This is a genomic window from Paenibacillus koleovorans NBRC 103111 (assembly GCF_004000845.1).
Lineage (GTDB): Bacteria > Bacillota > Bacilli > Paenibacillales > NBRC-103111 > Paenibacillus_AA > Paenibacillus_AA koleovorans.
In genome coordinates, this window is sequence record NZ_BIMA01000010.1 from 57672 (window position 1) to 106442 (window position 48771).

General features: G+C 55.0%; 35 protein-coding genes and 1 riboswitch (1 of these 36 cut by a window edge). Of the genes, 22 read left to right on the plus strand and 13 right to left on the minus strand.

Translation table 11 applies throughout. The features are described from left to right. The 3 genes in view from PKO02S_RS05225 to PKO02S_RS05235 are tightly spaced (at most 45 nt apart) and all read left to right on the plus strand, a layout consistent with a single transcriptional unit that may run on beyond the window. Positions 1–481, plus strand: partial view of an ABC transporter permease gene (locus PKO02S_RS05225; protein WP_127580037.1) — the final stretch only. Its footprint begins 2435 nt before the window's first position; 481 of the gene's 2916 nt are visible here — the last part of the coding sequence; its start codon lies beyond the left edge, outside the window; its stop codon occupies positions 479–481. Position 482: 1 nt separating this feature from the next. Beyond that, entirely contained in the window at positions 483–1361 is an 879-nt protein-coding gene (locus PKO02S_RS05230) for an ABC transporter ATP-binding protein (RefSeq protein WP_127580038.1), read from the plus strand. 45 nt (positions 1362–1406) lie between these two features. Next, positions 1407–3950, plus strand: coding sequence for a hypothetical protein (locus PKO02S_RS05235; protein ID WP_127580039.1), 2544 nt, complete (start codon positions 1407–1409; stop codon positions 3948–3950). Positions 3951–4019: 69 nt separating this feature from the next. Here the strand turns inward: PKO02S_RS05235 and sugE are convergent, their stop codons facing one another. Further along, positions 4020–4343, minus strand: a complete 324-nt coding sequence (gene sugE, locus PKO02S_RS05240) for a quaternary ammonium compound efflux SMR transporter SugE (RefSeq protein ID WP_127580040.1) — start codon at positions 4341–4343, stop codon at positions 4020–4022. Positions 4344–4412: 69 nt separating this feature from the next. Then, positions 4413–4997, minus strand: a complete 585-nt coding sequence (locus PKO02S_RS33590) for a TetR/AcrR family transcriptional regulator (protein WP_127580041.1) — start codon at positions 4995–4997, stop codon at positions 4413–4415. Between the two features lie 156 nt (positions 4998–5153). Here PKO02S_RS33590 and PKO02S_RS05250 point away from each other — a divergent pair, with 156 nt between their 5' ends. Further along, positions 5154–5384 (plus strand): YqzE family protein, encoded by a 231-nt coding sequence (locus PKO02S_RS05250; protein WP_127580042.1) that lies wholly within the window; start codon positions 5154–5156, stop codon positions 5382–5384. Between the two features lie 43 nt (positions 5385–5427). On the opposite strand, the gene PKO02S_RS05255 is transcribed toward PKO02S_RS05250, so the two are convergent. The 3 genes from PKO02S_RS05255 to PKO02S_RS05265 form a co-directional block, all read right to left on the minus strand. Next, positions 5428–6456, minus strand: a complete 1029-nt coding sequence (locus PKO02S_RS05255) for a hypothetical protein (RefSeq protein WP_127580043.1) — start codon at positions 6454–6456, stop codon at positions 5428–5430. Between the two features lie 170 nt (positions 6457–6626). Then, entirely contained in the window at positions 6627–7568 is a 942-nt protein-coding gene (locus tag PKO02S_RS05260) for a YqhG family protein (RefSeq protein ID WP_127580044.1), read from the minus strand. Continuing rightward, positions 7565–9382, minus strand: coding sequence for a DEAD/DEAH box helicase (locus PKO02S_RS05265; protein ID WP_127580045.1), 1818 nt, complete (start codon positions 9380–9382; stop codon positions 7565–7567). The genes PKO02S_RS05260 and PKO02S_RS05265 overlap by 4 nt, the downstream gene beginning before the upstream one ends. 172 nt (positions 9383–9554) lie before the next feature. Next, positions 9555–9662, plus strand: a riboswitch (glycine riboswitch). A 203-nt stretch (positions 9663–9865) separates the two neighbouring features. On the opposite strand from PKO02S_RS05265, the gene gcvT reads away from it, so the two are divergent. The 7 genes from gcvT (at position 9866) to lipM (ending at position 18393) form a co-directional block, all read left to right on the plus strand. Further along, positions 9866–10975, plus strand: a complete 1110-nt coding sequence (gcvT, locus tag PKO02S_RS05270) for a glycine cleavage system aminomethyltransferase GcvT (RefSeq protein ID WP_127580046.1) — start codon at positions 9866–9868, stop codon at positions 10973–10975. 28 nt (positions 10976–11003) lie between these two features. Further along, positions 11004–12362 carry an aminomethyl-transferring glycine dehydrogenase subunit GcvPA gene (gene gcvPA, locus PKO02S_RS05275; protein ID WP_127580047.1) on the plus strand — a complete coding sequence of 453 codons (1359 nt, stop codon included), beginning with the start codon at positions 11004–11006 and terminating at the stop codon, positions 12360–12362. Beyond that, entirely contained in the window at positions 12362–13819 is a 1458-nt protein-coding gene (gcvPB, locus tag PKO02S_RS05280) for an aminomethyl-transferring glycine dehydrogenase subunit GcvPB (RefSeq protein WP_127580048.1), read from the plus strand. The genes gcvPA and gcvPB overlap by 1 nt, the downstream gene beginning before the upstream one ends. A 128-nt stretch (positions 13820–13947) precedes the next feature. Next, on the plus strand, positions 13948–15072 hold the full coding sequence (locus tag PKO02S_RS05285; RefSeq protein WP_127580049.1) for a glycosyltransferase family 4 protein: 1125 nt from the start codon (positions 13948–13950) through the stop codon (positions 15070–15072). 8 nt (positions 15073–15080) lie between these two features. Beyond that, the gene (locus tag PKO02S_RS05290) at positions 15081–15845 is read left to right on the plus strand and encodes a YheC/YheD family protein (RefSeq protein ID WP_164821306.1); all 765 of its coding nucleotides are present in this window, start codon (positions 15081–15083) and stop codon (positions 15843–15845) included. Positions 15846–16028: 183 nt separating this feature from the next. Then, on the plus strand, positions 16029–17459 hold the full coding sequence (locus tag PKO02S_RS05295) for a sulfatase family protein (protein WP_246066845.1): 1431 nt from the start codon (positions 16029–16031) through the stop codon (positions 17457–17459). Positions 17460–17550: 91 nt separating this feature from the next. Beyond that, complete coding sequence (gene lipM / locus PKO02S_RS05300; protein ID WP_127580052.1) at positions 17551–18393, plus strand: octanoyltransferase LipM; 843 nt, start codon at positions 17551–17553, stop codon at positions 18391–18393. Positions 18394–18478: 85 nt separating this feature from the next. On the opposite strand, the gene dat is transcribed toward lipM, so the two are convergent. Then, positions 18479–19330, minus strand: coding sequence for a D-amino-acid transaminase (gene dat / locus PKO02S_RS05305; protein ID WP_127580053.1), 852 nt, complete (start codon positions 19328–19330; stop codon positions 18479–18481). A gap of 256 nt (positions 19331–19586) precedes the next feature. Between dat and ric the strand changes: the two genes are divergently transcribed. From ric to PKO02S_RS05325, 4 genes are all read left to right on the plus strand, one after another. After that, entirely contained in the window at positions 19587–20303 is a 717-nt protein-coding gene (ric, locus tag PKO02S_RS05310; RefSeq protein WP_127580054.1) for an iron-sulfur cluster repair di-iron protein, read from the plus strand. A 47-nt stretch (positions 20304–20350) separates the two neighbouring features. Continuing rightward, positions 20351–20872 (plus strand): hemerythrin domain-containing protein, encoded by a 522-nt coding sequence (locus PKO02S_RS05315; RefSeq protein WP_127580074.1) that lies wholly within the window; start codon positions 20351–20353, stop codon positions 20870–20872. An 86-nt stretch (positions 20873–20958) separates the two neighbouring features. Then, entirely contained in the window at positions 20959–21690 is a 732-nt protein-coding gene (locus PKO02S_RS05320; RefSeq protein ID WP_127580055.1) for a YwiC-like family protein, read from the plus strand. Positions 21691–22027: 337 nt separating this feature from the next. Then, positions 22028–24607: an adenosylcobalamin-dependent ribonucleoside-diphosphate reductase gene (locus PKO02S_RS05325; protein WP_373865193.1), complete on the plus strand. Its 2580-nt coding sequence runs from the start codon at positions 22028–22030 to the stop codon at positions 24605–24607. Positions 24608–25139: 532 nt separating this feature from the next. Here the strand turns inward: PKO02S_RS05325 and PKO02S_RS05330 are convergent. Beyond that, positions 25140–25991, minus strand: coding sequence for a helix-turn-helix transcriptional regulator (locus PKO02S_RS05330; RefSeq protein WP_127580057.1), 852 nt, complete (start codon positions 25989–25991; stop codon positions 25140–25142). A 147-nt stretch (positions 25992–26138) separates the two neighbouring features. On the opposite strand from PKO02S_RS05330, the gene PKO02S_RS05335 reads away from it, so the two are divergent. Both PKO02S_RS05335 and PKO02S_RS05340 read left to right on the plus strand, forming a co-directional pair. Next, positions 26139–28805, plus strand: coding sequence for a glycoside hydrolase family 2 protein (locus PKO02S_RS05335; RefSeq protein ID WP_127580058.1), 2667 nt, complete (start codon positions 26139–26141; stop codon positions 28803–28805). A 427-nt stretch (positions 28806–29232) separates the two neighbouring features. Next, complete coding sequence (locus PKO02S_RS05340; RefSeq protein ID WP_127580059.1) at positions 29233–30390, plus strand: cache domain-containing protein; 1158 nt, start codon at positions 29233–29235, stop codon at positions 30388–30390. Between the two features lie 608 nt (positions 30391–30998). Here PKO02S_RS05340 and PKO02S_RS05345 read toward each other — a convergent pair. Genes PKO02S_RS05345 through PKO02S_RS05355 form a run of 3 tightly spaced genes read right to left on the minus strand, consistent with a single transcriptional unit; the run spans position 30999 to position 34435 of the window. Continuing rightward, the gene (locus PKO02S_RS05345) at positions 30999–32567 is read right to left on the minus strand and encodes an extracellular solute-binding protein (RefSeq protein WP_127580060.1); all 1569 of its coding nucleotides are present in this window, start codon (positions 32565–32567) and stop codon (positions 30999–31001) included. Positions 32568–32609: 42 nt separating this feature from the next. Beyond that, positions 32610–33488 carry a carbohydrate ABC transporter permease gene (locus PKO02S_RS05350; RefSeq protein ID WP_127580061.1) on the minus strand — a complete coding sequence of 293 codons (879 nt, stop codon included), beginning with the start codon at positions 33486–33488 and terminating at the stop codon, positions 32610–32612. After that, entirely contained in the window at positions 33482–34435 is a 954-nt protein-coding gene (locus tag PKO02S_RS05355) for an ABC transporter permease (RefSeq protein WP_127580062.1), read from the minus strand. Before PKO02S_RS05355 ends, PKO02S_RS05350 begins: the two co-directional genes overlap by 7 nt. Before the next feature lie 309 nt (positions 34436–34744). Here PKO02S_RS05355 and PKO02S_RS05360 point away from each other — a divergent pair, with 309 nt between their 5' ends. Continuing rightward, positions 34745–37000, plus strand: coding sequence for a helix-turn-helix domain-containing protein (locus tag PKO02S_RS05360; RefSeq protein WP_127580063.1), 2256 nt, complete (start codon positions 34745–34747; stop codon positions 36998–37000). A gap of 88 nt (positions 37001–37088) precedes the next feature. Here PKO02S_RS05360 and PKO02S_RS05365 read toward each other — a convergent pair whose 3' ends face one another. Both PKO02S_RS05365 and PKO02S_RS05370 read right to left on the minus strand, forming a co-directional pair. After that, positions 37089–38441: an extracellular solute-binding protein gene (locus PKO02S_RS05365; protein WP_164821307.1), complete on the minus strand. Its 1353-nt coding sequence runs from the start codon at positions 38439–38441 to the stop codon at positions 37089–37091. 215 nt (positions 38442–38656) lie between these two features. Continuing rightward, positions 38657–42421 carry a polysaccharide lyase family 8 super-sandwich domain-containing protein gene (locus PKO02S_RS05370; protein WP_127580065.1) on the minus strand — a complete coding sequence of 1255 codons (3765 nt, stop codon included), beginning with the start codon at positions 42419–42421 and terminating at the stop codon, positions 38657–38659. Positions 42422–42673: 252 nt separating this feature from the next. Here PKO02S_RS05370 and PKO02S_RS05375 point away from each other — a divergent pair, with 252 nt between their 5' ends. Next, positions 42674–43279: an RDD family protein gene (locus PKO02S_RS05375; protein ID WP_127580066.1), complete on the plus strand. Its 606-nt coding sequence runs from the start codon at positions 42674–42676 to the stop codon at positions 43277–43279. 70 nt (positions 43280–43349) lie between these two features. On the opposite strand, the gene PKO02S_RS05380 is transcribed toward PKO02S_RS05375, so the two are convergent. Beyond that, complete coding sequence (locus PKO02S_RS05380) at positions 43350–44228, minus strand: LysR family transcriptional regulator (protein ID WP_127580075.1); 879 nt, start codon at positions 44226–44228, stop codon at positions 43350–43352. A 124-nt stretch (positions 44229–44352) separates the two neighbouring features. Here PKO02S_RS05380 and zwf point away from each other — a divergent pair, with 124 nt between their 5' ends. From zwf to fsa, 3 genes are read left to right on the plus strand one after another with little or no spacing between them, the layout of a single operon-like run. Further along, positions 44353–45870, plus strand: a complete 1518-nt coding sequence (gene zwf, locus PKO02S_RS05385) for a glucose-6-phosphate dehydrogenase (RefSeq protein WP_127580076.1) — start codon at positions 44353–44355, stop codon at positions 45868–45870. After that, positions 45848–47842, plus strand: a complete 1995-nt coding sequence (gene tkt / locus PKO02S_RS05390; RefSeq protein ID WP_373865192.1) for a transketolase — start codon at positions 45848–45850, stop codon at positions 47840–47842. Before zwf ends, tkt begins: the two co-directional genes overlap by 23 nt. Positions 47843–47876: 34 nt before the next feature. Further along, complete coding sequence (gene fsa, locus PKO02S_RS05395; RefSeq protein WP_127580067.1) at positions 47877–48542, plus strand: fructose-6-phosphate aldolase; 666 nt, start codon at positions 47877–47879, stop codon at positions 48540–48542. The last annotated feature ends 229 nt before the right edge of the window (positions 48543–48771 follow it).

The window sequence follows — 48771 nt, forward strand, 5'->3', positions numbered from 1 at the left end:
CTTGACCGACACGAGACAGCAGTTGATCGCCGCCCGCAACGATCCGTTCAATTTGGCGATCAACGGCGTTATGACGCTTGGCTTCTTGATCGGCATCGGCATCAGCTTTATCGGATTCCTGCTCTATTGGGTGCTGTCGTTGTACGGACGCATCCTGCAATTCGGGGTGTTCCGGGCGATGGGCCTCTCATTTCGGCAAATTATCGGGATGCTGGGGGCCGAGCAGCTGCTCACATCCGGCGCGGCCGTGCTGATCGGGGCGGTCACGGGGACGCTGACGAGCTCGCTGTTCGTGCCGTTCTTCCAGCTGACGTTCGATCCGAGCACGCAAGTGCCGCCGTTCCGGGTCACCTTCCACTGGCTCGATCGCGTGAATTTGTACAGCATCGTCGGTGTCATGATCGTGATCGGCCTGTTCATTATCGGGTTCATGCTGTCCCGCATTAAAATTCATCAAGCCGTCAAGCTGGGGGAGGACTAGCATGATCGTTTGCGAAAATTTGGTGAAAATTTACAAAGTGTCCGATCTCGAGGTCGTCGCGCTGCAGGGACTCGACCTGCAGATCGACGAGGGCGAGCTGACGGCGATCATCGGCAACAGCGGCAGCGGCAAGTCGACGCTGCTCAACATGCTCGGCGGCCTCGACCGCCCGTCGGCCGGCAACCTGCATGTGGACGGCAAAGATTTGCTGAAGTTCACCGAGAAGGATCTGGTGAAGTACAAACGCGAAACCGTCGGCTTCGTCTGGCAGAACAACGCGCGCAACTTGATCCCGTACTTGACGGCGCTGGAGAATGTTGAGCTGCCGATCCTGCTTCAGGGGCGCCGCCGCCGGGAACGCGCGCTCGAGCTGTTGGACGCGGTCGGGCTGAGCCATCGTTCGAAGAACAAGCTGAGCCAGCTGTCAGGCGGCGAGCAGCAGCGCGTGGCGATCGCCATCGCGCTCGCGAACAAGCCGCGGCTGCTGCTCGCCGACGAGCCTACCGGCTCGGTCGATACGAAGATGGCGAACCAGATTCTCGATCTGTTCCGCCATCTGAATCGGACCATCGGGCTGACGGTCGTCATCGTCACGCACGACCCGCTGCTCGCCAAGAAGGTCGACCGGGTCGTCGCCATCCGGGACGGCAAGACGTCCTCGGAGATGGTGCGGCTCCGGTCGTATGCCGACGAGCTCGCCGACTTGGAGAAGGGCGTCGAGGCGCAGGAGAAGGAGTCGCATATTGAATATGCGGTTGTGGACAAGGCGGGCCGGCTGCAAATTCCGTCCGGCTACCTGGAGTCGATCGGCGCGGCCGGCACGAAGCGGGTGCGGGTGCAGGTCGAGGACGGCAAGATCGTGCTGCTGCCGCCGGAGTGAGACTTGAGGCGGCGAGGCTCTATTATGGAGAAGGGAAGAAGCTGGATGAAGCGTCGGTTAGTGCAACGTATGTTTACTGCGGCAGTCGTCATGGCGCTCGTGATGAGCCCGACGATGCCCGTGTTAGCGGATGGAGGAGAGGAGGCCGCCGTTCATGAGAAAATTGCGCAAGCCTCGTCCATCGGCTCCGTCTATATCGGCCCGAGCAGCTACTTCGAGCTGCTGCAGGCGAGTCTGGCACCGGGCGAGGAAGGCAGAGTCGTCACGTTCAAGATCAGGCTGCATAATGGAGGGACTGCCGACCTGTCGCTGATCGATTACTGGCTGCGTCTGCAGACGACGACGGGCCAGGAATTCGCCATCAACCTGCTGCCTCGGGACAAGGATAAAAATCGCGTTCCGGCGGGCGGCAATGAGGAGCTGACCTTCTACGCGAAGGTTGGGCCTACGACTTCTCTTCAGGATCTCGTCTTCCGCTTCATTCAATGGGACTTCTCTGCGCCTAGATTCGAACGCAGCCTGGGCCAAGTGTCGGTGCCGTGGGATTACAGCTTGCTGACGCAAGCGGACGAGCGCCGAATCGTCGATGTAGGCGGGACGCGGCTGAAGACGGCGGTATCGCGTGTGACCGTAGGCCGCGGAGCCGAAGATTATTACGTGAGCCTGACTTACCGGCTTGAGAACATCGGGAGCAAAAGCGCGACGCTGCCGGGTTATTCGTACGCCATCCGCACGTCGGAGGGGCTCTTGTACCCGCTGGACGGCTCGGGGGCGAAGGATCTGGCGATTTACCCGAGGGCGGCCAAGGAAGTTCGGCTGACGGGGACGATCCCCGTCGCTGTGCCGCAGGACGGCTGGGAGCTCGTCGTGACGGAGACGGAGCCGACGGCGAAGATCCAGCTGCCGGTCGCCTTCTATGTGCTGCCGGCCAGTACGACAGAGGACGTATCGGTCCCTACTGGCGGCAAGAAGGTCGTCGATGTGAACGGCCTCCCGCTCGCCCTCTCGATCGGTCGGGTATCGATGAGCAAGAATGACGTGAACTACAAGGCTACCGTTTATTTGCGCCTGGAGAACCAGGGCAATGAAGTCGCTCGAGTGCCCGGATATGCCTTTATCGTGCGCACCGGCGAAGGGCTGTCCTACCCGGCAACGGCGGCGGGAATGAGCAATTTGTCCATTCTTCCGCGCAGCGCCAAGGATGTGACGCTGAACGTCAGCATCCCGGTCGGCGTGGCGGCGGACAAGCTGGAGCTCGTCGTGAACTCGCCGACATCCGCCGGCAACGGCGGCGGCTCGGGCACGGGCGCCGCCGACTCGCGCTTCGAGTACCCGATCGCGGTATTCGAGCTGCCGAGTCCGACGACGAATGAGGGCCAGCTCGGCGGCACGAGCGAGTTCTCCAACAAGAGCGGCGTCTACGCCCTGACCTTCAACAGCATGCAGCGACTGCCTTGGGAGGAGACCGACATCTTGAGCGCGGATCTGACACTGACGGGCAGAGGCAGCTCTTCCTTGCCGATCCCTGCGCTGAGCGGTTACTTCCTGCTGGACGGGGCGATTCAAGTGCCGGCCAAAATCGTACAGACGGATCGGCTCATCTCCTTGGCCAAGGATGGAGCAGTAAATCTGCAGCTCTATGGCTCGATTCCTTACACCTACGCTTACTCCGATCTCAAGCTGATCGTGCAAGAGAAAGTGTCGGAGACGGAGACGAACGATCTCGCCGAGTTCAAGAACGAGGCCGACGCGATGACGATGCCGGTCATCGCGACATCCGACACCCACACGATCGACGCGGTCGGACGTCAGGCGGGACTGAGCATCCGCAGCTCGCGAACGTACAGCGGTGTCGACTCCAGCCTGTTCACCGTACAGCTGAATGTGGAGAACCGCGAGAAACGGTTCACGAACGTGGGCAAGCTTGTCGGTTACTTCAAGACGAAGGACGATCTGATGTTCCCGGCCACGATCTCCGAGGTGAAGAAGAAGATCAGTCCGATGGGCAAGGCCGTCTTGCAGGTGTCGGCGAATTTGCCAGCGGGGTTCGATACGGCGAGCATGCAGCTTATTCTCGGGGAAGGCGTGAAAGACGCCAGGCTCGCAGAAGGCGCGGATGCGCCGAACGCTTATGTCAATGCGGTCACCTTCAACATTCCAGGGGAAAGCAGTAAGGTGCAGGAGGGCTTCAACAGGCTCGACTTGTTCCCGTACACGCTCTCGATCGGCAAGCTGTCGTCGACAGCCGTGACGACGAGCCAGTTCGCGCTTTCGTTCGAATATACGCTTTCGAAGAACATGTTTGCGGAGTCGAGCGGGGAAGAGCATCAAGTCATCGTCGAGTTTTCCGACCCGGCTGGCGGCCTGTCCTTCTCCCAGACGTTGACCCTCGACAAATCCACCGACCCGGAAGCCGTCGGCAACCTGGCGGTCGGGCAATATACGAAGACGATACTCAAGAACGACCCGGCGCTGCTGGCGCGTCTTCCCTACTTGAGCAGCTACAAGATCAACGTGTACGACCAATTCCTCGGCCAAAAGAAGCTGATCGCTTCGCAGACGATCAACTGGTTTGTAACGTCGGAATAATAACGACCTTAGAAAAACCGTCCGAAAGATCGAAGATCGCCGGACGGTTTTTTGCTGCGCATACCTATTTTAGTGTCCTCCGGCCGTAACTTTCAGCCCCACGATGCCGGAGATGATCATCGCCATAAACAAGAATCGTGCGAAATCCCGCGGCTCTCCGAAAAGCACCATGCCGAGAATGACGGTGCCGACGGCGCCGATTCCGGTCCAGACGGCGTAGCCGGTGCCGATTGGCAATGTTTTGAGCGCGAGCGACAGGAACAGGAAGCTGACAATCATGCCCGCCCCGGTCCACACACTCGGCCATAGCCTCGTGAACCCATGCGTATATTTCAGTCCGACCGCCCACACAACCTCGAACAAGCCGGCGATGAACAAGTACAACCAAGCCATTTTCCCCACACCCTTTATCTAGTCGATATCATTTAGCTTCTCACATCGAGCCCATACCACTCGTGCTGTTTATTGGGCGGCAATCCCGGCCCAATACAGCTTCCAAATGTCCGGCAGCCGCTTCCCGAACTCCTCTGCGCCGTAATAGTGCGTCTGGATAAACGTCCCGTCCATCAAACATAAGAAGGAGGCGATGAGCTGTTCCACATCGATCGACCGCAGCGTGCCATCCGCCACTCCCTCCTCGAACAGCGAGCTCAGCAGCCCGCGCAGCGACTGTTCGGCTTCCAGAAACCGCCCTTGAATCTCTTTGCGCATATAAGCAGGCGGGAAAAACAAGGACCGCTTCAGAAAGGTGCTCTTGACCTCGCTCAGCGTATAGTCCCCGCACGATTCTCGAATGACCGCGAACAGCCGCTCCTCCAGGCTCGAATGTCCGGCAGCTTCTATCGCCACCCGCAGATGCTCCGTATGCTCTCTGGCGATATCGTCGAACAGCTCCATGAACAGCGTCTCCTTACTGTCGATATGCGCATAGAGGGAAGGGGTCTTGATGCCGACGGCCTTGGCAATTTCCGACAGAGCCGTCCCGTCGTATCCTTGCAGCGCGAACAGGCGAATGGCTTCTGACTTAATCGTCTGACTTGGCGGCATATTGCTACCTCATGCTCCTTTCATTAACCTAACGAACGTTAGTTAGAATTTATTCTGTTTATTATAGTTCCTCAGCGCCAATTTGACAATACCCGGATTATCGAGCGTCCGGAACGGTTAGACTGAGTAGGGTGTGGGAAAGGGGAGATGGATTGCATGGCGAATAAAAGCGAGGATTTGATCAAATACATTACCGAGCAGGTCGTTACGTATATCGATACGCCGGCCGAAGTGCGTAAGGAGACGAGGAAAGCGCAAAAGGACACACGCGAGCCGTGGGTCAGCCGCTGGTTCGGACAAGTGCCTTACGCAATTTCGCTCTGGCTGACTGACTGGAGGAGCCGCCGGCAGGCAAAAAAAAGGACACCCTCGCATGAGAAGCGTTGAGGGTGCCAAAGTATATATAAAAGAGGAGGAGAAATACCGAAAGTTAGGGGAGGTGAAACGTGCCGAACCGCTTAAGCTCCTCGAGCGGCATGTACCTGGAGCCATCCTGCTCCAGCCGTACGAAGGCGCTCTGGTCGTTCCATGGCACGACACCCGTGACGGCAAACGGTGCAAGCACCGCGCGGTCGTACAGATCGCCTCGGTAAGTGATCGCCGTATCCGGACCGGAATCCATGGCGAGCGTCAGATCGTTCACATTGTTAACGTTGAGCGGTGAACCGCCGGTAAGCCAATACGTATTGTGGAACGGATCGAAGATCGGCCATTCCCGGGCTGCCGTTGGCTGCAGCCCGTCAGTAAGCTTAGGCAGACCCAAGCTAGGCGAGGCCTCGGTTGCTGCGCTCGGATTTGTAAGCGATTTCAGCGATTCTATGTTCCGCTTCGACAGAGGCAGCTGCTCACCGGTTTTCGCATCCACGTAAATCGACTCTTCCGAGTCGGCGTTCAGCCGCCAGACGGCATGCAGCGAACTGAGATACAATCGTTCCAACGTGAATCCTGGCTGTGCGACAAAAGCTACCAATGACATCGTATCGGGTATAAGGGCAAGCTGTACCAACGTGCGATACAGCGTCTGTAAGCTGAATAAAGGACTTGAGCCGATGCCGTATTCCGCTAATACCAGACTGCCGTCCGAAGCGGAGCTGACGACCAAGTAGCCAATCTCATTGCCGTTCTCTTGTAGCAGCACAACCCATCCGTGCAGACCGGGTCCAAGCGGGAAGCGGTTCCAAGTTGCTCGGGACCAAGTATCGAAGCCGGTTTGTGCGGACAGCTTGTCGACCCAAGCCTGGATCTGACGATCCAGTTCGGAGGAAGCGGTCGCAGCGGCGATTGCCGTTGCCGGCACACCAACCGTCGTCGTTACCGCAGAGCCCGATTCCGATACGAAGGTTCCGTCGGGCGGCTCTCCGTGAACGGTGTTCGGTAGAATGGAAACCGTAAGGGTCAATCCCAAATATAAAGCTGCGAATCGTAAAAGCGATTTCGCCGGAAGTCTCGTCTTGCGCATCGGTTCACCTGCCTTGCAGCGATTGGAGAAGGGGGCGGTGGAGTGACAATGGTGTACTACCAGCTTATGTCCATATTGTACGGGATATGCCGGTAAATGTTTGTTAGAACGTGTCGCCGCCCTGCTTTTTTTTCGCTTGTTTTTTTGGGAGCTTTTAGCGTCTTTCGTCGCTATTCGTCGCGAAGGTGAAAGAGCCCGCAATTGATGACGGAAACTTGGACTCTCGGCCTATATTGCCACTCCATCTCTTGCCTCCGGCTATCCCACTGCGCTTGCACCGCTTCCTTCTTGCCGGCCTCCACGGTCCCGATCAGCTCGCCATAGTAGCCGTCGACGCGTTCGAGCTCGTCAGCCAGCCGCTCATGAGCACCGTCCGCCCATCTGTGGTCCACTTGCCGCAGCAGCTTCTCCACGTACTGCTCCAGCATCGTGCGAGCGCGTGTTATGGTTAACTGCTGCCGAGGAATAATGCCGCCGACGGGAAAACGAGGCGTCAACCGCTTCGTCATCACCCTGTCGTGGAAGCCGGTGACGATCTGGCCGTTCGTCAAGTCGATGCCCAGCGAGTGGAGCTCATCGCGCTTCATATCGCATAGCAACTCGACCTTGTAGTTGACGGCAAGCCAGGACGTGTAGCCGACCGATGTTGTGAAGGCGCCTCTGGCGACAGCCGTGCCCGGCTCCTCGAACAGCTGGACGAACTTGCCGTTCGAACGAACAACCTGGAACAGCTGCTCCAGCCGCCGGCTGCCGAACGTCACTTCGTCCTGCGCGATTCGGCCGGGCCCGGTCAGAGGCGGCGTGATGCCGAAATAGCGCTCCAGGATCGACTCCGGCTCTTTCTTCGGGCTCGAAGCCTGGGGGGCGGCGGCCGCTCGGCGTTCTTCCTCCGCGCGATGCTTCTCCGGATCGAAGACGAACTTGAACGTCATCGTCTCCGGCGGCGTCCCCATTCGGTCGATAAAGCTCCAATAGAACGGCCGGTTCGACAAGCTGCGGTCCGCCTCGGAAGACAGCTTCACGGTCACGTGAGCCGGCGATTTCTCGATAATATGGCAGTCGGTCGTCTCGAGATAGCGTATGAAAAACTTCTGAATCTGCTTCGTATTCACGTCCGGTTGTTCGCCTCCCTCGCAATCGTCTGCCCTGCGGCATTCAGCACGCGGTTGATGCCGGGTCCGCCGCCGCCGTGCTCCTGTTCTTGCTCCTGAGCGACTTCATCCGCCGCCTCGTGGAACGACTGGCCCAGACGGTCCATATGCCGCCGGACTTCATCGTCGCTGCCGCTCTCGGCGATGATGCGGAACAAGCTCGACTCGAGCGAGGTACGCTTCTCCATCCGCTCGAGGATGACGTCTAGGCCGCCGATGACCATTTCGAACATGTTGATTTTCTCATGCAGCAGCGACAGAATATGCTCTTCGATTGTGCCTCGGGTGGACAAGTTGAAAATATTGACGTTCTCGGTCTGGCCCAAACGATGAACCCGGCCGATCCGCTGCTCGACCCGCATCGGATTCCACGGTAAGTCGAAGTTGACGATGTTATGGCAAAACTGCAGGTTGATGCCTTCGCCACCTGCCTCCGTGGCCACCATCACTTGCGCCCGGTTGCGGAACAAGTCCATCATCCAATCTTTTTTGCCCCGGTTCATGCCGCCTCGGTACGACACCGCCGTTACATTATGCTCCTTGAAAAACTTCATCAAATATTCCTGTGAAGCCCGGTATTCGGTGAAGACGATCACCTTGTCGTTCAGCGCCTGGATCAGCTCCAGCGTTTTCTCGGCTTTCGTATTCGCCTTGATGCCTTTGATCAGCTCGACAAGCTCCCATATTTTAGCCCGGATCGGAGAGTCCTCGGCTGCTTTCTTGAACAAGTTGTACAGTGTAACAAAGACGGCGTCCCGACTGCTGCACACTTCCCGTTGCAAGGTAACAAGCGAGAGCATGCTGCTTACATCGCCGGTATCGGCCGCGTCCTGGAACCGTCCTTTGACGAAATCGCAAACCCCGCGGTACAGCGCCATTTCTTCCTCGGACAAGGTGAGCGGGACATTTTTTACGATCCGTTTCGTGAACTGCATTTCTCCATCGGCTCGGCGGTTCCGAATCATCACCTTGGCGAGCGTCTGCTGAAGCACATCTTCGTTCTTGGGCATCCGCTTATCGACGACGAAATTGCTGGCGAAATGCTCGACCCCGCCCAATTGACCCGGCTTCAGCAGCGTAATCATGTTATACAGCTCGCTCAGATCGTTCTGCACCGGCGTAGCGGTTAGCAGCAAACAATACTTTTTGCGCAGCTCGGTGACGAATTTGTAGTTGGACGTCTGTTTGTTCTTCAGCTTGTGAGCCTCGTCGATGACGAGCATGTCATAGTCCATACCGAGCACAATATCTTTATGCGGCACGCGCTTCGCGGTATCGATCGAGGCGACGACGACGTCGTATTCGGTCCACATGTATTCTTTCTTTTGCGCGACGGCCGAAATGCCGAATTTCTGGTTCAGCTCCCGCACCCATTGCAGTACAAGCGACGCCGGCACCAGGATGAGAATTTTCCGAACGAGCCCGCGCACCAAATATTCTTTGAGAATAAGTCCGGCTTCAATGGTCTTACCCAAGCCTACTTCATCCGCCAAAATCGCCCGGCCGCGCATCTCGTACAGCACTTTCTTGGCCGTCTCGATCTGATGGGGCAGCGGCGTCAGCTGGGGAATGTGGCTCAAGCATTGCAAATCTTCGAAGTTCGCTACGAGACTGGCCTGCACAGATTCATAGGCGAGCTGGTATTGCGTGAAGTCGTCCCATGGCCCGTTTTTCAAGGCGCGCGTCTCCAATTCGTCGAACCACGAACGCTCGAAGTGAATGTTCAGCCGGTCGTGAAGAGGGCGGATATGTTCGGATTGGTCGGTTTTGAGCATGGGGCGTGATCCTCCTCAAGCTTGGCAGATGGCTTGCGTTATATGTTCCGGTCGAAACTGTTAGCCTAGTATGCACCAAAACAGAGCGAAACATAACTTTTCTCTTTCATCCCGGGAATTGTTGGTGTAGAATAGTTAGGTATGTTACGGACCGACAACCGAATAGCTGCGGATGAACGTACAAGGAGAGATCGACGGAGCCTCTAGGGAGGCGGCCGGAGGCGCCGAAGGAGTAAGCCGAATGGTGAATCTCTCAGGCAACAGGGACTTGTGCGGGACGCAACTCTGGAGAGAGCCGGAGCGCCCGAGAGGGCTGCCGGAGGCCACCCACGGGGTAACTTGAAGCGGATGCGGATAGGGAACTCTCAGGTACAAGGACAGAGCAAAGAGATGTATGCATGTACATTTTTTTGCTGTGTCCTTTTTGTGTTTCGGGCATGCTAATTAGCTAGAGGCAACACATTTTATCGATGAGGTGATGGCATGACGGAACTGAAAAAAACGCCGCTCTATCCGCTCTATTCGGCGTACGGCGCGAAGACGATCGACTTCGGCGGCTGGGACTTGCCGGTCCAATTCGGCGGCATCCAAGGCGAGCACGACGCGGTTCGCGAGCGTGCGGGGCTGTTCGACGTGTCACATATGGGCGAGTTTATGGTGACCGGTACCGGGTCGGCGGCTTTCATCCAGCGGATGACGACGAATGACGTCGCGAAGCTCGAAGCCGGGCAAGCGCAGTACAGCCTGCTCTGCTACCCGAGCGGCGGCGTAGTCGACGACCTGCTCGTGTACAAGCTGGGCGACGACCGCTTCATGCTCGTTGTGAACGCTTCGAACATCGACAAGGACTTCGCTTGGCTGTCGGAGCATCTGGGTGCGGACGAGGACGTGAAGCTGGCGAACGTCTCGGAGGAGACGGCGCTGCTCGCGATTCAGGGGCCGATTGCAGTAGGCATCGTAGCGGGGCTAACTGACGCGCCGGTGGCGGAGCTGAAGCCGTTCCGGTTCGTGGCGGATGCCAGCGTGGCCGGCATCAAGGCGCTAGTGTCGCGCACCGGCTATACCGGCGAAGACGGCTTCGAGCTGTACGTCGCGGCGGGCGATGCGGCTCCGATGTGGGAGAAGCTGATCGCAGCAGGCTCGGACATTGGTTTGGTGCCGGCGGGGCTCGGCGCGCGCGACACGCTGCGCTTCGAGGCGCGGCTGCCGCTGTACGGCCAGGAGCTGTCCGAGGACATTACGCCGCTGGAGGCGGGACTCGGCATCTTCGTCAAGCTCGACAAAGGCGATTTCGTCGGCCGCGAGCCGCTGGCGTTGCAGAAGGCGGAAGGGCTGCCGCGCAAGCTGGTCGGCATCGAGATGATCGACCGCGGTATCCCGCGCTCGCATTATCCGGTCTTCGACGCGGAAGGCAATCGGATCGGAGAAGTGACGACCGGCACGCAGTCGCCGACCTACAAGCGCAATGTCGGATTGGCTCTGCTCGACAAAGCGTTCACGGCGCTTGAGACCGAAGTGTATGTAGAAATTCGCGGCAAGCAGTTGAAGGCGGTCGTCGTCAAGGCGCCTTTCCACACGCGGCCGAAACAATAAGAGATTCGAGAGGAGACTACCGTCCATCATGACTCACCGCTACTTACCGATGACCGAACGGGATCGCGCGCAGATGCTGGAAACCGTCGGCATTCACTCCATCGAGGAGCTGTTCGCCGATATTCCCGCGCAAGTGCGTTTCCAGGGAGAGCTTCAAATTCCTCAAGCGATGACCGAACCCGGCCTGCTGCGCCATATGCGCAAGCTGTCAGGGAAGAACGCCGACTTCGACCGTTATGCGAGCTTCCTGGGCGCAGGCATCTACGACCATCATCTGCCCGTCGTCATCAATCATGTCATTTCCCGCTCGGAATTTTATACGGCATATACGCCTTATCAGCCGGAGATCAGCCAAGGCGAGCTGCAGGCGATCTTCGAATTCCAATCGTACATCTGCGAGCTGACCGGCATGGCCGTGGCGAACGCTTCGATGTACGACGGTTCGACTGCGCTGGCGGAAGCCGGCGCGCTGGCACACGGCGCGACGAAGCGCCGCAAGCTCGTCGTCTCCCGCGCCGTTCATCCGGAAGCGCGCAGCATCGTGCGTACGACGGCGAAGGGCTTGAACCTGGAAGTCGTTGAGGTTGGTTGTGTGAACGGCGTCACCGATCTGGAGCAAGTGAAGTCGCTGGTTGACGGCGATACCGCAGCGGTCATCGTACAGTCGCCGAACTTCTTCGGCAGCATCGAGGACTTGGCGGCGATCGAGCCGGTCATCCACGGCGCCGGCGGTCTGCTCGTCGTGAGCAGCAACCCGATGTCGCTCGGCTTGATCGAAGCGCCGGGCCGTCTCGGCGCGGATATCGTCGTCGGCGACGCCCAGCCGTTCGGGATCGCCGCTTCGCTCGGCGGACCGACTTGCGGCTACTTCGCCGTCGCCGACAAGTGGATGCGCCGCATGCCGGGCCGCATCGTCGGGCAGACCGTCGACCGCGACGGCAAACGCGGCTTCGTGCTGACGCTGCAGGCGCGCGAGCAGCATATTCGCCGCGAGAAGGCGACGTCGAACATTTGCTCGAACCAAGCTTTGCTGGCGTTGTGCGCTTCGGTTTATTTATCCACGATGGGCAAGCAAGGGCTGCTGGATGTAGCCGGGTTGAATGTCCAGAAGGCGCACTATGCCGCTCGCGTACTTGGTGCGGTTGAAGGCGTGGACGTAGCTTACTCTTCTCCGTTTTTTAATGAATTCGTGCTGAAATTGAACGGCGGTGCCGCTAACGTGGCCGAAGTGAATGGGAAGCTGCTGGAAGCGGGCTTCATCGGCGGCTACGATCTGGGCCGCGAATATCCGGAGCTGGCCGGCCATATGCTCGTCGCTGTCACCGAACAGCGCAGCCGGGAAGACATCGATCAGTTTGCCGCAAGCTTGAAGGAGGCGCTCGTTTAATGAAACACGATAAAGCACTAATATTCGAACTAAGCCAACCGGGCCGTGTCGCCTACTCGCTGCCAACATGCGATGTGCCGGAAACCGATATCGCCGAACTGATCCCATCGTCATTGCTGCGTACTAAGCCGGCCGAGCTGCCGGAAGTGTATGAAGTGGACGTCATTCGCCACTATACCGCTTTGTCCCGCCGGAATTTCGGCATTGACAACGGATTTTACCCGCTCGGCTCTTGCACGATGAAATACAACCCGAAAATCAACGAAGACGTGGCGCGCTTTCCCGGCTTCGCGAAGATTCATCCTTATCAGCCTGAAGCTTCGATCCAAGGCGCCTTGCAGCTGCTATATGAGCTGCAGAACGACCTGGCTGAAATCACCGGCATGGACCGCGTGACGCTGCAGCCTGCTGCCGGCGCTCACGGCGAGTGGACCGGTCTGATGATGATCCGCGCCTACCACGAGAGCCGCGGCGAAGTGCGGACGAAGGTCATCGTACCGGACTCCTCGCATGGCACGAACCCTGCGAGCGCGACGGTTGCAGGTTTCGAAACGATCACGATTCCGTCTGACGACCGAGGCTTGGTTGACCTCGACCAGCTGCGTGCCGCAGTCGGCTCCGATACCGCGGCGCTTATGCTGACGAACCCGAACACGCTCGGCTTGTTCGAAGAGCAGATCGTCGAGATCGCCGAGATCGTCCACAATGCGGGCGGCCTCCTGTACTACGACGGCGCGAACTCCAACGCTATACTGGGCATCGCCCGTCCGGGCGACATGGGCTTCGACGTCGTGCACTTGAACTTGCACAAGACGATGAGCACCCCGCACGGCGGCGGCGGCCCCGGCGCCGGTCCGGTCGGCGTCAAGGAGAAGCTCATCCCGTACTTGCCTGCGCCGATGGTCGTGCGCAGCGAAGACGGCGTGTTCAGCCTCGACTACAACTATCCGCAATCCATCGGACGAGTAAAAGGCTTCTATGGCAACTTCGGCATCCTCGTCCGCGCTTACACGTACATCCGTACGCTCGGTCCGGACGGCCTGCGACAAGTGTCCGAATATGCGGTGCTGAACGCGAACTATATGATGCGCCGTCTGGCTCCATACTACGACGTGCCGTTCGAGCGCGCGTGCAAGCACGAGTTCGTCATGTCCGGCCGCCGGCAGAAGAAGCTCGGCGTGCGTACGCTGGACATCGCCAAGCGGCTGCTGGACTTCGGCTACCACCCGCCGACGATCTACTTCCCGCTCAACGTCGAGGAGTGCATCATGATCGAGCCTACGGAGACCGAGAGCAAGGAGACGCTCGACGGCTTCATCGATACGATGATTCAGATCGCCCAGGAAGCCGAGACGAATCCGGATCTCGTCGTGAACGCACCATATTCCACAGTCGTGAAACGTCTGGATGAGACGCAAGCGGCGCGCAAGCCGGTTCTGAACTGCACTTGCGGTTAATTGCTTTTGGATGAGTCCCTTGAGTCCTACTCAGGGGGCTCATTTTTTGTGGAGTAGGCACGCATCCCGTTCGCCGCTCTTGCGCCTGGCATATCTTGATACGGATGCCGAAGCGAAGGGTGTGAATTATGAGACTATTAATTATTGCGCCCCCCCAGATTCCCGTACCTCCGGCCGTGGGAGGCTCCGTCGAGAATTGCATCTACCAGATCGCCAGACGGATGGCGACGAACCACCGGATTACGGTGGCTTGCAGACAATCCGGAGGCCAAAGCGCTGCGGCATCCCGTGGCAACCTGCACTTCGTCCGAGTGCCTAGAGGCTCCGCCGCCGCTTACCTAAAGGCGATCCGGCGCAGGCTGCGCGGGCAGCGCTTCGACATGATCCAGATCGATAACCGTCCTTCTTACGTTCCGATTGTCCGTAAGCTGTTCCCGGGTATCCCGATCTCGGTATTCCTCCATTCTCCGACCTTCATTACCCCGCCGAGCAGCTCGGTTGGGAGGGCGGCCGTTCATTTGTCCGGCGCGACGCTGATTGTAGCGAACAGCAGAGCGCTTGCCGGGCAGCTTAAGGCCATGTTCCCCCGGTTGAAGAGTCGGATTCGGCATGTGCTGCTAGGTGCCGATCTGTCTCAATTCAGACCGCCGACTGAGCATGAACGAAGCAGGACCCGCAGCGGCTACGGCCTGTCGGGTTCGTTCAACATCGTGTTCGCCGGGAGATTAATTCCGAAGAAAGGCGTGCCTGTTCTGATCCGGGCGGCTCGTCTCGTTCGTCAGCAAGTGCCGTCCGCCAAGCTTGTCATTGCAGGAGGTGCCGGCAAGCCGGGATATGTGAGCGGCCTGAAGCGTCTGGCAGCCGTCAATCAGGTGCCGCTGAAATTTATGGGCTACGTACCGCGCCTCCGCATGCATGAGGTGTATTGGGTGGGCGATTGCTTCGTTTGCCCGTCGCAGTGGAAGGAGCCGTTCGGTCTGGTCAACGCCGAAGCGATGGCGGCCGGAACGCCTGTAGTCGCTTCGCGGATCGGGGGAATTCCCGAGATCATCTCGCACGGGGACACCGGTCTGCTAGTGAGCCGATACCGGAGTCCAAGCGCCTTCGCCGGGCAAATCCTGAAGCTGGCGCGCGATCGCGGAGCGGCTTCTCGAATGGCGCAGCGCGCCCGTCAGGCGGCCGTCCATCGGTTCAACTGGGGCAGCACCGCCTCCAAGCTGGCGAGCATTTATACCCCTTATGCGAAAGGATGAAGCCGCGCATGCGAACGATTAGAAGCAAGTGGGTGAAGACGAAAGTACTTCTAGCGAAAGCCTCGCTTAGCGCTTATGTGCCGAATACGAAGCGATTGACCCGGGACAATTTGCGGCAGATGCTGGAGCGCTATCGGATGGTATATGTCAAGCCGGACGGAGGTACCGGTGGCAACGGGGTGATGCGCGTAGAGCAGCGCGCCGGCTCGTATTCGTATCAGATCGGTACGAGGCGCCGTGTTTTTGCCACCTATCCGGCTCTGTACAAATCGCTGATCACGATGACAAGAGGGAAAGCTTATTTGGCGCAAAAAGGCATCGAGCTGATGAAATGCAGCGGCAGGCGCTTTGACCTGCGAATCATGGTTCAGATCAACTCGGCAGGCCGTTGGGAAACGACCGGGATCGTCGCCAGACTGGCTGCTCCTAAGAAAATCGTAACCAATTATCATAACGGCGGGACTCCGGTTTCCACCGACTGGCTGTTCGGGCGGATTATGCCGGATGCTCAGCGGACGGCACTTTTTGCGAAGCTGAAGGCTCTAGGTGTGGCGACGGGGGTTTGTATGGGGAAACGATTCCCGGGAGTGAACGAGGTCGGGGTGGATGTCGGATTGGATGGCAGTCGCAAGCCATGGATCATCGAAGTGAACACCAGGCCGGATCTGTACATTTTCAACCAACTGAAGGATAAGCGCATGTTTCGCAAAATGTGGGGCTATGCCAAAAAGCTGGGCCGATTCAAACGTAGAAAAAGCACGGCAGGACAGTAGTCTATGCGTCGCCGCATGGGTAAAGCCCGACAGAAGAAGGTCCGTTTCCTTCCGCTCGGGCTTTCGACATGCATAGGGCTTGCACAATTGGACAAAATCGGAGGGTTGCGAGAAACAGCTGACGCGAGTGCTTTACTGTGATAAAATATTATTACTCATTATCCGATAATGGAGGAAATAAAATTGCTGAACCGTCAACAACAAGACCAACGACCTAACATCGTGTTCATCATGTCGGACGATCACGCTTCTCATGCGATGAGCTGCTATGGCAGCCGGGTGAACGCGACTCCGAACCTCGACCGGATTGCGAACGAGGGGATTCGCTTCGATAATTGCTTCTGCACCAACTCCATCTGCTCGCCTAGCCGTGCGGCCATTCTGAGCGGTACATACAACCATATCAACGGTGTCAAATCGCTGCGCGATCGGTTCGACGGGCGGCAGGTGACGTTCCCTAAGCTGTTGCAAGCGGACGGCTATCAGACGGCAATGGTCGGCAAGTGGCATCTCGGACATGGAGGCGAGGCTGATCCGACCGGTTTTGACTTCTGGAGCGTCGTGCCGGGCCAGGGCGAATATCACGATCCGGAATTTATCGAGATGGGCGAGAAGAAGAGGTTTTCAGGCTATGCGACCGATCTGATCACGGATTTCTCCATCGATTGGCTGGACAAGCGCGATCCGGAGCGTCCGTTCCTGCTGATGTGCCATCACAAGGCGCCTCATCGTCCCTTCCAGCCGGATGCGAAGCATATGCATATGTACGAGGACGTAGATATTCCGGAGCCGGAGACGTTCTATGACGACTATGAGGGGCGTTCGGAAGCGGTTCGAGAGGCCAAAATGCGCATCGATCGCGACATGGACGATCTAGTCGATTTGAAGGCGTATCCTCCGGAAGGCTTAACCCCGCTTGAGCAGAAAAAATGGCGCTATCAACGCTATATGAAAGACTATTTGCGCTGTGTCGCCTCGATCGACGACAATGTGGGGCGGCTGCTTGATTATCTGGAGGATCAAGGCGTGGCCGACAATACGATCGTGGTTTATACGTCCGATCAAGGTTTTTTTCTCGGTGACCATGGGTGGTACGACAAGCGGTTTATGTATGAGGAATCGCTGCGCATGCCGTTCATCGTTCGTTTCCCGCGGGCGATTCGTCCGGGCTCGGTGACGGACAAAATGGCGCTGAACGTCGATTTTCCGGTTACGTTCCTCGATTATGCGGGGGTGGAAATTCCGGAGGCGATGCAGGGAGTAAGTCTGCGGACGATCTGGGAAGGCGGGGAGCCGGCTGAGGGCTGGCGTACCTCGATGTATTACCGGTATTGGATGCATCTCGACGATTGGCACAACGTGTACTCGCATTACGGGGTGCGGACGGAGCGCTACAAGCTGATATACTACTACGCAGAGGCGCTCGGTACGCTGGGCTCGAAGGAAGAGAAGCGGACGCCGGAGTGGGAGCTGTTCGACCTGCAGGAGGATCGCTATGAAATGCACAACCGATATGGCGATCCCGCGTATGCTGCCGTTACGGCGGAGCTGAAGCAGGAGCTGCGGCGGCTGCAGCTGGCTGTGCTGGACGAGCCGGTGGAGGAGGTTGGGTAAGGCGATTTTGTTGACCCTTTGAAAAGCGCGCTGAAAAGTTGTAGGATGGAACCTATGAAACTGGATTGCCGGTGGGCGAGGGGGAAAAACGATGACGACTTGGCGCTTTATACATTCCGGCAATAACTCGCCTGCCAAGAACATGGCGGTGGACGAAGCGATTCTCACGGCGGTCAGCGAGGGGCTTGTTCCGCCTACCGTGCGGTTCTATGGCTGGGATCCGGCGACGCTGTCGATCGGCTATTTCCAGAAGGCGGAGCTGGAGGTAGACTTCGACGAGGTGGCGCGTCAGGGAGTTGGCTTCGTCCGGCGGGCAACCGGCGGGCGGGCCGTGTTGCATGACCGGGAGCTCACGTACAGCATCATCGTGTCCGAGGAGTATCCGGGCATGCCGCGGACGGTCAACGAAGCCTACCGGGTGCTGAGCGAAGGGCTCGTGCTCGGATTCCGCAAGCTCGGCTTGAGCGCGGAGATGGTGAGCCTGGCGTCGGAGGAAGAGAAGGAGAAGTATTCCACCGTCGGCTCGGCTGCCTGCTTCGATTCGCCGTCGTGGTACGAGCTCGTCGTTGAGGGACGCAAGGTCGCGGGCAGCGCGCAGACACGCCAGAAGGGCGTCGTGCTGCAGCACGGCTCGATCCTGCTTGAGCTCGACACCGAGCAGCTGTTCTCGCTGCTGCGGTTCTCGAGCGAGCGGATCAAGCAGCGTATGATGGAGTCGTTCGCGCGCAAGGCGGTGGCGATCGGCGACGTCTGCCGCGACGTCGGCCTCCCGCCGGTGACGCTGGAGCAGGCGGAGCGGGCGTTCCGCGCCGGCATCGCCGAAGGGCTCGGCGTGACGCTCGAGGACGGCGAGCTGACGCCGTACGAGCGCGAGCTGTCCGAGCGCCTGGCGCTCGAGCGGTACGGGCATGACGAATGGAACCTTAAGCGATAGTCGCTTAAGGTTCCGTTTTGTTTGAGCGGGGTGCATTTGTTTGCTTGGCTAGTTATGTAGAGGTCAAAATGACCTCTACTTCCGCTTATCCTTGCGACACGAGCCCTGCATACCGCTCGAACGCCGCCTGCAGCCGGCGTACGACCGGCCCCGGCTGTCCGCCGCCTACATTCACGCCGTCGATCTGCACGATCGGCATCACTTCCGATATTGTGCTGGAGAGAAACACCTCGTCCGCCTTCATCATTTCATCCACGGTAATGGGCTGCTCCACGAACGGTATGTCCAGATGTTGCGCCAATTGGCGGATGACGAGCCGCGTTATGCCGTGCAGGATCATGTTGTCAGCAGGATGGGTGATGATGCTTCCGTCTCGCACGATAAGCAGGTTGGATGCCGTGCATTCCGTGACCGTCCCGTCCCGATGGAACACCACATCGTCCGAGCCGACCTCTACCGACTCTTGCTTAGCCAGCACATTGGGCAGCAGGTTCAGCGTCTTGATGTCGCAGCGCAGCCAGCGGATATCGGGACGCGTGATGACGGCAATCCCGCTATGCATGGTCTCGAACGGCCTGCTCACCTCGCTCGTATAGGCGATCAGCACCGGTTCCGTCCCGGCCGGAGGGAATGCATGCGCTCTCGGAGCCACGCCGCGAGTAACTTGCAGATAGACGATCCCGTCGTCCAACTTATCAGCTTCTATCAACTTCTCCAAGTAATCGTTCAGCTTGTCGATCGAATTCGGGAGCTCCAGCTTGATTTCGCGGAGACTTCGCTTCAGCCGGTCGTAGTGGGGGCCGCTCTCGAACATCCGTCCGTTGTAGACGCGGATGACTTCATAGATGCCGTCGCCGAAGCAATACCCTCGGTCCAGATAAGACAGAGCGGCGTCGCCGCGGGGAATGATTCGTTCGTTTTGCAGCATCCAACTCATATGATTTCCCCTTATATCTAGTATTGGAAGGCCCGCCTGTTGCGGTATCTATCTCATACTAGCAGCGTGGTTCGGCAGTGTCAAAACCGATCTGAACCCCTCCCCCAATCCCGCAAGCCGGGATGTGTCGATTATATGAATAACATTGGAATTTATCGGCTGCAGCCCTTTCAAATGTGTTTTGGATCACAGAGGAAAGCGTGCATTCGTCCTATACTGTGTATGTAGAAGCACAAACGGAAAGGGTGAATTCGAAATGAATCAACATTTTAGCGGAGAGGAAAAAATCGGTTCGATTGTTTCCGTTTTCCCCGGTGCCAGCCATTTATTCAAGGAAGTCCAGATCGATTTCTGCTGCGGAGGCGACCGTAGTCTATTGGAGGCGATCCGTCAAAAAAATAGGGATGAGCACGAAATTTTGCGCCGTTTGAATGAGAGCTTTGCAGAAATGAAAAACAAGGCTGAGCAAGGCGGGACGGATTGGCGAGAAGAGCCGATAGCCGATTTAATCGATTATATCGTGAATCACCATCATGCTTATTTGCGAAAAGAGCTGCCGCTGCTGAGCGAATTCATCACGAAAGTTTTACGCGTTCACGGTGGAGACCACATCGAGCTTTCGCTATTGCATAAACGGTTTCATCAAATGAAAATCGAATTGGATCAGCATTTGATTGCGGAGGAAGAGGCACTCTTCCCGCTGTTAAAGCAATATGCGAGCCGGCCCGTTCCCGAGAAACATGAACAGGTCATCAAAAGTTTGCGCGAGCTGGAGACGGACCATAGCGCTGTCGGGTACTATCTGAGAGAGATGAGAACGATCACGAACGGATACGCCTTGCCGCCGGAAGCATGCAGAACGTATACGGTAGCCTTTCATAAATTAGTCGAACTGGAGTCGGATCTATTCCAGCATATCCATTTGGAAAATAACATTTTATTCCCGCGAATTGAAAATCAAGAAGTACGATAACGATGGAGGTGGCTGCAATGAACTCTACGCCATTCGGTTGTGGAGCAATGAACAGCGGAGCAGGCAATGCGGAGATACGGTTATGCGAACCTTTGCAGCGATTGAAGCAGGAGCATATTCCCTTGAGGATGGCCATGGACGCTTTTTATTCAACGGCCCAACAGCTTGATGAGGAGACAGGCATAGAACAAAACGATCTCGTGCACACATGGCTTGATCAGGTTGCCGATTTTACAGTTCAGTTAAAGAAGCATTCCATTAAGGAAGATGACGGATTATTTCCGATGATGGCCAACTACATGGGCAGAACGGTCGGTCCGATTGCTGTCATGGAATACGAGCACGAGCAAGCGGAGCATTATTTGCAACGTTTCCTGGAGGCGGCTGGTCAAGGGGAGAGGGCGAGGAAGCACGAAGAGATTAGAATGCTTGCCGGCTACGCCGTTCAAGCTTACACCATATTGACCCAGCATTTCGGCAAAGAGGAAGCGGTGTTATTTCCTCTGGCGGAAAACATGCTGTCTCCCGAAGAAAAGCAACAATTGAACCGCATAGTGCAGGAAAAATAAGCGATGGTCCTGAAAGTCCCGAGATGGTTCAGCCGTTTCGGGGCTTTCCTTGTGAAGGGCATCCCTTTGGAGGGGGCGGTGTTATTTTGAAAAAGCGGAGTGTCGTAATTCCTCATGAGCATGGCGGCTGGGCGATGGTAAGCGTACCGTTCCTGCTCGGAATGCTGACCGGGAAACCGCAATGGATGCATGTGCCGCTATTTTTGGCATGGCTATTTCTTTATTTATCTTCGTATCCATTTCTGCAAGCTTTTAGAAGATCCTCAGCTAGAGTTTTTTTGGTCAGATGGGGCGTCTTATACAGCTTGGCTGCACTCGCTTTTTTGATTCCGACGATAGTGTACAAACCATCGCTTCTCTATTTTGGTCTTCCTGTTCTTGTCCTGCTGTTGGTTAACATGTGGCATGCCAAGCGCAAATCAGAAAGAGCAATCGTGAATGACCTGTGCGCGATTCTCATTTTCTCTATCGGTGGTGCCGCTGCTTATTCGCTCGGCGATGGAGGGTGGGATCGATCAATGGCCGCGGTCGTTCTTTTCAGCTTTTTGCATTTTACGGGCAGCGCCTTTTTCGTAAAGACGATATTTCGCGAAAGAGGGAATAAACGTTGGCTCGTCTACGCACGCTTATATCATTTGTTGCTGCTCGTCATTCCGTGGGCGGTCGGCTATCCAACCCTCATCTTCGCCTATATTTTCTCAGCGGCGCGAGCATTCTTTTTTGCAGGAAAACCATTGCGTCCATGGAAGGCGGGAATCCTTGAGATCGTGGGCGTGCTGCAATTTCTAATCCTGTCGGCGTACTTTATCCGGTTCTAGACGACAGGACTGAGGCACTAACAGGCGGCTCTTTTGCAAAAAACAGCGATTGATAGAGAAATAGAGAGGCTGAGAGCTTGAAGTTCGCTTTACAGAGTCAAAATCGATTCCCATGCATTCGATGCACAACATATTGTGAGGTATAATGAGTCCTACACACTATATATTGTGTTGCGCCCAACCGTTCGGCTGGTCGCCTACATATCATAGGATATAGCGTTTCTCAAGTCAGGACTTACTTTCACTACTTTTCCGGGAGGTTTTTATTTTGGAAACCGCACGTGCAGTCAAGCGTCTGGAGGGTTTGAGCGAGAAAATCTTTTTGGACCGATACGCCATGAAGGATGCCTATACCGAGCATACGAAGGTAGGCGACACGGTGCTCGTCCTGACCAAGGATGATCCGAAATTCCCGAGCAAGGACGTAGGCGAAGTTGTTGCTCGCAATGGTCGCCATGTGACCGTGAAGCTGCGAAACGGCGAGCTGTTCGAATCCACCATCGAGAAACTCACCCTGAACGTTGAGCATACGCCGGAGCAAATGTGGGATCGGTTGGCGACCGCTATGGCGTCCGTCGAGACGACTCCGGAGAAGAAAAAGGAATGGAAGGAAAACTTCCGCTACATCCTGGACGACTGGAGGCTCGTTCCAGGTGGACGGATCGCAGCAGGCGCCGGAGCCAGCGATGAGCTGACTCTATTCAATTGCTATGTCGTCCCATCCCCGCACGACAGCCGCGGCGGCATCATGAGCACGCTGTCGGAGATGACCGAGATCATGTCGCGCGGCGGCGGCGTAGGGATCAACCTGAGCTCGCTGCGTCCTCGCCGTGCCGTGGTGAAGGGCGTGAACGGCTCCTCCAGCGGCGCCGTATCTTGGGGCGGGTTGTTCAGCTACACGACCGGCCTGATCGAACAAGGCGGCAGCCGTCGAGGCGCGCTTATGCTGATGATCAACGACTGGCATCCGGACCTGATGGATTTCATCACCGTCAAGTCGACGATGGGCCAAATCACCAACGCCAACTTGTCCGTTTGCGTCAGCAACGCCTTCATGAAAGCCGTGAAGGAAGACCTGGACTGGGATCTCGTGTTCCCGGACACGACGGTGGCGGACTACAACGAGACTTGGGACGGCGACCTCGTCAAGTGGCGCGCCGCCGGCAAGCCGGTCCGCACTTACCGTACGGTGAAGGCGCGCGAGGTGTGGCACACGATCATCGAGTCCGCCTGGAAATCGGCCGAGCCGGGTGTCGTCTTCATGGAGTACTACAACCAGATGTCCAACAGCTGGTATTTCAACCCGATCATTTGTACTAATCCGTGCGGAGAACAAGGACTGCCGGCTTGGGGCGTGTGCAACCTGTCCGCCGTCAACCTGTCGAAGTTTTATGATCAGAAGAACCACGACGTTGCTTGGGATGAGCTGGGCAAGACGGTTCGTTATTCCGTTCGTTTCCTGGACAATGTCATCGACAAAACACCGTATCATTTTGAAGAAAACCAAATCAACCAGATGGGCGAGCGCCGCGTTGGGCTTGGCACGATGGGGCTGGCGGAGCTGATGATCAAGCTCGAGATCCGTTACGGCAGCCCGGAATCGCTCGTGTTCCTGGACCAATTGTACGGCTTCATGGCGCGCGAGGCGTACATCTCTTCCGCCGATATCGCCGGGGAGAAAGGTTCCTTCAAGCATTATGACCGCGACAAATTCCTGCAAAGCGGATTCATGAAGCAAATCGTCGAGACATATCCGGAAGTCGGTTCAGCGATCGAGAAAAAAGGCATGCGCAACGTCACCGTCATTACACAGGCACCTACCGGCAGCACGGGCACGATGGTCGGTACATCGACGGGGATCGAGCCTTACTTCGCCTTCGAATATTTCCGCCAAAGCCGCCTCGGCTTCGACAAGCAATACGTGCCGATTGCGCAGGAGTGGAAGGACAAGAATCCGAATCAGGACTTGCCGGACTACTACGTCACTTCGATGAGCTTGTCCGCTCAGGATCATATCCGCGTGCAAGCGGCGATCCAGAAATGGGTCGACAGCTCGATCTCGAAGACGGCGAACGCGCCTCATGATTTCACCGTCGAAGAGACGAAGGAGCTGTACGAGCTGGCGTTCGACTTGGGCTGCAAAGGCGTGACGATCTACCGCGACGGCAGCCGCGACGTGCAGGTGCTCTCGACGGCGAAGGAGGAGAAAAAGGAAGAGCCGGCTAAAGCCGCCGTTCCGGTAGCTGCTGTTGCTTCAGCTGCAGTTGCGGAAGCCTCCCCTGCAGACGCGGGTCAGCATGCCTCAGCTGAGTCGGAGCTGACCGAACTGTCCAGCACGCTCGCGGTGACGATCGATCCGCAGACGAAACAAGTGTTCGACAAACAGTACAAGCGCCGTCCGCAAATATTGAGAGGCGCTACCTACAAGTACAATACGCCATTCGGCATGGCTTATATTACAATCAACGACATGAACAATAGTCCGAGCGAAATATTCCTGAACGTGGGCAAAGCCGGCTCCGATGTCTTCGCCATGTCCGAAGCGCTCGGCCGCGTCTGCTCCTTGTTCCTGCGCTACGGCGACCATGGCGACAAGGCGCAGCTGCTGATCAAGCACCTGAAGGGCATCGGCGGGTCCGGCGCGATCGGCTTCGGCCCGAACCGCGTCGAATCAATCGCCGACGCGGTAGCCAAGGCGCTCGAGTCGCACATCGCCGGCGATGACGACCCGGCCAGCGAATACGTCACCGCTGCGCAGGAGGTGACGGCTACATCGGAGAAGCCGGCCTTCACTTACGTCTCCGCCGTCAGCGAGAGCTCCTCGACCGACCTGTGTCCGTCGTGTGGCTCCGCCTCCCTCATCAACTCCGAGGGCTGCAAGAACTGCTCCAACTGCGGCTATAGCCGTTGTTCTTAAGAGTGAAGCTTGGGGATAGTTCCTGAGACTACTTGTGAGTTGTAACTTGATTTGTCGTCGTTAGGAAGATGAAATGTCATTGAAATTGAACAAAAATGTCGCTCGCCCGTGCCTTCATGGTACGGGCTTTTTGTCATATGGGTTTCAAAATGTCCTCGTAGTTTAACCCCTACCTATAGAGGTAATAACTATTGGGGAATGTGCTGCCTTATCAAACGTGGTATTGGCAGAAGGGCCAAACCTATACCCTGACGCCAGGCGATCATACCATCACTGTAGATGTACGGGAAGACGGTGCAATGCTAGACACGATCCTGTTGACGACCAATACGAACTACGTGCAGGATTTGCTCTGGTATGAGGCGGAGTCAGGCACGATGACATCGCCCATACAAGCTTCTGCTTGTACAGGCGCCTCGAATGGACAATGCGCTAAAGTTCCGGATGGGCAAGGCAACAATGTGGGCAAGTCCAGCGTAACGATGACCGTATATGACGGTGGTATCTTCATTTCCGAAAGATATGCAAGGTTTCATTGCAAATCCTTTTTTAATTTCCGATATGCGCTCGGGGACATGCCGTTCATACTCTTGAACACGCGCCCGAAATGCGTAGTATTGGTGAAGCCAGTCTGAAGGGCGATTTCCGTTATGTCCGACCCGGTGTGGCAAAGCAGCCGCTGCGCTTCCTTTATTCGAAGACTATTCAAATATTCTACATACGTAAAGCCGGTCAATTGCTTAAATCGTGAGCTTAAATAGTTGGCGTTGAAATGAAACCGGGACGCCAAATCGTGCAGTTGAAGCGGCTCTCTGAAGTGCACGTTTATGAAGCGCAGCATATGTGCAATATTCGCTTGCATCGAGCCATTCGACAGATGATGTTCCAAAGGTTGGAGAGCAAGTCTCGCTGCGAACAGGAGCAGCTGCTTGACGAGCATAACGATCTCCTGCTCAAACCCTACAGGCTGGTGCTTGGCCTCGTACATGATTCGGAACAAAATACTTTCTACATATTGTTGTTCTTCTGGGAGAAATCGAAGGACCCGGTCCTGCTGTATGAAAGTGTATAGCAAATCGATAGGCGGAATGGAGTGGCGATGCGGCGCGATCCAGCTCGAGTGGAAGCTGAGCTCAATTTTTTCGTAGGGGCTTGTCTCGGCATCCATGGTGCGGTGTATGTCTTGCGGAGCGATGAAGATCATCTCGCCCTTGGACATCGAATAGGCACGCTCTTTCACGAAGAAACGTCGTTTACCGTCGATCAGGTAAGTGATTTCAAAATGGGGGTGCCAATGACTATCCATATAATAATGAGGCTTTCTCATACGCTTGACAGCGACTTTCCCCAGATCGTATGAAGTTCCGGTTTCTGTCAAATACATGGTGATCACGCTCCAGTTCGGCCGTGCAATCTTCTTACATTATAACCTAACAAAATGTAGAAAGTCTCTACATATCGGTCCTGAACCCTAATGCGTTCCACTCTATAATAGAAGCGAAAGAGGGATTGAACGACCTAGGAGAGGAAAATGAATATGCAAATTCGAGGGAGAACGAGTCGAACAATTACGTCGGATTGGAGTTTTGTGTATTACGCTGATCCCGAGTTAGATGAATCCTATGCCGCTGAGGGTCACGCCGACGACGAGTGGGTGGCGATTGGGCTGCCGCATACTTGGAGCACGTACGAAACGACCGGAGAGCTGCATCCCTTCATCATGCACCCGTCCGAGAAAGACGATTCCTACTGGTGGTACGGCTGGGGATGGTACCGGAAACGGCTTCATATCTCGGACAAACATGCCGGCAAAAGGCTGTTTCTGGAATTCGACGGTGTGATGAAGGTTGCCAGGGTATACGTGAACGGCGAGTTTGTCGGCGAGCACAAGGGAGGGTACGCTTCGTTCTCCCTGGATGTGAGCGGGCATGTGCGTATAGGCGGCAGCAATGTGATAGCCGTGGCCGTGTCGAATCGCCGCAACGATCTGTTCGGCAGCATTCCACCGATGACGGCGGGTAATTTCAACGTATACGGCGGCATTTACCGGGACGTGCGTATCGTTGTGAAGGAGCCTCTTCATATCCCGTTCCAAGGGAGCGCAGATCACGAGGGAGGCACAATTGTCACTACACCGCAAGTTTCGCACGAAAGCGCCACTGTCCGTGTGCGGACGTATATGAAAAATGACGGACAAGAAGACAAACGTTGCACCCTCGTCACATATGTACTGGATGCCGACGAGCGCGAGGCGGCGACTATGGTTGCTCAAGCGACAATTCCGTACGGGAGCATGCACATGTTCGACCAGACCAGTCCCTCGATCGCTCAACCGAAGCTCTGGTCGCCCGATGAACCGAACATGTACAAGGTCGTGTCCCTTGTCCTGGACGAGGACGTTCCGGTGGACCGATACGAGAGTCCGCTCGGCTTCCGTTGGTTTCATTGGGATTACGAGCAGAAGCGGCTTTTCTGGAACGGGGAGCTCCTCCTGATTCGGGGGACGAACCGCCATCAGGAATATCCGTGGCTGGGCGACGCCATTCCCAAGTGGATGCACGACATGGACCTGCACGATATGCGGATCAATCAGGGCCATAACTTTATGCGCACGTGCCACTATACCCAGGACAAATATGTATACGACTGGTGCGACCGCCATGGAATCATTGTGTGCGAGGAAGTGCCGAATATCAAGAACATTGAATTCGGCGACGCCGTGCAGGAGCAGCAAGTTCGAGAGATGATTCGCCGCGACCGCAATCATCCGAGCATCGCCATGTGGAGCATGGGCAACGAGACGACGAACGCAGCTGATGCTGCGTGGGCGAGGGAAGAAGACGATACCCGCATCATTCATTATCGGCATGTCGGAGGCAGAGGAGAGCAGGAGCCGCACAATCACCATCAGCTGGAGATGGAGAATGTGCTGCGCTGCACGATACGCGGCTGGTACAACGCGGATGTGAAACCGTTGCAGCCGGACAACGGCCAGCATACCGGGCATGAACGCTGGCAGCACGATATGGCGCTAATAGAGGGAGGCAGCTACCGCGGGCGTATCGATATGAACGGCGTCATGTGGATTTATGCCGATCATGGCGCAGACCGCGAATACGTGAATGCTCCGCTCAAGCATGTCAATCCGAAAGGATGGGTGGACGCCTATCGTGTGCCCAAGCTGATGTATTACTTGTGGCAAGCCCACTGGTGCCCGGAGCCGATGGTGTACATGCACCCGTACGATTGGACGCTGCGTTATTTGGATCAGTGCCGATCGATCACCGTCAATAGCAATTGCGACCAGGTGGAGCTATGGTACAAGGATGAGAAAATCGGCGAACGAAAGCCAAACCGTGAGAACGGCTATACGGTTGCATTCGAAAACGTCCGAATCAGGAAAGGGTTGCTGCGCGCGATTGGCTGGCGAGCCGGCGTTCTTGCGGCAACGCATCGGCTTGCGACGCACGGCGAGCCGGCAAAGCTGCAGCTTCGTTCGAAGCAGCAGGAGTGGACGGGCGAGAAAAGGCTTGTGGCCGACCGGTCGAGCATCGCTTTGCTGGAAGTCGATATTGTCGACGAGCATGACGTTCACGTTTTCGGCGCAACGAACGAGCTATACGTCGAGGTTGAAGGGGAGGGGCGGCTCGTCAGCCCGTCTGTGTATACTTCCGATATCGACAAGCATGAAGAGATGGAAGGAACGATGTACGTGGATGCGCCTGTAACAATCGTCGTTCGAACGACGAATAGGGCCGGGACCATTCGCGTGACGGTGTCGTCGCCGGGCTTGCAGTCCGCCGTCATCGAGCTGGAAAGTGGGGAGCGGGTTCAGTTGAGTGACCGTAATGATGATGATGGCATCATTGAGCCGCCTTGTTTGTCCCGAGGAGACATTTCGCAGGTTAGACCGAGGACTGGTGATGCCGCTGCTTTAGCCGCGCATCCCATGGCACTGCCGCTAATCAACCATGATATTGATTATGATGACCGCGATCCCTTGCTGTACGAACGCGATATGACAGCCTTCCTCCTGTCGCTTAACCCCCATGTGCAGCCAGCTTCGGCTCCGTTCGTTGCCCTTGTCCGCTTAATGACTCTACAGTTGCACATGGACAACGGGCGTATGGTGGCCGATGATTTTAATTTCAATATCGAGCGTTACAACGAGGAGTGCAGCGGGAACAGCAAAGCTTAAAATGCGGGGAGTCCTCGATGAAAGTGAAACTGATTATGAAAACAGATAGAAAGTTGAAAATGGATGTATTTTACGGCAATTGAACCTTTCGATCTCGTAAAATTTCGTGCATGATCGTTGAGAATGGAACAGGGAGGCGAGGATCGTGTGCGTATGCGGGCACGGTCCTCTCTTTCTATTGACAACCATGTCAATTTTAAGGATAATGGCAACACCATTCAGATATAGAGTACATGGGGGTATGAAAAGAGCTTGTTCTATGGTTCGGGAAAGAAGAAACTGTTTGTCCGATTTCTCGCCTCCTATCTCATTATCTTGCTGGTTCCGCTATCCATCGACACATATATGTATAATCGAACCCGTGCATGTAATTGAAGAAGACGCGAAACAGGCGAACTTTTCGATCCTTGAGCAGAGTAAAGACATCATGGATACGCGGTTGATGGAAGTGGAGTCGCTTGCCACTAAAATCTCTGTCAATTCCAAGGTGCTGCACGTTCTGACCCTTCAGGGGCCGCTGAAGGATGAGGACCGGTACTTGGTAAACGAGGTCAATCAGGAAATGGACCAATATGCGACGACGTCCCTCATCCATGATATTCACATTATGTTCAAGTATATCGACATGATTGTGACTCCAAGTACCATATTTAATGGGCAGCGGGATTACAACGTCTATTTGAAATACGGCGATCTTAACTACTCGGAATGGTGGCAGCTACTGACCGCTCCAAAAGGTCCCTTCTTCCAGGTGTCTCAAGTACGTATTATTGACAAGGATCGACAGTCTGTCACTTATGTGAAGCCCTTGTTCCTCGGATCTCCGCAGCAGCCGGACGGCTCAGTAGCCGTCTATCTGGATGAATCCAAGCTTCGCACCGTGCTGGGAGCGCTGAAATTCAACAATATCGGGGAGCAAGGAGGCCAAGGTTGGGCTTACATTACGGATAGCGAAGGCCGCGTCATTACATCCACCGTTCAGGGCAAGCCATTGACGGTTGTTCCACTTGATGGTTTGAGCGGTCGTGTTAGTGTCCATCGACAAATGGACGGACAAGACTATATTGTCTCCCAAACTGAATCCGCTTACAATGGCTGGCGTTACGTCGCAGTCATGCCGTCAGGTACGGTACTGGCTAAAGCGGTCTACATTCGTAATCTAATATGGCTCGTCATCGGCGGTTATGTGTTGTTCGGGCTCGCGGCCGCGCTCTACTTCGCTTATCGGAACAGCAAACCGCTGCGTGAGCTGATCGAGACCATTCGCGAATTTGTCGGTGCCGATTCCGGAGTAAAGTCTCACAATGATTACGAGCTCATTCAAGGTACATTCTCGGAATTGATACGCCGAAATGAATCGCTGCGCCGCATGATGGACAGTCAGATTCCTTATTTGCAAGCGGCGTTTATGGATCGGTTGCTACGAGGCGACTTCAAGAACACCGAAGAGCTGTTGGCGGTGCAGACGCAAGCGCATCTGCAGTTTAACGGAAGTCGGTTTGTGGCGGCGTTTATTCGATTTCAATCCTTCAGGGGAGAAGAAGATCAGGCACTGGTTGTGAAAGAGCTGAGCGCGCAGCCTTGACTGGTGGCTCAGGTGGCTCAATACTGCCGACGCTTGATAGATGCCCAGCAAACCGTTGCTGGGCATGCCACGCGGCGAACGATGGGGTGCAGGGGGCGTTCCCCTTTTGGGGACGGAAGGTGTCGTTCATCAATGGACGCCCTTAAACCGTCTTTTTTTGGCTTAAGGGATTGAATACGTCATTATATTTTACAACTATTCCTAAAAGCGACAATAAACGTTCCGGAAAATGCCATTTATTTCTTACAAAACATGGACTTTTGGTGGCGAAAAAGCGTCAATTTATATTACAGTTCACACTACTACTTGTGAGTTGTAACTTAATTTGTCGTCGATTGGAAAATGAAATGGCATTGAAATTGAACAAAAATGCCGCTCGCCCGTTCCTTCATGGTACGGGCTTTTTGTCGTATGGATTACAGATGGAGTTCAAAGAGTGATTGGAGTAAAGAAAATAAATTATATGCTCGGAAAAGAGAGGTCTCCAACAAAGGAAGCTATTTCCATAAAATCATTTGGTAGCCCAATTCTAAGGCTTCCTCTCTCGCTTGTTATGAATTTGAAAAAGGTGCTGAATCGTTCTCAGCACCATCTCTTCCATACAAGATTTATTTACTCACACTTTCATACCAGGCTCTTGCGCGCTTCGTAACTTCTTCTCCGCCGGTCTTGTTCCATTTGTCCACGAATTCGTCGAACTTGCTGATCGGAAACTCGCCCAGAATAATTTTGGACATATATTCCTGATATAACGTTTGGCTCTGAATGTCCGGGAAGCCGGCATATACGGAAGCCGGAAGGCCATCGCCCGCAATTTCTTTGCCGTACGGCTGATTGGCAAGGAACACGTCAACGGTCTGCTGAAGGAGCGGCTTTACTTCGGGAGCGGCGGCATTCATTTTGAATTCCAGCGCTTTCAAAACGGAAGCCTGATCACTGATGACGGAAACGATGAGAGGCGTCTCCTGCTTGGCCGGATCGGCTGCCATCAAAACGGGCTTGCCGTCCTTTATCTCATAATGCATGCCTTCTACACCCAACATGACCTTATCCATATATTTCGGATCGTTCGCCCAATCCAACAGCTTCAGAGCATTGATGATGGTTTGCTCGCCTTTCTTAGAGGCAATCACCCAGTTGGGGCGGTTGATTTGCATCTTCGTCGTGAAGCCCTGGAAGCCGTCCGTTTTCAGGATCGGAAGGGCGGCGAGCTTGGCGTCCTTATCAACCTTGACCAGCGCCTCGAGTCTCGAGCTCGCCGTCTCGCTGATGTGAAACCAAGAGCCTAGCTTATCCGACTGAATTTTGGCCAGCCAATCGGCGCTTTTGTTCAAGAACGTATTATTGTCCAGCAGCTTGCTCTCGTACAAGCTATGGGCGAACTCCAGAGCGGCCTTCATGTTTTTCGTCACGGCGGAGTAGGTCAGTTTGCCGTCATAGAGATCCCAATGCGGGTTTCCTTCGAACATCGCGATGCCGTACATGGCGAAGAGGTGGTCCATCCATTTGCCTGCCTCGCGGCCTGCTGTCGGAATCTCGTCGTTCGGGTCGCCGTTGCCGTTTGCATCCTTCTCTTTAAACGCTTTCAGAGCGCTCACATATTCGTCTTTGGTAGTGGGGACCTTCAAGCCGACCTGATCCAGCCAATCCTGCCGGATAAACGAGCCGTAGTAGGTTTGCAACTGCACTAGAGGAATATAATAGATTTTGCCTTTTCCGCTAGGATCCGACGCTTTGACTTTCTTCCAAACGCTCTCCGGTATACGCTTCCACAAATTCGGGGCATATTTCGGCAAGTAGTCGGTCAGATCGGCTATGGCGCCTTGGGCAGCCAACTGGGCTTCGATGCCACCCCATGGAAGGAAGAGATCGGGCAAGTCTCCGGTCGCGATCCGGGTGTTCAGCTTCTGGCCGTATGTATTACCGCCGTCCCAAGGGACATAGGGAGAAAAAATGCCGATGCCCGTGTTTTTCACCAAAAATTGAGAGTATTTACCGTCCTTCTCGATCGGAAGGGTGCCGGTGTTCGTTCCCCATACTTCCAGGTAAGGCGTTTCCTTGGGCGTACTGTCGGCCGTTCCCGTAGTTTGCTTCTCCTCAGTGCCGCATCCGGCTAAAATCAGTGTAGCGCTCAGTGTAAGCGCAAGAAGTCCTTTACCTAACACCGTTTTTTTCATCGTACAGATCCCCCTTCATACAGTCGAGATTATAAAGCCCCGTTATTTTACGGAACCCAGCATAGCGCCTTTGACAAAATGCTTTTGCATAAACGGATAGACGAGCAAAATCGGGATTGCTGCAAAAATAATAGTGGCCGCCTTCAGCGTCGTATTGCTGTAGATGAGAGCCGTTTGATCCGAGGTTACGCTAATTTGCGCATCTGTGCTGATGATATACTCCCGAAGCTTGAGCTGCAACGGATACAGGTTCGGATTATCTATAAACAAGAGCGGGTGCAGGAATTGATTCCACAACGTGACCGCATAGAAGATGCCTAACGTGGCGAGAACGGCCTTGGATGTCGGCAGTACGATGAGGAACAAGAGCCGCCCGTACCCGCAGCCTTCCAATTGAGCGGCTTCTTCGAGCTCCTTGGGCAATTCCTTGAAAAAGGTGCGCATGATAATCAGGTTGTACGCCGTGATCAACTGGGGAATGATGAGGACCCAGAAGTTGTTGTAGAGCCCGAGGTTCTTGATCGTAAGAAAGTACGGGATCAAGGGATATCGGAACACTAGCGTGATGACAATCAGCAGCACGATCAGCTTCGCCGGGCGAAACTCCGCCTTCGAGAGCGGGTAGGCGAGCAGGGAGGTGAGGAGCAGGCAGAGCAAGGTCCCCAGGACGGTCACAACCACGGTCAGAAATAACGAATGCCAGAGAGACTCGCGTTCCAAAATTTTCTCCCATGAAGCGAGAGTGAAGTGGGCAGGCCACAGGGACACTTGACCGGCGTCAGCCGCCCAACCGGCGCTAAGCGAAGTAGACAGCACCTTCAGGAAAGGGACCAGCATCATAAAGCCCAGCAGCCCCATCACGCAGACGTTCGCATATCGAAATAGACGTTCTCCGGCCGACTCCTTCAACGGTCTTACCATAAGGCACCTCCGTCCGAATATTTCTTGGCCGCTCGGTTGAACGCTACGACCAGGACGAAGCCGATGACCGATTGGAACAGCCCGATCGCGGTTGTGGAGCTGAATTGGCCGCCCACGATGCCGACCCGGTATACATAGGTGTCGATGACATCCCCGGTTTCATAGGTCATGGGGGTCAGCAGATTGTAGATCTGATCGAAATTCAGATCCAGGAAGTTGCCGATGTTCAACAGGAACAGCACGATGACCGTAGGCATGATGAGGGGCAGCGTAATGCTGATGATCTGTCGGATTCGGGAAGCCCCGTCCATCATGGCCGATTCATACACTTCCGGGTTGATTCCGGCGATGGCCGCAAGCAAGACGATGGTGCCCCAGCCGGCTTCGCGCCAGATGCTCGTCAGCACGACAATCGGCCGGAAGAATTCCGACTTCTGGATGAAGAGGACAGGCTCGAAGCCGAAGTACCCAAGCACCGAATTGACGATACCGGATGCCGACAGCACATCGAACGTAATCCCCGCGATGATGACCCAAGAGAAGAAGTGAGGCACATAATAGATCGTTTGCAGCACGCGTTTGTACATCACATTCCTCAATTCATTGAAGAGCAGGGCCAGTACGATCGGCACTGGGAAAACAAACAGCAGATTGTAGAAGCCTAGGATCAACGTGTTGCGGAAAACCCGCCAGAAGCTGGAGTAGTGAAAGAAATCGGCGAAGTGCTTGAAGCCGACCCAAGGACTTTCCCACATCCCCTTGAAGATCAAGTAGTCTTGAAAAGCAATAATCGAACCGAATAAAGGGATGTACTTGAAAAGTAGGAAGAACAGCACCCCGGGAAGCGCCATCGCATACAGCATGGCATGCTTGCTACGGATGCGGATACGCCCTCCTTCTATCGCAGGCACGCCCTCGGAACGGGGTTCTACGAAATTTCGATGCATATTCCTCAGATGGCTCCTTTTCCGTGTTTCTGGATGCCCTCGAAAAGCCTTGATGACCGTTTTCTCAAAACCTCCTTTTCCCGGGTTCAAAACTTACCATTTCCGTTGAGGGACTTCTCGAATCTACAATGCCGGGCGGCCTTTCGTAAATCTTCTGTTTTTCACATCATGGCTGAATTTAAGAGGGGAATGGAAGAGATGGAAAAGTGATGATTATCTAAAGACTTGTCGATCGCCGGCATATGGCGGATTGGTGCACATTCCTCTATAATAAACTGCATCAAGCGGGACAAGGAAGGTTGAAGGCAAATGATCATGCAAGGTATTCTCAAGCTTCGACGATCTTTCCAATCGTTTTTCGTGCGAATGCTGGCCAACTTTTTATTCATCATCTTTTTGCTAGTTTCGTTCAATTCCTACTCCTTTTCCTTTTTTACCTCCCATGTAACCGAGGAGATTATCCGCTATAATAATGTGAATCTACAGAAGACGATGGACGACCTCGAAAATCAGTTCAAGCAGATCCGCACCGAGTTCATCTCCATTTTCAACAGCAACCAACTGCTTGGCCTGAATGCCGGGCTCGGCAACACCGGACAGATCGACTACTACTTCGCCGATAAGGTCAAGCTCGAAATATCCGACCGGATCCTGAGCAAACCTGCGCTGCTCTTGTCCAATATCATCTTCTATTACAGGGATGCGCATTTTTTTATAGATAAAAATACGGTCAGCAGCTTGGACTTCTTTCAGAGGTATTACTTCTTCAGCGATTATTCCACCAGCTACTGGAGCAAGCTGGCGCAAGCCGGAGAGAGCTTTACGGTCCTGCCTTCCACCAAATTGCTGGAGAATTACGCGGGTCCGCCCAATCTCTCGGTCATTCCGATTGTCGTAAGGAATTTGCTTTATCCGAAAATGTATGCGATCGCCTTATTGGATGCGGATAAAATATTCCGAGCTTATCACAAGTCCATCAACGACAATTTCTTCATCCGGAATGCTCAAGGCTCTCTAATATTCTTCTCCTCCGAATCCGACACCGACCAGGTGACGAAGGAGCTCCCAGTGCTGACGGGGGAGAGCGGACATGTCCAATGGCGGAATCACTATTATTTTTATACGACTGGGCCGTATTCCGGGTTTACATATGTAAATGCGATCCCAATCGGCGAGATGACGCAGGAGGTTTCGCAGATGAAGCTAATCCTGATCTCGCTTCTTCTGGTGGCGGTGGGGGTAAGCGTAGCCGCTTCCATCTATTTCACCCTGCGACTCCACAATCCGCTGAAACAAATCGTCGAGTCCGTTCATCAACTGCAGTCCCCCTCCGCCTTGCCGGACAACATTAAGGAATTCGCCGCCATTCAGCACCGGCTGGATCATTTGTTCACCTCACTGACGGAAACGAAGCACGATTTGGACAATAAAAGCTCACTCTTGCGGACATATTCCTACATCGACAGCTTGCGGAATATTCAAGGCAACCACCTCGCGGTCGAAACTTATTTGAAGCATCGTCCGTTCGCCGTTTTTCTGGTTACGGTGGCCTTTAAGCCCTCTTACTACGAGCAATTCACCCAACGCGAGCAGGAAGCCGTGGCGTTTATGCTGGCCTTTATCGATAAGTATCTATTGGGGCATTATCCGGATCCTGTCACGTTTCAAATAGAGAAAAATCAGATCCTGTCCATTGTGCCCGATCTCGAAAGTCACGCCGGCCTGGAGCCGCATCTGCAGCATCTGAAGCAAGTATTCGACATGGATATGGAATTCTGCGTCATCACGATTACCGTCAGCTCCGTGTACCGCAACGCCTCGCATTTGACCCAAGCCTATGAGCAGGCGCTGCACCTAATAGAGCGGCGAAAGATCGGCGAGGGCTCCCAGATCATTTACGAGGAGGAATTGGGCGAGCTGCCTGTGTTCCTCATTACGCTCCAAGAAGAACAGGAGTTTAATACGCATCTGCAAGCGGGAAATGCGAAGGAGACGATTCATTGGGTTCTCGTGCAATTGGACCGGTTGGACCGGAAGGCGGCGTTCGCTTCCCATTACAGCAAGTTTGCCACCCATATCGCAGACAAAGTCGAGAAGCTGCTGCACGTCATGAATTTGCCGGGTGAGGAAACGGCCAAGATTCGCGAGGAGCTGTCGTTCTGCGATTCGTTGGAGCGATACAAGGAAGTGCTGACGAAGCTGCTCGCTTGTGTAACGGACCAAATTCGCCGCAAGCTCGAGGAGCAGGACGCCATCACGACGTATGTGTTCAATTATATCGACGCCCACTACCACGAACCGATCTCGTTGGATTTGCTGGCGGACCGGCTGCGCATCTCGAGCGGGTATTTGTCCACCTACTTCAAAGAGAAGACGGGGAATAACTTTATCGATTACCTCCACCAGGTTCGCCTCAACCGAGCGATGGAGCTGCTGGACGGGACCGATTTGAGAATCCAGGAGATCGCCGAGCGCGTAGGGTATGCCAACGTGAACTCTTTCATTCGGATGTTCAAGAAACTGCATGGCGTAACCCCCGGCGATTATCGCAAAAAGATGGGGTAGCAAAGATTTCAGGCGGAACGCAGATTCCCCCGGACCTCGAGGGAGAGGCCGGGGGAATCTTTGCGAGTGCGCCATTCCACTGCATGGTTTAAGAAGGATGCTTGCTGCGTTGCCAGGCGTTCGTATACATCTCCAGGATCGGGTTCAAACCAAGCTTCTCGATTTCTTGCACATAGCGATCCCACTCCGTCAAGGGAAGGCGCCCCATGATGAATTGGGCCAAATAATCGTTAGTCGTCTTACGGATCCGTTCGAAGGTTGTAGCTACTAGAATCTGTTCGTCGTACGTGAGCGGGGGCAGGATCGGTTTGATCGGATGGTTATACTGCAAGGCAACCCGATTGGCCAGCTGTTGCTTTTCCGAATACTGCGCGTTATAAGCATCGAAGCGGAAGACGGCATAGGTGCCGGAGGTGAGCAGATTCGTTTCTTTGCGGAGCTGGAAAGCATCCGAGATCTTGTAATGCTTAGCCCCATTAACGCTTGTATAGCTCTCGCCTTCCTTGCCCCAATTGGTTAGGTGGATGCCTTCTTCCGAGAATAAGAAATCGACATACTTTAGAGCGGTGGCCAGTCTCGGGGTTCGCGCGGATATTCCCATGCCCGTGGTGGCGAAATTGCCGTTCATGACCTCCTGCTTTCCCCCGGGACCTGCGGGAGGCGCCATTAAATCAAACGAAACCCCGTTCGTCAGGTTCTGAAAATAATCAATGCGGACGACGTAGTCGGAGGTGATGAAGGCCTGGCCGGCAGCCAATGTGTCCTCCCATTCTTTATTGGACATCGACATAAAATGGGGCGGAATCAGGCCTTCCGCATAAAAGCGCGCCATATACTCAACCAATGCTCGGAAACCCGGCTCAATCGGACCGTAGTGCATTTGTCCTTCCGCGTCCGCATAGATCGATCCCCCCGAGGAGAAGGAAGGGGCGATTAAGTCCAGGATGCCCACTCCATACCGGAAGGCAAAAGGGTAAGAGTCGGGATAAACTTCCTTCAGCCTCTTCAAGACCATGTAGAGCTCATCCCACGTGCGCGGAGGCTGCAGACCGTATCGGGATAGAACGTCATTCCTCACTAGCCACCCCCGCTGGTCGATGACGTTTCCGAAGGTGAACATGTAGTTCGATTTGTCGACGGTTTCGGACATTTGCCGATTCGCCGGGTTTGCAGCCCAGAACGCTTTGAGATTCGGCAGCTTGTGCAAGTACTGCGTCAAATCCAGGAAGAAGCCTTGACTGCCGTATCGGTTCGCTTCGTCCCAATGGTTGAAGAAGACGATATCCGGCACATCGCCGGAGGCCAGCACGTCGGGAAGGGCATCCGCATATTTGCCGGGAGGCTGCACCCCTCGGATCTCGATGTTCGCGCTGTCCTTCAGCCACCCCCAGACGGGAGCGTCCGGGCGGTAAGGATAGCTGTCGTGGCTCTTAATTAGCATCGTTAAAGGCTCCGAAGGGGCGGTGGACCGCATGGATTGCCCGGGCGAGTCCTGGAGGAGGGCGCCTTCACGTCCCTCGCACCCGGTTATAAGCAGGAGGACGGCTAGCATCCTCCAGAATGTGGTCTTGGGTGGTCTCATCTGCTTATCCGCCCCTTCAGTATGCTGGATTATCCCTATGGTAATCGACAAGGTCAACTCTGTAAATCAGGAAATCAGTCCGGCACGCCCGAGATGATCAGCTGCGGCGGAGACGCTGCATTCTCCTTGCTATTGAAGTCAGTCAGAGCCGTCGATGTGTTCGAGATGAGCACCACGCTCAAGATTCCATTCCCGCTCAGGTTCGACTGCGCGAGTGAAGTCAAATTCAGGAAGTAGCTTTGGGCGGTGGTGGCGGTCGTGAAGGAAGCGGCAGCGGAGCCGGTTCCTGCCGGTCCGTTGTTGTAGGTTAGGCCGGATTCGGTCCACGCATCGTTTGTCACCGCATAGACTTGGATTGTGGCTGCGGCATCGGAAGAGCCGTACAGCTGCAGCGTCGCGTGCGAGATGGAAGCGAAGTCGGATAAGTCGAATTTCAGATACGCTTTGCGCTTCGTATTGTCGTTCGTCGTCTCGCTGATTCTCAAGGTTGTAATGTCGCCGTAGTTCGTATCCCCGAATGTCCCGCCGCGAACATAAGCATCCGCCGCCGGAGCGATCGTGAAGGCGGGACTGAACTTCGCGTGAAGAGCCTGCCCCTTGGCCCCGTTCACATTGATCCGGAGCTTCAGTGTAGGATTCGTCTGCAGCACCGTAATGCGCGAATCCTTCTCGATGACGCCGGATACGCTGCGAGCGAACTCCAGATCGATCGTGCCGGTGTTTAGCTGCGTTGGATCGGATACCGAAACCTCGAATTCGGAGCCGTTCCAACGGGTCATTACGGAAGCTTTTTTGTTGCTGGTCACCGGTCCGGCCGTGTATGTGCCGTTGTTCCAGAAGTTGGCGGCGAAGATTCCGAGATTCGCTTCGCTGACCGCCTGTACATTGGCATTGTTGGCGACGATCGTGATGTCGGGAGCTGAGGCATAGGCGCTGACCTGAGTTGCCGACTTGTTCGGAAGCAGAACATAGGCATAGGTGCTGTTGCTGAATGTACCTGTGCCGTGCTCGTACCGGAGGCTTAGGTAATTCCGCGTCAACGGGTCGGCCAAATTCGCTTCGGTGTGGTAGGGGTTAATGCCCGTCCAGGCTCCCGTACGTGCCTCGCGAAGACCTTTAATCGCAGCTCCTCCCGGGAAGTAGTAGCCGATATCCGAGTTGGAGGTCGATCCGCTTAGATGGGCCCAGGTTGTACCGGACATCGTTTCTGTCCAGCCTAAAGCCGTTGACTTTGCCGTGCCGTTCACGACGAGCGCATTATTCCCCGCGGAATTCAAGCGGCGGTTTTCCACGATGGTCTCGATGGTGCGGCTGGCTGTTGCATTGTCAATATCCGCTCCCAATGCGACGATTTCGTCATCGAACATAAACCACGATTTTTTAGCCGTGAGCGTATTGCTCCACCCAGCTACCTGCATGCCTGCAGCACCATAGAGCCCGTCGATTTCTGTGCCGCCTACCCAAGCCGCGGTGCTCTCGTATTTATTGCCTGATCCGGCGCTCCTGCTCTGGGTATAGTCTACCGTAATGCCGGGTAGCCGTTTGGCGTCTATCGTGGGCCAGTAGCCGTCGCTGTATTGTCGGTCGTCCCCGTTGTACAAGTAGGTCATGCCTTCCCCCGTGTACCAGCCGCGTTTGTTTTCTTCGTTCGGCGGTGCCTGATACTCATAGTTGGAGATGCGGGAGGAGTACATGCTGATGGCGAACGTAAAGCCGGGACGGTGATGCACGATCCGGTCCATGGAAGGGAACGGCTTGAATTGGTTCGGTACGTCCCATTCCGCGATACTGTTGTCGGCCAAGATGCTCTTCACCTGCGTGGCGGCGAAGAGAGAGATGTTCTGGTAGAAAGGAGTGAACAGGCTCGAGCCGGCCCACTTCTTCACCAGCCCGCGGAATTCGGCCGCTTCGCCGGCTGGAGCGAATTCTGCGATGGTGGGCAAGCTGACGAGGAACGACTTGCCGGCGTCCCGATCTTGGAGCAGACCTCGAGAAATCGCGCGTCCGCGAACCATGTCCATGAGGATACCATTATGGAAAACCGGCTCGAACGAGTTGCGGATCCAGTCGTATAGAGCCTTAACATCCCGGTATCCGGCGGCTGACGTATCGTCAAGGGCCCATGCGGTATCGTCGACCAGCCACATATAGCCAGGCAACGCATCGATAAGGACCAGCCCATAGCTGCCCGTATAGGCAACGGTATTGTGCTGGAGGAAGGAACCGTCGGTATAAAAGCCGTCGCCGCTTGTCACATAGTCGAAGACGGAGTAGATACTTGAGCGGGCGAGCTCCAGCGACCCCGAGCTTTTCTTCAAAATGCCGATCAGGGCTTCATTGTAGCATTTCTCAACCAGATTGGCCCCTGTCATATATCCGATTCGAGGCTGAGGTGTAGCGCTGCGGGAATCCTTGGGATCCGGGGAAAAATGCTTGATCGCATTCATTTCCGCCGTGATCAGCGATTGCTTGCCCGCGACAATCAGATCGTCATACATCAAGATGGTTAAGGCCAGGATGGGCTTAGGTACGCCGATTTCGAACTTGTACCACTGAGTGCCTTGCTGCGAAGACACATTGTACCAATTTGCATTTAGAAAGGTCATACCCTCCAGGATGATGCCTCGAAGCTGGGACCGCTCGTACGGCGTGAACGTGGTGTCCGGGTTGGCATACGCCGTCGCTAGACTGAGCAGTCGATTGTAGGAATCCTCTGCGGCGTAGATGTACTTGTCCGGCAAGCTCGATCCTGGCGTGGGTAAAATATCCGGCCAAAGGTACGATTCGCTGACTGTAGGAGAATGATAAGTGGCAAGATGCGTTCGGGCCGTCGATTCGATGTTATTAATCGTGTTGGCGATATCCGAGTCGCCGGGATCGTAGTTCCCTCCTAACTGACGGTACTTGTACTTCTCGCGCAACGAATCGTAGGCATCGGCGGATGCCGGGTTGCGCACGATGATGGACGCCTGCGCGGACCGCGTTACCCCGCCGAGGGTAACCTGGCCGGTTATCGTTGCGGTGCCGGGTCCTTGGCCCGTGACGGTGCTCAGGGCGGCCCCGGTGGAGGCGATGGTCGCGATCGCCGTATTCGAGCTGGACCACACGAGCGTCGCCCCCGTCAATGGCGCTCTTCCCCCATCGGTCATGAAGCCGACAACCTCGACGCCGGTCTGGGTTCCGTCATCCATGGTGGATTTCGAAGCATGAACGCTTACGGAGCTGAGCGTGCGCGTCATCTCGTAAACCCCGATCTCTTCGATCCTCGGAATTGCGGCACTCGGATTTGCAGTCAAGACGACCGTGAGCTTGCGTGCGGAAACCTTAGTAAAGCTGACGTCGTCTGCTGCCGAGGCCGAGTAGTCGGCGAGTACCCGTGATGTGATGGCCGTCCATTTGGCAGGGTTATCGGAGTACGTGCCGGAATAGGACGAATCATTCAGGCGGTAGATCGTGTAGCCGGTTGGCAGAGCAGCTGATCCGCTGGGGGTTACAAAATCCAGCGTGACCCGATCGAATGCCTTGACGGAACCGAAATCCAGCGACAGCCAGACTTCGCCATCGTTTTTATCGGCAGTGAGCGGTCCCCATGCCGAGGAGGGATCCCCGTCATTCGCGTTGGACGGGGGGCGATCGCTGGAAACCGAACTAGCCGCAGCGACTGTACCTTGAGCAGCGGCGGCCAGATTCACCGGGTCCGTAATGGAAGCGGATGCAAGATTGGCGAGCGGGAGCTTCCCGTCCCAGTTGAGAGTCACCAGTCCTAAAGTTAGAGTCAGCACTACCAGGGACAGAAACACGACTTTGGACAGGGGGTTCATCACGATACCTTGGCGCATAAGATTAGGCCTCCTTTAAGATAGTGTATTGCTACCTAAAAGTAGTACATTCGGCCCAAGGCTGTAAATCTTCTTTTTTATAGAAAATCACGACATTATTGAATCTAACTGCCGGGCTAACTATTTTTTCTACGGGGGCTGGCAGGTCCACTTGAGGCCGAGTGTAACTAATTAAGATTATCCTGAATTGTATTAGTTCCCATGCATTTGTTCATCAATCAAATAAATTAATAGCAAAATCAAAAGAGTGAAATTGTAAATGCAAACGGGGCATACATCACTTGGTACCAAGCGATAATACGGCAAACTATTAATTATTTATATAGCATTCTTTTTCTATTAGGGGTACAGGTGCAGATCATACGCCAAGTTCCAGCTGACCAAGTCCACGAATACGATGTGTGGTACTTTGTTATTACTTTGATATTGTTAGCAGACCTATTTGCAATAGTATTGAATCCGAGAAAGAGAGCCCTTCATGACTTCTTAGCCAAAACGTATGTGGTCCATAAAGGGGGGGATCCTAGGGAATTCCAACCCCGTAAAAATAGATTTGTAGCGCATTTATACAAGACATTACCTAAATATTATACTGTCGCTACTACAATTACCGCATTTTCATTTTTCTTAGGATTAGCAATGAAATTGATCTCCAATTCTTTCCCTTATGATGAAGAATCTGTCATGAATCTTGGGGCAGCGGCCATACTCTCTACCTTTTTATTCGGAATTTTAGGCACGGGGATAAGCATGTATTTTATTCTTTCCAATTATGTTCCAAGAGGAAAAGTGATGCTCTTGCTGAGTATAAATATTGCAGCTATGGGCACTATTATTTCTTACGTTTTTTTGAGATAAAGTTTGCACATACTTGACATCAGCCCGTACCTTTCCGGTACGGGCTTTTCCTGTTTTTCATGGTGTTCACCTAACGAATCAGCTCGATAAACCGCTTAGCCGCACTGGACAATGGCATATTGAGCATCGTCATGATCCCGACACGGGAGGGCGGAAGCGAGATGTCCAACTGGATTTCGAACAGCGTGCCGGCTTCAAGCTCATTGAGCACAAACTCCCGGGTCACATACGAGATGCCCATTCCTCTGCGGGCGAACTCGATAAGCAGATCGACGCTGCCCACCTCGATCTCCGGCTTCAGCGTATATCCGTAGCGCTGAAACTCTTCCGTGACCGCCATCCGAGCCCGGCTGTTCCGGGAGAACAGAATGACGGGATACTGCAGCAGCATGTCGAGGGTCAGCACCTTGTCCTTCAGCTGGGCGAAATGGCTGCCGGCCACGAAGCAGTCCTGCAGCTGGAAGCTCTCCCGTACCTTAAGCTGCGGATCGACGATCGGCAGGCGAACGACGCCCAGATCGATCCGGCCTTCTTTGAGAAAAGTGATGACATCCGGTGTGGTGCCATGATGCAGGTGCAGCTTCACCCCGGAATGCTTCGTACGGAATTCCTCCAGAATCGGGAGCAAGTAATGCTTGAACAGCGAGTCGCTCCCGCCGATCCGCAGCTCGCCGCTGTCCAGATTTCGGAGTGCCAGCATATTCTCCTCCGCGTGAGCAATCAGAATCATGGACTGTTCGATATAAGAGTAGAGGATCGCGCCTTCCTGTGTGAGCTCAACCCCCTTGGAGTTCCGGTAAAAAAGCGTCATGCCGAAGCTGTTCTCCAGCTGCTTGATAGCATGACTGACACTCGGTTGGGTGAGGTAGAGCGCATGGGCCGCCTGGGTCAAGCTCCCCGTTTTAGCGGCCCAATAAAACACCTTGTACAATTCAAAGTTATTGTTTATAGACACGGTCTATATCACCTCGTAATTATATTAATTACTTATATACCCCTTATTTGTATTATAGTGATTCTAAGCAAAAATGGAACTAAGCACATTATCGATCTCACTGGAGAGGATCATCATGTTGGAGCCAGCTACAATAGTTTTATTTGGGGCAACAGGGGATTTGGCCAAGCGCAAAATTTATCCCGCTCTCTATAATATGTTTCTCGATGGGAAGCTTCCGCAGCCGTTCTCCCTATTCGGACTCGGTAGAAGGGAATGGACCGATGAGTCCTTCCAGGCCAATATCGAGAAATCGATCAAGCAATTTTCGAGACGCGCACCAGTGGATCCGGAGTCGATCAAGAGCTTCATCAGCGCGTTCCGCTACAGAGTGCTGGATGTGGGATGCGAAGAGGATTACCGCAAACTTTTGGAGCAAGTGGAGAAACGCGAGATGGAGCTGGGGATTCCTCAGAACCGGTTGTTCTACTTGTCCGTCGGACCTGAATTGTTCGAGACGATCGCTTTGCAAATTCTCGGCAGCGGTCTGGGCACGGTGAAAGGCTGGAAGAGGCTTGTGATCGAGAAGCCTTTCGGGCATGATCTGGATTCCGCCAGACTGCTGAATCAGACCTTGAGCCAAGCGTTCACGGAGCAAGAAATTTACCGTATCGATCACTATCTCGGCAAGCCGATCGTGCAACGCCTGGAATCCTTACAGCAGGCTCATCCGGTCTTTCACGATCTCTGGATGGACCGCAAAATCGCCAATGTGCAGATTACCGCGAATGAGTCCGTCGGCGTAGAAGAGCGAGCGGGGTACTACGATCGTGCCGGCGCGATCAAGGACATGTTCCAGAACCACATGCTGCAGCTGCTCATGATGACGGCTGTGTATATTCCGAAGGAAAGCACGAGCGGGAAGGGAAGCAGCAAGAAGACGAAAGTAATGGAGGCTCTGAAGCCGCTGCAAAAGGAAACCGTCCGTAACCACGTGGTTCGCGGGCAGTATTCGGAAGGCAGTATCAAGGGCAATGCCGTTGCCGGCTACAAGGCTGAACCGGGAATCGCTCCGGAGTCGATGAACGATACATTCATAGCCGCCAGACTTCAGATCGATAATGACGATTGGCAGGGCGTACCGTTCTACATTCGGACCGGCAAGCGATTGAAGGAGAAGTCGACGCGCATTGTGGTCGAGTTCCAAGATGCGATGGAGCCGGCCAGCCAAGAGAGCCTTGCACCGAATCTTCTCGTGTTTGAGCTAAGCCCCGAGGAGACCATCACGCTGCAGCTCCACTCATCCAAGCCGGGACGGAGCGAGACATTCCAGCCGATTGAACTCGATCTCGGGACCAATCCGATGAATTCTCCGGAAGCGTATGAGAATTTGATCTGGGATGCCTTGAGAGGGGACCCGACCTTCTTCGCCCATTGGAACGAGGTGGAATTGTCCTGGCTTTGGGTGACACCGATTCTGGAGGCCTTTGCAGAGAATAAGGTTCCGCTGCTGCCATACGAGGCTGGTTCTTACGGGCCTGCAGAAGCGGACGCCTTGCTGGAAGCGGACGGATTCCATTGGTGGTTTGACGACAAGCAACATCTTACATCGGATAGAAAAGGGAGAACTAGTTATGCCTATCACACAAACGATTGAACAATTGGCGATCGATACGATCCGTACCTTGTCCATCGATGCCGTTAATGCGGCGAACTCCGGCCATCCGGGGCTGCCGATGGGTGCAGCGCCTATGGCTTATGCGCTATGGTCGCAACATTTGAACCATAACCCGAGCCATTCCAAATGGTTTAACCGCGACCGCTTCGTCCTCTCGGCCGGACATGGTTCGGCCTTGCTGTACAGTCTGCTTCACCTCTCGGGTTACATGGTGTCACTCGATGATCTGAAACAATTCCGCAAGCTGAACAGCCGTACGCCGGGTCATCCTGAATATGGCCACACCGACGGGGTAGACGCGACGACCGGGCCGCTCGGGCAAGGGATCGCGAATGCGGTCGGAATGGCGATGGCTGAAGCGCATCTCGCTGCGAAATATAATCAGGAAGGGTTCCCGATCGTCGATCACTACACGTATGCGCTGGTAGGCGACGGCTGTTTGAGCGAAGGCATTTCCTACGAGGCGATGTCGATGGCGGGGCACATGAGGCTGGGCAAGCTGATCGTGCTGTATGATTCCAACGACATTTCGCTCGATGGGGCGCTGAATCTCTCCTTTAGCGAGAACATTCAGAAACGGGCCGAATCGGTGAACTGGCAGTATCTACGCGTCGAGGACGGCAATGATGTAGCCGGTATCTTGAAGGCCATCGGCGCGGCCAAAGCGAATACGGAGCAACCGACGCTCATCGAGGTTCGGACCATTATCGGTTATGGCAGCAAAGCCGCAGGCACGAACAAGGTGCACGGCAATCCGCTCGGCCAAGAGGAAGCTCAAGCAACGAAAGCGAGATACAACTGGCTGTTTGAAGAAGAGTTCACCGTTCCGGAGGCGGTCCAAGCGCATTTCGCCCAGCTGAGAAGCGAAGGCGCGGCTAAAGAAAAAGAGTGGACCCAACTGCTCGAGTCGTATAAAGCGCAATTCCCTGCACAAGGTCAGGAGTTCGCGCAAGCTCTGGGCGGTACCGTCTCGCTCGATACGTCCGACATTCTGACGTTCGATACTTCCAGATCGATCTCGACTCGCGTCGCGAGCGGCGAAGCGATCAACCATTTCGTGAAGACGGTTCCTGCGATCTTCGGCGGAAGCGCGGACTTGTCGCATTCGACGATGACGGATATTAAGGGAGAATCGGTATTCGCCGTCGAATCTTATGCGGGACGCAACGTGTACTTTGGCGTTCGCGAGCATGCCATGGGCGCGGCAGGCAACGGCATGGCTCTTCACGGCGGCATCAAGCCGTTCGTCAGCACGTTCTTCGTCTTCTGCGATTACTTGCGTCCATCGATCCGGCTCGCGGCCTTGCAGAAGCTGCCGGTCATCTATGTCTTCACTCACGACTCGATCGCTGTCGGTGAGGACGGTCCTACGCACGAGCCGGTGGAACAGCTCGCTTCGCTTCGCGCCATTCCCGGGCTGACCGTCATCCGTCCGTCGGATGCGAACGAAACGGCAAGCGCTTGGGCTTATGCGTTGGAGCGGAAGGAAGGTCCGGTGGCGCTCATCCTGAGTAGACAGAATCTGCCGATCTTCGCCGAGACCCGAGGGAACAAAGAGCAGGTTGCTCAAGGCGGCTATATTCTGACGGAGACGAATGCTCAGCCGGACGTCGTGCTGATCGCAACCGGCTCTGAGGTATCCCTCGCCGTAGGCGCTAAAGCGGAGCTGGAGAAGGAGGGCACATCGGTACGCGTGGTCGCGATGCCTTGCCGCGAGCTGTTCGATCGCCAACCGACCGCCTACAAGGAAAGCGTCCTGCCGAGTGCCGTCACCAAGCGGATCTCCATCGAAGCCGGCATCTCCCTGGGCTGGGAGCGATATACCGGTCTCGGCGGTACGGTAATATCGGTCGATACGTTCGGCGCTTCCGGACCGAGCGGCGCCATTCTTGCACACTTCGGCTTCACCGTTGACAACGTCGTCCACTCGGCGAAGCAATTGCTGCAGTAACCATTCACAACTATTTAATCGGAGGGATTTTATCATGAAGTTTTTTATCGACACCGCGAATGTGGAAGCTATTAAAAAAGCGTATAAAGTCGGGATTTTGTCCGGGGTAACGACGAATCCTTCCCTGGTTGCCAAAGAAGGCGTGAAATTCGAAGAGCGCATTGAAGAAATTCTGCAAGCCGTGCCGAGCGTTGAGTCCGTTTCCGCAGAAGTCACGCCGGACGCCGTAACGGCCGAGGAAATGATCGCACAAGCGAATGAGCTGATCAAGATCAACAACTACGACAAGAATATCACGATCAAGCTTCCGATGACGCTCGAAGGGTTGGAAGCCTGCCGTTACCTGGCCGACAAAGGGGTAAAAACGAACGTAACGCTCATCTTCACTGTGAACCAGGCGCTCCTCGCCGCTCGCGCAGGCGCTACCTACGTCTCTCCATTCCTTGGACGTCTGGATGACATCTCGGAAGACGGCGTGCAGTTGGTGTCAAAAGTCGCGGAGCTGTTCCGTATTCACAACTTGGACGCTCAGATTATCGCCGCTTCCGTGCGCCATCCGGATCACGTGACCCGCGTCGCTATGGCCGGCGCGCATATCGCGACTGTGCCTTTCGCCGTCATCGAGCAGATCGCCAAGCATCCGTTGACGGATCAGGGGATCGCGAAGTTTGCCGCGGATTGGAAAGGCTCGAGTCGATAAGGCGGGCAGGAAGAGGGCGTGGAGAGGCGTTTCGACGGAACCACTCTACCTGTCCACCCCCGCACGCCAACTGAACACTTACTCCAGAGGACCTGATCGGTGAACTTCCGATCAGGTTTTTTACATACAAGAAAGTTTAAACCCTTTACAGAACTAAAGCGTAAGGGTGCGCTTGCGAAGCGTGGTTGGGGGATTCAGCATCCATGGTGCCATCACACGGCATCGGAGT

Excerpts from the sequence above, each read along its gene's own strand:
- tkt (WP_373865192.1), top strand. The coding sequence starts at position 45,848 with ATGCCTATCACACAAACGATTGAACAATTGGCGATCGATACGATCCGT.
- gcvT (WP_127580046.1), top strand. The coding sequence starts at position 9,866 with ATGACGGAACTGAAAAAAACGCCGCTCTATCCGCTCTATTCGGCGTAC.
- ric (WP_127580054.1), top strand. The coding sequence starts at position 19,587 with ATGAATCAACATTTTAGCGGAGAGGAAAAAATCGGTTCGATTGTTTCC.
- PKO02S_RS05265 (WP_127580045.1), bottom strand. The coding sequence starts at position 9,382 with ATGCTCAAAACCGACCAATCCGAACATATCCGCCCTCTTCACGACCGG.
- PKO02S_RS05365 (WP_164821307.1), bottom strand. The coding sequence starts at position 38,441 with ATGCTAATTAAGAGCCACGACAGCTATCCTTACCGCCCGGACGCTCCC.
- PKO02S_RS33590 (WP_127580041.1), bottom strand. The coding sequence starts at position 4,997 with ATGCCGCCAAGTCAGACGATTAAGTCAGAAGCCATTCGCCTGTTCGCG.
- PKO02S_RS05325 (WP_373865193.1), top strand. The coding sequence starts at position 22,028 with ATGAAGGATGCCTATACCGAGCATACGAAGGTAGGCGACACGGTGCTC.
- PKO02S_RS05285 (WP_127580049.1), top strand. The coding sequence starts at position 13,948 with ATGAGACTATTAATTATTGCGCCCCCCCAGATTCCCGTACCTCCGGCC.
- PKO02S_RS05335 (WP_127580058.1), top strand. The coding sequence starts at position 26,139 with ATGAATATGCAAATTCGAGGGAGAACGAGTCGAACAATTACGTCGGAT.
- sugE (WP_127580040.1), bottom strand. The coding sequence starts at position 4,343 with ATGGCTTGGTTGTACTTGTTCATCGCCGGCTTGTTCGAGGTTGTGTGG.
- PKO02S_RS05290 (WP_164821306.1), top strand. The coding sequence starts at position 15,081 with ATGCGAACGATTAGAAGCAAGTGGGTGAAGACGAAAGTACTTCTAGCG.
- gcvPA (WP_127580047.1), top strand. The coding sequence starts at position 11,004 with ATGACTCACCGCTACTTACCGATGACCGAACGGGATCGCGCGCAGATG.
- PKO02S_RS05340 (WP_127580059.1), top strand. The coding sequence starts at position 29,233 with ATGGATACGCGGTTGATGGAAGTGGAGTCGCTTGCCACTAAAATCTCT.
- PKO02S_RS05345 (WP_127580060.1), bottom strand. The coding sequence starts at position 32,567 with ATGAAAAAAACGGTGTTAGGTAAAGGACTTCTTGCGCTTACACTGAGC.
- PKO02S_RS05370 (WP_127580065.1), bottom strand. The coding sequence starts at position 42,421 with ATGCGCCAAGGTATCGTGATGAACCCCCTGTCCAAAGTCGTGTTTCTG.
- PKO02S_RS05315 (WP_127580074.1), top strand. The coding sequence starts at position 20,351 with ATGAACAGCGGAGCAGGCAATGCGGAGATACGGTTATGCGAACCTTTG.
- PKO02S_RS05360 (WP_127580063.1), top strand. The coding sequence starts at position 34,745 with ATGATCATGCAAGGTATTCTCAAGCTTCGACGATCTTTCCAATCGTTT.
- PKO02S_RS05355 (WP_127580062.1), bottom strand. The coding sequence starts at position 34,435 with ATGCATCGAAATTTCGTAGAACCCCGTTCCGAGGGCGTGCCTGCGATA.
- dat (WP_127580053.1), bottom strand. The coding sequence starts at position 19,330 with ATGAGTTGGATGCTGCAAAACGAACGAATCATTCCCCGCGGCGACGCC.
- PKO02S_RS05255 (WP_127580043.1), bottom strand. The coding sequence starts at position 6,456 with ATGCGCAAGACGAGACTTCCGGCGAAATCGCTTTTACGATTCGCAGCT.
- PKO02S_RS05235 (WP_127580039.1), top strand. The coding sequence starts at position 1,407 with ATGAAGCGTCGGTTAGTGCAACGTATGTTTACTGCGGCAGTCGTCATG.
- PKO02S_RS05230 (WP_127580038.1), top strand. The coding sequence starts at position 483 with ATGATCGTTTGCGAAAATTTGGTGAAAATTTACAAAGTGTCCGATCTC.
- lipM (WP_127580052.1), top strand. The coding sequence starts at position 17,551 with ATGACGACTTGGCGCTTTATACATTCCGGCAATAACTCGCCTGCCAAG.
- PKO02S_RS05250 (WP_127580042.1), top strand. The coding sequence starts at position 5,154 with ATGGCGAATAAAAGCGAGGATTTGATCAAATACATTACCGAGCAGGTC.
- PKO02S_RS05350 (WP_127580061.1), bottom strand. The coding sequence starts at position 33,488 with ATGGTAAGACCGTTGAAGGAGTCGGCCGGAGAACGTCTATTTCGATAT.
- gcvPB (WP_127580048.1), top strand. The coding sequence starts at position 12,362 with ATGAAACACGATAAAGCACTAATATTCGAACTAAGCCAACCGGGCCGT.
- PKO02S_RS05330 (WP_127580057.1), bottom strand. The coding sequence starts at position 25,991 with ATGTATTTGACAGAAACCGGAACTTCATACGATCTGGGGAAAGTCGCT.
- fsa (WP_127580067.1), top strand. The coding sequence starts at position 47,877 with ATGAAGTTTTTTATCGACACCGCGAATGTGGAAGCTATTAAAAAAGCG.